The organism is Leucobacter sp. USCH14, from assembly GCF_037619215.1.
Classification (GTDB): Bacteria; Actinomycetota; Actinomycetes; order Actinomycetales; family Microbacteriaceae; genus Leucobacter.
Window position 1 is genome coordinate 1 of sequence record NZ_JAQPZP010000003.1, and the last position, 57,671, is coordinate 57,671.

44 protein-coding genes (1 of these 44 running past the window's edge) are annotated in these 57,671 nt (G+C 68.8%); 23 read left to right on the plus strand and 21 right to left on the minus strand.

The features are described from left to right. Positions 1-203: 203 nt before the first annotated feature. Complete coding sequence (locus PQI23_RS04175; RefSeq protein WP_339971839.1) at positions 204-545, plus strand: YciI family protein; 342 nt, start codon at positions 204-206, stop codon at positions 543-545. Between the two features lie 11 nt (positions 546-556). Here PQI23_RS04175 and PQI23_RS04180 read toward each other — a convergent pair whose 3' ends face one another. From PQI23_RS04180 to PQI23_RS04210, 7 genes are all read right to left on the minus strand, one after another. Then, a complete protein-coding gene (locus PQI23_RS04180; RefSeq protein WP_339971841.1) occupies positions 557-2,107 on the minus strand; it encodes an APC family permease in 1,551 nt (516 codons plus the stop codon). 233 nt (positions 2,108-2,340) lie between these two features. After that, positions 2,341-3,483, minus strand: coding sequence for a 3,4-dihydroxyphenylacetate 2,3-dioxygenase (gene hpaD / locus PQI23_RS04185; RefSeq protein WP_339971843.1), 1,143 nt, complete (start codon positions 3,481-3,483; stop codon positions 2,341-2,343). Positions 3,484-3,517: 34 nt separating this feature from the next. Continuing rightward, complete coding sequence (gene hpaE, locus PQI23_RS04190) at positions 3,518-5,017, minus strand: 5-carboxymethyl-2-hydroxymuconate semialdehyde dehydrogenase (RefSeq protein WP_339971845.1); 1,500 nt, start codon at positions 5,015-5,017, stop codon at positions 3,518-3,520. A gap of 34 nt (positions 5,018-5,051) precedes the next feature. Further along, a complete protein-coding gene (locus PQI23_RS04195; RefSeq protein ID WP_339971847.1) occupies positions 5,052-5,723 on the minus strand; it encodes a GntR family transcriptional regulator in 672 nt (223 codons plus the stop codon). Between the two features lie 2 nt (positions 5,724-5,725). Further along, positions 5,726-7,261: a fumarylacetoacetate hydrolase family protein gene (locus PQI23_RS04200; RefSeq protein WP_339971849.1), complete on the minus strand. Its 1,536-nt coding sequence runs from the start codon at positions 7,259-7,261 to the stop codon at positions 5,726-5,728. Positions 7,262-7,329: 68 nt separating this feature from the next. Next, the gene (locus tag PQI23_RS04205; RefSeq protein ID WP_339971851.1) at positions 7,330-8,139 is read right to left on the minus strand and encodes an HpcH/HpaI aldolase family protein; all 810 of its coding nucleotides are present in this window, start codon (positions 8,137-8,139) and stop codon (positions 7,330-7,332) included. Further along, positions 8,124-8,909, minus strand: coding sequence for a fumarylacetoacetate hydrolase family protein (locus PQI23_RS04210; protein ID WP_339971852.1), 786 nt, complete (start codon positions 8,907-8,909; stop codon positions 8,124-8,126). Before PQI23_RS04210 ends, PQI23_RS04205 begins: the two co-directional genes overlap by 16 nt. Before the next feature lie 173 nt (positions 8,910-9,082). On the opposite strand from PQI23_RS04210, the gene PQI23_RS04215 reads away from it, so the two are divergent. Continuing rightward, positions 9,083-11,164: a DEAD/DEAH box helicase gene (locus PQI23_RS04215; RefSeq protein ID WP_339971854.1), complete on the plus strand. Its 2,082-nt coding sequence runs from the start codon at positions 9,083-9,085 to the stop codon at positions 11,162-11,164. A 39-nt stretch (positions 11,165-11,203) separates the two neighbouring features. Here PQI23_RS04215 and PQI23_RS04220 read toward each other — a convergent pair whose 3' ends face one another. The 3 genes from PQI23_RS04220 to PQI23_RS04230 form a co-directional block, all read right to left on the minus strand. After that, positions 11,204-12,616, minus strand: coding sequence for an aldehyde dehydrogenase family protein (locus tag PQI23_RS04220; RefSeq protein WP_339971856.1), 1,413 nt, complete (start codon positions 12,614-12,616; stop codon positions 11,204-11,206). A 132-nt stretch (positions 12,617-12,748) separates the two neighbouring features. Continuing rightward, positions 12,749-13,711: an AraC-like ligand-binding domain-containing protein gene (locus PQI23_RS04225; RefSeq protein ID WP_339971857.1), complete on the minus strand. Its 963-nt coding sequence runs from the start codon at positions 13,709-13,711 to the stop codon at positions 12,749-12,751. A 162-nt stretch (positions 13,712-13,873) separates the two neighbouring features. Further along, on the minus strand, positions 13,874-14,437 hold the full coding sequence (locus PQI23_RS04230) for a TetR/AcrR family transcriptional regulator (protein WP_339971858.1): 564 nt from the start codon (positions 14,435-14,437) through the stop codon (positions 13,874-13,876). A 194-nt stretch (positions 14,438-14,631) separates the two neighbouring features. Between PQI23_RS04230 and PQI23_RS04235 the strand changes: the two genes are divergently transcribed. The 8 genes from PQI23_RS04235 to PQI23_RS04270 all read left to right on the plus strand — a co-directional run bounded on the left by PQI23_RS04235 (position 14,632) and on the right by PQI23_RS04270 (position 24,314). Beyond that, entirely contained in the window at positions 14,632-16,305 is a 1,674-nt protein-coding gene (locus PQI23_RS04235) for a CocE/NonD family hydrolase (protein ID WP_339971860.1), read from the plus strand. Next, positions 16,302-16,817 carry a DUF3237 domain-containing protein gene (locus PQI23_RS04240; protein ID WP_339971862.1) on the plus strand — a complete coding sequence of 172 codons (516 nt, stop codon included), beginning with the start codon at positions 16,302-16,304 and terminating at the stop codon, positions 16,815-16,817. Before PQI23_RS04235 ends, PQI23_RS04240 begins: the two co-directional genes overlap by 4 nt. Before the next feature lie 71 nt (positions 16,818-16,888). Continuing rightward, the gene (locus PQI23_RS04245; protein WP_339971864.1) at positions 16,889-18,532 is read left to right on the plus strand and encodes an ABC transporter substrate-binding protein; all 1,644 of its coding nucleotides are present in this window, start codon (positions 16,889-16,891) and stop codon (positions 18,530-18,532) included. Between the two features lie 27 nt (positions 18,533-18,559). After that, positions 18,560-19,519, plus strand: a complete 960-nt coding sequence (locus PQI23_RS04250) for an ABC transporter permease (protein ID WP_339971866.1) — start codon at positions 18,560-18,562, stop codon at positions 19,517-19,519. Continuing rightward, entirely contained in the window at positions 19,516-20,379 is an 864-nt protein-coding gene (locus PQI23_RS04255) for an ABC transporter permease (RefSeq protein WP_339971868.1), read from the plus strand. The genes PQI23_RS04250 and PQI23_RS04255 overlap by 4 nt, the downstream gene beginning before the upstream one ends. Continuing rightward, positions 20,376-22,091: an ABC transporter ATP-binding protein gene (gene nikE, locus PQI23_RS04260; protein ID WP_339971870.1), complete on the plus strand. Its 1,716-nt coding sequence runs from the start codon at positions 20,376-20,378 to the stop codon at positions 22,089-22,091. Before PQI23_RS04255 ends, nikE begins: the two co-directional genes overlap by 4 nt. Continuing rightward, positions 22,088-22,570: a DUF3237 domain-containing protein gene (locus tag PQI23_RS04265; protein ID WP_339971872.1), complete on the plus strand. Its 483-nt coding sequence runs from the start codon at positions 22,088-22,090 to the stop codon at positions 22,568-22,570. The genes nikE and PQI23_RS04265 overlap by 4 nt, the downstream gene beginning before the upstream one ends. 67 nt (positions 22,571-22,637) lie before the next feature. Then, entirely contained in the window at positions 22,638-24,314 is a 1,677-nt protein-coding gene (locus PQI23_RS04270) for an amidohydrolase (RefSeq protein ID WP_339971874.1), read from the plus strand. A 114-nt stretch (positions 24,315-24,428) separates the two neighbouring features. Here PQI23_RS04270 and PQI23_RS04275 read toward each other — a convergent pair whose 3' ends face one another. Both PQI23_RS04275 and PQI23_RS04280 read right to left on the minus strand, forming a co-directional pair. Next, positions 24,429-26,267, minus strand: coding sequence for a thiamine pyrophosphate-binding protein (locus tag PQI23_RS04275; RefSeq protein WP_339971876.1), 1,839 nt, complete (start codon positions 26,265-26,267; stop codon positions 24,429-24,431). A 212-nt stretch (positions 26,268-26,479) separates the two neighbouring features. Beyond that, positions 26,480-27,220, minus strand: coding sequence for an IclR family transcriptional regulator (locus tag PQI23_RS04280; protein ID WP_339971878.1), 741 nt, complete (start codon positions 27,218-27,220; stop codon positions 26,480-26,482). 144 nt (positions 27,221-27,364) lie between these two features. Between PQI23_RS04280 and PQI23_RS04285 the strand changes: the two genes are divergently transcribed. Further along, positions 27,365-29,272 carry an FAD-dependent monooxygenase gene (locus PQI23_RS04285; protein WP_339971880.1) on the plus strand — a complete coding sequence of 636 codons (1,908 nt, stop codon included), beginning with the start codon at positions 27,365-27,367 and terminating at the stop codon, positions 29,270-29,272. On the opposite strand, the gene PQI23_RS04290 is transcribed toward PQI23_RS04285, so the two are convergent. After that, entirely contained in the window at positions 29,263-30,717 is a 1,455-nt protein-coding gene (locus PQI23_RS04290) for an APC family permease (RefSeq protein WP_339971882.1), read from the minus strand. The genes PQI23_RS04285 and PQI23_RS04290 overlap by 10 nt on opposite strands. A gap of 181 nt (positions 30,718-30,898) precedes the next feature. Continuing rightward, positions 30,899-32,257 carry an NAD-dependent succinate-semialdehyde dehydrogenase gene (locus PQI23_RS04295; protein ID WP_339971884.1) on the minus strand — a complete coding sequence of 453 codons (1,359 nt, stop codon included), beginning with the start codon at positions 32,255-32,257 and terminating at the stop codon, positions 30,899-30,901. 265 nt (positions 32,258-32,522) lie between these two features. Here PQI23_RS04295 and PQI23_RS04300 point away from each other — a divergent pair, with 265 nt between their 5' ends. From PQI23_RS04300 to PQI23_RS04310, 3 genes are all read left to right on the plus strand, one after another. After that, complete coding sequence (locus tag PQI23_RS04300; RefSeq protein WP_339971886.1) at positions 32,523-34,043, plus strand: APC family permease; 1,521 nt, start codon at positions 32,523-32,525, stop codon at positions 34,041-34,043. Between the two features lie 81 nt (positions 34,044-34,124). Beyond that, entirely contained in the window at positions 34,125-34,553 is a 429-nt protein-coding gene (locus PQI23_RS04305; RefSeq protein WP_339971888.1) for a hypothetical protein, read from the plus strand. Further along, a complete protein-coding gene (locus tag PQI23_RS04310) occupies positions 34,505-35,869 on the plus strand; it encodes a flavin monoamine oxidase family protein (RefSeq protein ID WP_339971890.1) in 1,365 nt (454 codons plus the stop codon). The genes PQI23_RS04305 and PQI23_RS04310 overlap by 49 nt, the downstream gene beginning before the upstream one ends. A 48-nt stretch (positions 35,870-35,917) precedes the next feature. Here the strand turns inward: PQI23_RS04310 and PQI23_RS04315 are convergent, their stop codons facing one another. Both PQI23_RS04315 and PQI23_RS04320 read right to left on the minus strand, forming a co-directional pair. Then, complete coding sequence (locus tag PQI23_RS04315) at positions 35,918-37,141, minus strand: MFS transporter (RefSeq protein WP_339971892.1); 1,224 nt, start codon at positions 37,139-37,141, stop codon at positions 35,918-35,920. 216 nt (positions 37,142-37,357) lie between these two features. Then, positions 37,358-38,974, minus strand: a complete 1,617-nt coding sequence (locus PQI23_RS04320) for a DEAD/DEAH box helicase (RefSeq protein ID WP_339971894.1) — start codon at positions 38,972-38,974, stop codon at positions 37,358-37,360. Positions 38,975-39,315: 341 nt separating this feature from the next. Between PQI23_RS04320 and PQI23_RS04325 the strand changes: the two genes are divergently transcribed. From PQI23_RS04325 to PQI23_RS04335, 3 genes are all read left to right on the plus strand, one after another. After that, positions 39,316-40,617: an ATP-binding protein gene (locus PQI23_RS04325; protein ID WP_339971896.1), complete on the plus strand. Its 1,302-nt coding sequence runs from the start codon at positions 39,316-39,318 to the stop codon at positions 40,615-40,617. Between the two features lie 127 nt (positions 40,618-40,744). Beyond that, entirely contained in the window at positions 40,745-44,428 is a 3,684-nt protein-coding gene (locus tag PQI23_RS04330) for a TM0106 family RecB-like putative nuclease (protein WP_339971897.1), read from the plus strand. Then, entirely contained in the window at positions 44,422-45,690 is a 1,269-nt protein-coding gene (locus PQI23_RS04335; RefSeq protein ID WP_339971899.1) for a pyridoxal phosphate-dependent aminotransferase, read from the plus strand. Before PQI23_RS04330 ends, PQI23_RS04335 begins: the two co-directional genes overlap by 7 nt. Positions 45,691-45,814: 124 nt before the next feature. Here the strand turns inward: PQI23_RS04335 and PQI23_RS04340 are convergent, their stop codons facing one another. Next, a complete protein-coding gene (locus PQI23_RS04340) occupies positions 45,815-46,273 on the minus strand; it encodes a hypothetical protein (RefSeq protein ID WP_339971901.1) in 459 nt (152 codons plus the stop codon). Between the two features lie 61 nt (positions 46,274-46,334). Then, positions 46,335-47,459 (minus strand): alanine dehydrogenase, encoded by a 1,125-nt coding sequence (ald, locus tag PQI23_RS04345; protein WP_339971903.1) that lies wholly within the window; start codon positions 47,457-47,459, stop codon positions 46,335-46,337. Between the two features lie 187 nt (positions 47,460-47,646). On the opposite strand from ald, the gene PQI23_RS04350 reads away from it, so the two are divergent. Then, positions 47,647-48,138 (plus strand): Lrp/AsnC family transcriptional regulator, encoded by a 492-nt coding sequence (locus tag PQI23_RS04350; RefSeq protein ID WP_339971905.1) that lies wholly within the window; start codon positions 47,647-47,649, stop codon positions 48,136-48,138. A 28-nt stretch (positions 48,139-48,166) separates the two neighbouring features. Here the strand turns inward: PQI23_RS04350 and PQI23_RS04355 are convergent, their stop codons facing one another. From PQI23_RS04355 to PQI23_RS04365, 3 genes are all read right to left on the minus strand, one after another. Beyond that, positions 48,167-49,897, minus strand: coding sequence for a cation:proton antiporter (locus PQI23_RS04355; RefSeq protein ID WP_339971907.1), 1,731 nt, complete (start codon positions 49,895-49,897; stop codon positions 48,167-48,169). Between the two features lie 77 nt (positions 49,898-49,974). After that, positions 49,975-51,159, minus strand: a complete 1,185-nt coding sequence (locus PQI23_RS04360; RefSeq protein WP_339971909.1) for a winged helix DNA-binding domain-containing protein — start codon at positions 51,157-51,159, stop codon at positions 49,975-49,977. A 19-nt stretch (positions 51,160-51,178) separates the two neighbouring features. Further along, on the minus strand, positions 51,179-51,889 hold the full coding sequence (locus PQI23_RS04365) for an IclR family transcriptional regulator (RefSeq protein ID WP_339971911.1): 711 nt from the start codon (positions 51,887-51,889) through the stop codon (positions 51,179-51,181). 181 nt (positions 51,890-52,070) lie between these two features. On the opposite strand from PQI23_RS04365, the gene PQI23_RS04370 reads away from it, so the two are divergent. The 5 genes in view from PQI23_RS04370 to PQI23_RS04390 are tightly spaced (at most 19 nt apart) and all read left to right on the plus strand, a layout consistent with a single transcriptional unit that may run on beyond the window. Then, positions 52,071-54,602 (plus strand): hypothetical protein, encoded by a 2,532-nt coding sequence (locus tag PQI23_RS04370; RefSeq protein ID WP_339971913.1) that lies wholly within the window; start codon positions 52,071-52,073, stop codon positions 54,600-54,602. 9 nt (positions 54,603-54,611) lie between these two features. Next, complete coding sequence (locus PQI23_RS04375) at positions 54,612-55,598, plus strand: dipeptidase (RefSeq protein WP_339971915.1); 987 nt, start codon at positions 54,612-54,614, stop codon at positions 55,596-55,598. A 19-nt stretch (positions 55,599-55,617) separates the two neighbouring features. Continuing rightward, positions 55,618-56,418, plus strand: a complete 801-nt coding sequence (locus tag PQI23_RS04380; RefSeq protein WP_339971916.1) for an amino acid ABC transporter ATP-binding protein — start codon at positions 55,618-55,620, stop codon at positions 56,416-56,418. A 1-nt stretch (position 56,419) separates the two neighbouring features. Beyond that, positions 56,420-57,064 (plus strand): amino acid ABC transporter permease, encoded by a 645-nt coding sequence (locus PQI23_RS04385; RefSeq protein ID WP_339971918.1) that lies wholly within the window; start codon positions 56,420-56,422, stop codon positions 57,062-57,064. Continuing rightward, positions 57,061-57,671, plus strand: partial view of an amino acid ABC transporter permease gene (locus PQI23_RS04390; protein WP_339971920.1) — the 5' portion only. Its footprint extends 142 nt past the window's final position; 611 of the gene's 753 nt are visible here — the first part of the coding sequence; it begins with the start codon at positions 57,061-57,063; the stop codon falls past the right edge of the window. Before PQI23_RS04385 ends, PQI23_RS04390 begins: the two co-directional genes overlap by 4 nt.

Genomic DNA, 57,671 nt, shown 5'->3' on the forward strand with positions numbered 1-57,671 from the left:
AGCGCCGGCCCACGGAGCGAAGCGCGGGGTGGCGGCCGTTCGGCCGCGGCGGCGCTACAGCGCCGGCCCACGGAGCGAAGCGCGGGGTGGCGGCCGTTCGGCCGCGGCGGCGCTACAGCGCCGGCCCACGGAGCGCAGCGAGGGGTGGCGGCGGCGCCTGCGGAGTGTTGGAATGGGCGCATGACCGCGTCGAGGAGGCTGCCATGTCCAAGTACCTGATCTCGTTTCCGAGTGACGCGATGGTGGTGCCCGACGCGGAGCTTCCGCAGGTCGTCGCCGACTCGCATGCGGTGGTGCGCGAGGCGAAGGCTGCCGGGGTCTGGGTGTTCGGAGGCGGCATCGATGAGACGGTCGCGCCCGTGCGGGTCGAGGGATCCGGCGCCGTGCTGCCGGGGGCGTACGCCTCCGCCCACCCGATGACGGGCGGGTTCACCGTGCTCGAGGCGCCTTCCCGCGACGTCGCGCTCGAGTGGGCGGCGCGCTTCGCCGCGGCGTGCCGCTGCCCGCAGGAGGTGCGCCGGTTCGGCGACGATGCCGAGAGCTGAGCGGCGGGCTGCTAGTCGGCGACGACGTCCACGATCTCGGTGCCGTAGGCGCCCGGCTCGGTGCCGTGCCCGATCTGCGCGTACTGCTGCGGTGACCGCGAGCGCATGATGAGCGCCCACACGATGCCGACGACAGCCGCGGCGAAGACGATGCCCGGCAGCAGGAAGGTCGTCGCATCGGGCTCGGTCTGACCGAGCATGAGCGGGAAGTTCTGCAGGATCATGATGAAGACCCAGAGCAGTGCCGCGCCGGAGAGCGCCGGTGCTATGACCGTGACCCAGACGTTCAGCCCTCGCCGATTCCGGGCGAAGTAACCGATCACCGCGGCGGCGGTGACGGCCATGAGGAGGACGAGCCCCATCGCCCCGGTGTTCGTGAGCCAGGTGAACATGGTGAGCACGGGGAAGAGGAAGGCGGACTCGCCGAGGCCGGCCGCTCCTCCGAAGACTTCGCCGCCGAGGATGAACGCGACGACGACGGCCAGCGCGATGATGGTCTGCGCGACCGAGCCGGCCCAGGGCGCGCCGGCGCGCGAGGTGCGCGCGAACCAGGCGGGGAGCACCCCTTCGCGGCCCAGGGAGAAGAAGTAGCGGGCGACCGCATTGTGGAACGCCTGCAGAGCGGCGAAGAGGCTCGTGAGGAACAGCAGCGTCATGATGTCGGAGAAGATCACGCCGGTCTGGTCGGTCATGAACACGAACATCAGGTCGGGGCCGAATTCCTGCGACGAACCGACGATGGCCGTGGGCCCGACGCCGACCGAGAACGCCCAGGCGCTGAACGCGTAGAAGATGCCGATGATCGCGATCGCCGCGTACGTGGCGCGGGGCACGGTGCGCTTCGGATCCTTCGCCTCTTCGCCGTAGATCGCGGCGCCCTCGAAACCCATGAACGCGGCGACGCCGAAGACCAGGATGATGCCTAGCGCCGGCCCGAAGAGGGCGCTCGGGTCGAGTGCGGCGGTGGAGACCCCCTCGGGGGCGGCGGCGAACGACACGACGTCGAAGATGATGACGACGAGGAACTCGAGACCGACGAGTACTCCGAGCACCTTCGCGGAGAGATCGACGCGGTTCACGCCGAGTACGCCGACCACGATGATGCAGAGCAGGATCCACACCCACCACGGCGAGGAGAAGCCGAACTTCGCCTCGAGGAACATCGAGAGCTGGAAGCCGAACAGGCCGTAGATGCCGACCTGCATGGCGTTGTAGGAGACGAGCGCGACGAGGGATGCGCCCACGCCGAGCGGGCGTGCGAGACCCTGCGATATGTAGGCGTAGAAGGCTCCCGCGTTCGTGATGTGACGCCCCATCGCGGTGTAGCCCACGGCGAAGACGGTGAGGATCGCGGCGATCAGCAGGAACCCGAGCGGAACGCCCAGCGATTCGGTGACCGCGAACGACGTCGTGACGCCGCCTGCGACGACGGTGAGCGGCGCGGACGCGGCGATGATCATGAGGGTGATCGCGGGGACGCCGAGCGTGCGGCGGCTCAGGCCGGGATCGTGCTCGGCGGCGGTGGTCGTGTGCGTCCGCTGCGCTGCACTGGATGCGCTCATCGGGGTACTTCCTCTCGCGAATGGCGGCGTTGCCGATGCGGGTCCGCATAACGACGGCCGCTGCGCTGACGAGTCTAAGAACGACGCGGCGAGCGGCCTATGCATGCAGCGCAGAGGACATGGAGATGCGCGCAGGGCTGTCCATATGGATAGCGGGCTCCTCGGGTGCGCGGGAGAGCGAACGACAACGGGCCGGGGCGCGATGCGCCCCGGCCCGGATCCTGCACGAGATCTCAGAGGGTGTTGCCGAGCTTGAAGCCCTTCTCGCCCTCGTCGTCACGGGTGTAGGAGAACCCATCGGCCCCGATGGTCACCGCCATCTCGGAGCTGTCGGTGCGGGCGACCACCGGCTGCGGATTGCCGTCGAGGTCGAGCACGAGCGATCCGTCCGTGTACCACGACGGCACGACCGGGTTGCCCCACCAATCGCGACGCTGGTTGTCGTGCACGTCCCAGGTGACGACTGGGTTGTCGGGGTCGCCCGTGTAGTAGTCCTGCGTGTAGACCTCGACGCGGTGCCCGTCGGGATCGCGCAGGTAGAGGTAGAACGCGTTCGAGACCCCGTGGCGGCCCGGGCCCCGCTCGATGCTGTCGGACCGGCGCAGCGCGCCGAGCTTGTCGCAGATCGCGAGGATGTTGTGCTTCTCGTGGGTGGCGAAGCAGACGTGATGCATGCGCGGCCCGTCGCCCCCGGTCATCGCCGTGTCGTGCACCGTCGGCTTGCGGCGCATCCAGGCGGCGTACACCGTTCCCTCGTTGTCCTGAATGTCCTCGGTCACGCGGAAGCCCAGGTTCTGCATGAAACCGACCGCTCGCGGAACGTCGGGGGTGATCTGGTTGAAGTGATCGAGCCGCACCAGTTCGCCGGGAACGTGCAGGTCGTAGCGCCACGACATGCGCTCCGTGTGCTCGGTCTGATAGAAGAACTCGTACGGGAAGCCGAGCGGATCGACGACGCGCACCGAGTCGCCGATGCCGCGAACGAAGCCGTTCGGGTTGCGACGCACCTCGCAGCCGAGCTCCTCGTAGAAGGCGACCGCCAGGTCCAGGTCCTCCGGCGTGCGCACGCGATAGGAGAACGCTGCCACCGCTGCCACCGGGCCCTTGCGCAGCACGAGGTTGTGGTGGATGAACTCCTCGGTGGAACGGAGGTAGATCGCCTCGTCGTCCTCGGTCGTGACGTAGAGCCCCAGCACGTCGACGTAGAACTCGCGCGAGGCGGCGAGATCGGTCACGATGAGCTCCATGTACGCGCACCGCAGGATGTCGGGCGCCGGCGACGTGGGCGTGGCGATCGGATTCTCGGATACGATCGGGGCCTCCTTCGTGACCCAGAACCCTGCCGACTGCTTGTCTTCTTCGTTCAGTTTTGCCATGGTGTGCCTCCTTGCGATTCCCCAGCGACCGGCGTTACGGCGCGACCACGCCGAACTTCGGCGAGTGCGCTTCGTTGAGCGTGATGTGGACGGCCTGCTGATCGGTGTAGAAATCGATGGAGCGGTAGCCGCCCTCGTGCCCGAGCCCGGACGCCTTCACGCCGCCGAACGGGGTGCGCAGGTCGCGTACGTTGTTCGAGTTGAGCCACACCATGCCCGCGTCCACCGACTGCGAGAAGTTGTGCGCGCGCTTCAGGTTCGACGTCCAGATGTACGCCGCGAGACCGTACTTCGTGTTGTTCGCGAGCTCGAGGGCTTCTTCGTCGGTGTCGAAGGGGGTGATCGCGACGACCGGGCCGAAGATCTCCTCCTGGAAGATGCGCGCGTCGGGCGAGACATCGGCGAACACCGTCGGTGCGACGTAGTTGCCGGTCGGGAAGCCCTCGGGGCGTCCGCCGCCCGCGACGAGGCGGCCCTCACTCTTGCCGATCTCGACGTAGCTCATCACCTTGTCGTAGTGCTCGGGGTGCACGAGCGCTCCGACTTCGGTCGCGGGATCGGAGGGGAGCCCGACGACGACGTTCTTCGCCCGCTCGGCGTAGCGCTCCACGAACTCGTCGTAGATGTCGCGCTGCACGAGGATGCGGCTGCCAGCAGTGCAGCGCTCGCCGTTCAGGCTGAACACGCCGAAGACCGTCGCGTCGAGCGCCGCGTCGAGGTCGGCGTCGGCGAACACGACCGCGGGGCTCTTGCCGCCGAGCTCCATCGAGAGCCCCTTGAGGAACGGCGCCGCGTTGCCGAAGATCAGCGATCCGGTGCTGCTCTCGCCGGTGAACGAGATCAGCGGCACGTCGGGGTGCTTGACGAGGGCGTCGCCGGCCTGCTCTCCGAGGCCGTTGACGAGGTTGAAGACGCCGTCGGGCACGCCCGCCTCGCGGAAGATCTCCGCCCAGAGGGACGCCGAGAGCGGCGTGAACTCGGCCGGCTTGAGCACGACCGTGTTGCCGGTCGCGAGCGCCGGGCCGAGCTTCCACGACTCGAGCATGAACGGCGTGTTCCACGGAGTGATGAGCCCCGCGACGCCGATGGGCTTGCGATTCACGTAGTTGATCTGGCGGCCGGGCACCTTGAAGGTGTCGTCGTGCTGCGCAACGATGAGGTCTGCGAAGAAGCGGAAGTTCTCGGCTGCTCGACGGGCCTGACCACGCGCCTGGGTGATGGGCAGGCCGGAGTCGAAGCTCTCGAGTTCGGCGAGCTGCGCGTCGCGCGACTCCACGATGTCGGCGATCTTGTGCAGTACGCGCGAGCGTTCGCGGGGGAGGAGCTTCGGCCAGGGTCCGTCCGTGAACGCGCGCTTCGCCGCGGCGACGGCGCGGTCGACATCGGCCTGCTGGCCGGCGGCGGCCTGGATGTAGTTCTCATTGGTCACGGGGTCGAGCACGTCGAACGTCTCGCCGCCGATCGAATCGACGAATTCGCCGTCGATGAAGTGGCGAATGCGGTCGGGGAGCCCCACGGGCTTCTGGTGCGTCATGCGTGTTCCTCCAGGTGTGTGGTCGGGTCGCCGATCAAGCGGCGGGGTGCTGGTGGTGTTCTTCGGTGTACGCGAGCACGGCGTCCAGTGTCGCGGTGCGGTGCGCGCGCGCTGCGAGTTCGATGTCGAGCGGCGCTGCTCGCTGCTCGATGAGCTGCAGCAGCTGCTCGTGCTCGTCGACGGACTCCGACGCGCGGCCCGGAACGAAGCTGAACGAGGAGTTGCGCAGCACGTTCATCCGGTTCCATCCGCGGTGAACGAGGTCGAGGATGTGCGGGTTCGGGCACGCCTCGAACAGCACGCTGTGGAACTCGAGATTGAGCGCCGTGAACTGCTGGGGGTCGAACGCTCCCGAGAGCGTCTCGCGCATGCGCGCGTTGATGGCGCGGGCTCGATCGATCTGATCGGCGGTGATATCGGGCGCCGCGAGACCGGTCGCCGATCCCTCGACGAGCGCGAGGGTCTGCATCGTGTGCAGGTACTCCGTCTCCTTGATGAGCGCGACCTGCGCGCCGACGTTGCGCTCGAACGTGACGAGCTGCTCGGCTTCCAGGCGCCGGATCGCCTCGCGCACGGGCACCACCGACATGTCGAGCTCGGCAGCGATCGGCGCCAGCACGAGCCGGTACCCGGGAACGTACTGTCCGCTGTCGATGCGCCCCCGAATCAGGCGGTACGCCTGCTCCGACTTCGATTCCGCGCCCACGATCAGCGCTGCGCTTCCTCTGCGCGCGCGGCTTCGTACTTCGTGCGCCACTCGGCGTTCATGGGGAAGAGGCCGTCGACGGGTGCGCCGCCCGCGACCTGCTCCGCCACCCACGCGTCGGCGTCCTCCTGCGCCGCGGCCTCGGCCGCCACCTCCGCGAGCAGCGACGGCGGGATCACGATGACGCCGTCGCGGTCGCCCATGATGATGTCGCCCGGCTGCACCGCCGCCCCGCCGCAGGCGATGGTCACGTCGACCTCCCACGGGACGTGCCGGCGACCGAGCACGCTCGGATGGGCTCCCTGGGAGAAGACGGGGATGTCGAACTGCTGCACGGCCGCGAAGTCGCGCACGCCGCCATCGGTCACGATGCCCTCGGCTCCGCGCACCTGCGCGCGCAGCGCCAGCACGTCGCCGACGGTGCCGGTCTCGGGCACGCCGCGAGCCTCCACGACGAGCACCTCGCCCGGGTTCACCGTGTCGAACGCGCGCTTCTGGGCGTTGAAGCCGCCGCCGTACTTCTTGAACAGGTCTGGGCGGAACGGGATGAATCGGAGCGTCTTCGCGACTCCGAGAATGGCATCGCCCTCGTGATTGGGGTGCACACCGTCGATGAAGATGTCGACGAACCCTCGTTTGCGGAGGGCCGCCGACACGGTGGCCACGGCGACGCCCTCGAGTTGGGCGCGGATCTCCTCCGTGAGCGCCGACTCCTGCGACGCTTCGTCCGCCCCTGCCGTCGACGGGCTCGTGAGCGGTGTGGCGCGACCCGCCGCGACCGCGGCTGCGTGCGCGCTCTCGCTGCCCCAGGCTTCGATGCGCTGCAGATCGTCGACCTGCGGCTGCGAGCCGAAATCGCCGAACGGGGTCGTCCCCTGCGTCACGGTCGTGACGAGGCGCCCGGTACTCGGGGCTCCGGGCGCATTCGGCGCGTCGACTTCGACCTCGACGACATCGCCGGGAACGACGACCGAGGATCCCGCAGGCGTGCCCGTGAGGATCACGTCACCGGTCTCGAGCGTGAGGTGCTGCGAGAGATCGGCGACGAGCTGACCGAACGGGAAGGCGAGGGTGTCGCTCGTGTCGTCCTGCACGAGGTCGCCGTTCACCCAGGTGCGCACGCGCCACGCGTCCTGCCCGATGCCCTCGACGGGAATCGCGCGCGGGCCGATCGGCGTGAAGCCATCGCCGCCCTTGTTCCGCAGGTTCGAGCCCTTGTCGGCTGCGCGCAGGTCGTACAGCCCGAGGTCGTTGGCGGCGGTCACCGCGGCGACGTGCTTCCAGCCGTCTTCAGGGGTGACGCGGCTCGCCGGTTCGCCGATGACGAGCGCGATCTCGCCCTCGAATGCGAGCAGCTCGGTGCCGTCCGGGCGTTCGACGGAGCCGCCCGTCGGAGCCAGCGATGACGCGGGCTTCAGGAAATACGACGGGTGCTTCGGGGTGCGGCCGCGCTGCGCGATGCGCGACGGGTAGTTCAGGTGCACCGCGATGATCTTTCCGGGCGTCTCGATGCCCAGTTCCGCGACTCCGTACCTCATCGGGACCTCACTTCTGCGTTGTATTTGAAATCGTATATGATCTAATCCGGCTTGTCGAGCCGAATCGCTCAGTAGGAGGCTCGCGGGTGCGCGCTCTCGTCGACGGTGAATCGCGCGACGAGCGCCTCCGTCTGGCGGGCGAGGATCGCGACATCGGCGCCGACCGCGACGAAGGACGCGCCCGAGGCGATGTACCGGTCGGCGTCTTCGGGCACGAAGGCGTTCACACCGGCGGGCACTCCGGCTGCGACGGCGCGATCGATCGTGCGGAGCACGGCGTCGACGACATCGGGATGATTCTGCTGCCCAAGGAAGCCCATCGACGCGGCGAGATCGGAGGGGCCGATGAAGACGGCGTCCACGCCGTCCACTGCGAGGATGCGGTCGGCATCGGCGACCGCCGCAGCCGACTCGATCTGCACCGTCAGGCTGATCGTCTCGTCGGCGCGGCCGAGATACCCGTCGACGCGGTTCCATCGAGCCGAGCGCGCGAGAGCCGAGCCGACGCCGCGCACCCCCCGAGGCGGGTAGCGCACGGCGCGCACGATCTCCTCGGCCTGCTCGGCCGAGTCGACCATCGGAATCAGCAGATTCTGCGCGCCGAGGTCGAGGAACTGCTTGATCGCGACCGCGTCGCCGTACGGCACGCGCACGAGGGGGGCGACGGGGTACGCCGACATCGCGTGCAGCTGCGCGAGCACCGATTCGAGCCCGTTGGGGGAGTGCTCGGCGTCGAGGAGCACCCAGTCGCACCCGCTTCCCGCGACGATCTCCGCGGTCACGGGGCTGCTGGCAGACGCCCACAGGCCGATGAGCGCGCGGTCGGATGCCGAGATGCGATCCCGCAGCGTGTCGGGAAGCGTCAGATGAAGCGGCATGTCACCGATCCCAGCTCGTGATAGTCGGCGTGCACGGTGTCGCCGCGCTCCACCCACATGGGCTTCGTGAACGAACCGGCGAGAATGATCTCGCCGGCCTCCAGCGACTGCCCGTGCTGGGCGAGCTTGTTCGCGAGCCAGGCGACGCCGAGCGCCGGGTGCCCGAGCACCGCGCCGGCGACTCCTGAATCCTCGATGGTCTCGTTGCGGTAGAGCAGAGCCTTCGCCCACGTGAGATCGAGCTCGTCGACCTTCACGGGTCGACCGCCGATCACCATGGCTCCCATCGCGGCGTTGTCGCTGATCGTGTCGACGATCGTGCGCCCCTCGAGTTCGAGGTGCGAGTTGAGGATCTCGAGCGCGGGCACGACGTAGGCCGTCGCGTCGAGCACGTCGAACAGGGTGACGCCCGGGCCCGAGAGCGGCTTGGAGAGCACGAAGGCCAGCTCCACCTCGATGCGCACGTTCGAGAACCGGTCGAACTCGATCAGAGCGCCAGATTCGTGCACCATGTCGTCGTGGATCACGCCGTAGTCGGGCTCCGAGATGCCCGTCGCGACCTGCATGACCTTCGATGTAAGTCCGATCTTGTGCCCCACGAGGCGGGCTCCGGCGGCGATGCGCCGATCCGACCACTCCTTCTGGATGGCGTACGAATCCTCGATCACCATCCCCGGGTAGCGGGTGGTGAGTCGGGGGAGGATCGCTCGATCCTCGTCCGCCTGCACCAGTTCGTCGGCGATGGCTGCGATTTGCGTCTGCTCGAGCACGGGACCTCCATTGTCTGACGTGTGCCCCTGAATCGTATACGATTCGAGGGAGATCGCGCCAGGATCGCGCCGGGTCGCGCCCTCTCGGGAACGCTCGATGAACCGCCGCTGCCGACTCGGTGGCCGTCGAGCGGCGTCACTCGGCCGACGCTCAAACGCGGTAGACTTGTATGATGACCTCTTCCGAGAACGCCGCCCCCACCGAAACCGAGGGCGAGCGCATTACCTTCGCCGACCTGGGCCTCGCGCCCGAGGTTCTCCGCGCAGTGACGGATGTGGGATACGAAACGCCCTCCGCAATCCAGGCGGCCACGATCCCCACCCTCCTGGAGGGCGCGGACGTGGTCGGCCTCGCGCAGACCGGCACCGGCAAGACCGCTGCCTTCGCACTTCCGATCCTCTCCCGTATCACCCCCGGCCAGGGCGTGCCCCAGGCGCTCGTACTCGCACCCACCCGCGAGCTCGCGCTCCAGGTGTGCGAGGCGTTCGAGAGCTACGCCGCGCACCTGCCCGAGGTGCACCTCCTCCCCGTCTACGGCGGCCAGGCCTACGGCCAGCAGCTCTCGGCCCTGCGCCGAGGCGTGGACATCGTCGTCGGCACGCCGGGCCGCATCATGGACCACCTCAAGCGCGGATCGCTCGATCTGACGGAGATCAAGTACCTCGTGCTCGACGAGGCCGACGAGATGCTCAAGATGGGCTTCGCCGAAGACGTCGAGACGATCCTCGCAGATACGCCGCAGGAGAAGCAGGTCGCGCTGTTCTCCGCGACCATGCCCCCGCAGATCCGTCGCATCTCGCAGCAGTACCTCAACGATCCGCGCGAGATCAAGATCGCCGGCAAGACGCAGACGAGCTCGACCATCACCCAGCGCTACAACGTGGTGTCGTACACGCAGAAGCTCGACGCGTTGACCCGCATTCTCGAGGTCGAGGACTTCGACGCGATGATCGTGTTCACGCGCACCCGTGGCGATTCCGAGCAGGTGGCCGAGAAGCTCCGCGCGCGGGGATACTCCGCCGCCGCCATCAACGGCGACATTCCGCAGGCGCAGCGCGAGCGCACCGTGCAGTCCCTGAAGGACGGCAAGCTCGACATCCTCGTTGCGACCGACGTCGCCGCACGCGGTCTCGACGTGGAGCGCATCAGCCACGTGCTCAACTACGACCTCCCCATCGACACGGAGTCGTACGTGCACCGCATCGGCCGCACCGGTCGCGCAGGCCGCAGCGGTGACGCGATCAGCTTCGTCACGCCGCGCGAGCAGCGCCTGCTCAAAGCGATCGAGAAAGCGACGAAGCAGCCGCTCACGCAGATGCCGCTGCCGCAGATCGAAGAGGTCAACGCGACGCGACTGTCGCGCTTCGACGACGCGATCACGGCCGCGCTCGAGGAGACGCGTCGCATCGACGGGTTCCGCGACATCATCGCCCACTACGTGCGTCACCACGACGTGCCGGAGACGGATGTGGCTGCTGCGCTCGCGGTGGTCGCCCAGGGCGACACCCCGCTGCTGCTCACGGAGGAGGACGACCGCAAGTTCGAGCGCGATCGCAAGCAGGCCGCGAGGTTCCTCGAGGATTCGGGCAGCGGCCGCGGCGACCGGCCGGGCCGCGAGGATCGCGGACCCCGCCAGCGGCGCGACGATCTGCGCATGTATCGCATCGAGGTGGGTCGCCGGCAGAACGTGCAGCCGGGACAGATCATCGGCGCGATCGCGAACGAGGGCGGGCTGACCCGCGATGACTTCGGTCGCATCCAGGTGCGCGACGACTTCTCCCTCGTCGAGCTGCCCGCGAAGCTCTCGGCCGAAACCGTCGCGCGTCTGGAGGACACGCACATCGGCGGCAAAGCGATCCGTCTCCGCGAGGACCACGGGCCGAGCCCGCGCGGCAAGGGCTTCGAGGATCGCGGCGGGCGCGGCGGGCGCGATGACCGCGGTGGTCGCGGCGGGTACGACCGCGGCGACCGCGGCGGGCGCGGCGGCTACGACCGCGATGACCGGGGCGGGCGCGGCGGCTACGACCGCGATGACCGAGGTGGACGCGGCGGCTACGATCGCGGCGACCGGGGTGGACGCGGCGGCTACGACCGCGATGACCGCGGCGGGCGCGGCGGCTACGGCAGCGGTCGTGATGATCGCGGTGGCCGTGGCGGGTACGACCGTGGTGGGCGCGGCGGCTACGACCGCGATGACCGCAACCGCGACGCGGGATCGAACCGCGCCGACGGCAAGCGCAAGCCCCGCTGGTAGGCGGGAGGCGTGGGGGCCGCGGCAGCGACCCCCACGCGCTCAGCCGCTGATCACGTGCGGCTCGGCGACGGCCTTGAGCCCGGCGACGCCGAACTCGCGGCCGTAGCCCGACTGCTTCGCTCCGCCGAACGGGATCATGGGGTGCAGGCCGCCGTGCGAGTTGATCCACGTCGTGCCGGCCTGCAACCGTGCGGCGACCTCGAGGGCCCGTGCCCGATCCGACGACCACACCGATGAGCCGAGCCCGAACTCGAGCTCGTTCGCCAGCTTCACGACCTCGTCGAGATCCGAGTACTTGATGATCGGGAGGGCCGGCCCGAACTGCTCCTCCACTACGAGGTCGTTGTGCGGGTCGATATCGGCGATGAGCGTGGTCGGGTAGAAGTTGCCCACGGCGTCGCGATCCGGCTCTCCGCCGAGCACCACGCGCGCGCCCGACGCCTTCGCCGACTCGACCAATCGATCGACCTCTTCGAACTGCGCACGGTTCTGCAGCGGCCCGAGCACGTTCTTCTCGTCGAGCCCCACACCCATCGGCACCTCAGCTGCGAACTTCGCGAGCTCGTCGACCACCGCGTCGTAGACGGAGTCGTGCACATACAGGCGCTTCAGCGCCGCGCAGGTCTGACCGGTGTTGATGAAAGCGCCCCAGAACAGGTCTTCGGCGATCGCCGCCGGGTCCACGTCGGGCAGCACGATACCCGCGTCGTTGCCGCCGAGCTCCAGAGTGAGACGGGCGACATTGGCGGCGGAGGCCTCGATGATGCGCTTGCCCACCGGCGTCGAACCCGTGAACATGATCTTGCTGATCTTCGGGCTGCGCGTGAGGGCGTCGCCCACGGTGCGGCCGGGGCCGGCGACGACGTTCAGCACGCCCTCCGGCAGTACCTGATTCATGACCGCGACCAGCGCGAGCACCGAGAGCGAGGTCGTCTCGGCCGGCTTGATGACGACCGTATTGCCCATGCGCAGCGACGGAGCGATCTGCCAGATCGAGATCATCATCGGCCAGTTCCACGGGGAGATGGCCCCGACGACGCCCAGCGGGCGGTAGTGCATCTCGGCGTAGCCCGACTCGTCGTCGATGATGACCTCGACCGGGAGCTGGGTGTCGGCCGCAGCCCGTGTCCACGCGACGCAGCCACCCACCTCGAACCGGGCGTTCGGGCCGTTGAGCGGCTTGCCCTGCTCGCGTGAGAGCAGCTCGGCGAGGGCTTCGGATGCCGCTTCGATCGCATCGGCGGCTCGATGCAGGATCGCCTGGCGTTCGGCGTCGGGAAGCGCGGCCCAGGCTGGCTGCGCGGCCTCGGCGCGATCGATCGCCGCGTTCAGCGCGTCGAGCCCCTCAACCGGGGCGGTGCCGATGCGTTCCCCGGTGGCCGGGTCGAAGACCTCGCGCGTCTCGCCGCCGGCTGGAGTGATGGCTGCAAGCAGGCTGTCGTAGGTGTTCATGGATCCTCCACTTCGAGTCCGGTTGGATACGACCTCAGCGTATGAAACGGCTCGCGGGCAGGCTTGTCTGCTTCGGCAGCGGCGTTGACGATTCGGGCACGATTCGGCCCGCGCTCGAACGCGAGTGGCGGTCTAGTAACGCCGCAGCTCGCTCGGCGATGCACCGAACGCCGCCTTGAAGACGCGGCTGAAGTGCGCGGCGTCGGTGAAGCCCCAGCGGGCGGCAATGGTCGAGACCGTACGATCCCGCAGCACCGGGTCGAGCAGATCGGCGCGGCACCGTTCGAGACGTCGCTCGCGGATCCAGGTCGACACCGTGGTGTCGGCTTCGCGGAAGAGGGAATGGAGGTGGCGGGTGGAGATGTAGTGAGCGGCCGCGATCGTGCTGGGAGTCAGGTCGGTGTCGCCGAGGTGCGATTCGATGTACGACGTCATCTTCTGCAGGAGGAGCTGGTGCGGATCGCGCTGCGCGGGGTCGGTGTCGAGGATGCTCGAGAAGAGCGTGCTCATCAGATTGAGGCTCGTGTGGGCGAGCTTCGCGCGCACGCGTCCGTCGAGATTCGCGAGCTGCGCTGGGAACTGCGAGAGGAATGCGGTGACGACGGGCGCGAGCCCGCAGTGCTCGCGCCCCAAAGACACCGCTGTGAGCTGCTCGGTGAACGGGATGGGGAGGTCGACCCGATCCTTCGGAAACATCATGATGAGGTTGCGGAACTCCTCACCGAAGAGCAGCGAGTAGGGGCGTGACGTGTCGTAAACGGAGAGATCACCCGGCTGCATGACGACCTCGCGTCCGTCCTGCACGAGAATGCTGCTTCCCGAGAGCAGCAGGCTCACTTTGTAATAGCCGCTGCCGCCATCGGCGATCGTCTCGGGCGTGCGTTCGACGAGGTGCGGGCGCGCGACGACCTCCGTGAAGACCACGTCATCGGCATCGGCCGACGCGAGACGAGCCGAGAAGGGTCCCGGCGATTCCGCCGAGACGCGGAGCGGGACGAAGGACGAGGCGACGATGCCGCGGAACGTCGTGAGATCTTCGGCGTGAGCGAGCGGCAGCCGAGTGCCGGTGTCGTGCTGCTTCGCTGCAGTGGTCATCCGTGTTCCTCCGACATGCTCTGCGTGCGCGTCGTCGTCGTACGCGCCCTCGGATCAGCGTCGAACGCACCGCCCTGCAGCGTTCGGTCTGTCTTCGGAGAGGATACACCTCTGCGAACCGGGAAGCACTCGCAGACGCGGACGCCGATCAACCGGCTCCGCTCAGTCCTGCAGTGCGGTCAGCAACGCGTCGACCGCTTCGCGGGAGCGCGCCGTGCGCCGGGGCTCCCGGTCGAAGTCGCCGATGAAGACGTTGCCGAGGGCAGTGGCGAGCACGCCCTGTGCGGCGACCTCGTGCAGCGCATCGCCGGCGTCGGGGTATGCGACGGCGATGAACGCGAGCAGCCGTTCCCGCGCCGAGCCGTACGCCTCCGCCAGTACGGCGGCGATGTCCTCCGACGACCTGGCAAGCTCGACGAAGGCGAGCACGATCGCGTTGTCCGCGCTCGAGCTCGCGAACTCCTCGCCGAAGAGGTAGTCCAGGGCCGGCTCGAGGGCGTCGATCTCGGGCGGGATGACGGCGGGGGCGACGTAGAAGGCTCGAGCCGCATCGAGCAGCAGGCGATCGCGGTTGCCGACGAAGTGCCTCACGTGCCCCCGAGACATGCCCGCGGCGTCCGCGATGCGGTCGAGTGTGGTGCCGCTGATCCCGTGCTGCGCCATCGTCGTGAGGGTCGCATCGATGATCTGCTCGCGGCGGGCGTCGGCGACTGAGGGGCGTGCCATGGAAGAGTCCTCTCCGGGGAGACGGGCGCGGGTCGTACTCCCGAAGACTAGCGAGTATTTCGACCGCGTAAAAATTGTCTAGTCAGACTTGACTATTTACTGGCACCGCTCGTACATTGTTCTCACCGGCACCCGCCGCACCCCGGAACCGCTCCGTCGAGAGCCGGTTCCGATCCCAGTCTCGAAGGAGTGACATGGCCGATTATCAGCGCCTGGGCGCCGCCCCCGTGAGTGAACTCGCGAGGGAGCACCGCGTGCGAACCCGTGACGGCGTGCACCTCGCGACCGACGTGTACCTCCCATCCACGAGTGACGGGGCGAGAGACGAGACGCCCGGCGACACGATCCTGATCCGCCTCCCGTACGACAAGAACGGCGAGTACACGTTCATCCCGCTCGTGGCCGAGTACTTCCTCGGGCACGGATACCGGGTCGTCGCGCAAGACGTGCGGGGCAAGTTCCGCTCCGAGGGGGAAGCCCAGCTCTTCGTGAACGAGGTGCGCGACGGGGAGGACACGCTCGATTGGATCATCGCGCAGCCCTGGTCCAACGGACGCGTGGCGATGTGGGGAGACAGCTACTACGGGTACACCCAGTGGGCCGCCGCCGCGAGCGGTCACCCCGCGCTGAAGGCGATCGCGCCGCGGGTCACCGGCACGAGCCTCGGCGAACCGGTGCATCGCGATCCGGGAACGCGCGTGCGGGCCGTGGAGATGGGCATCACGAACCTCTACCCGCTCACGCACTTCCACGGCAACGACACGTTCCTCTGGGAACCCGATTGGTCGCGGCGCGACTTCGAGGCGCAGGCGGAGGCGTTCCAGCAGTGGGCGGGGGCCCGCTCGCGCTCCTACGATCAGTGGGTTCCGCACCCGGTCACCCTGCCGCGCTTCCCGAACGGAAGTGCCTTCGCGGGTCGTTCCGTCCCGGTGCTGCACACGATCGGATGGTGGGACAACTGCGCGCCGCTCTCGTGGGCCGACGTCGAGGAGATCGCGCAGCACCCCGCCTGGGACGCGCATCACTACCTTCGCATCGAGGCGATCGATCATGAGAGCTACCAGTTCGCGGAGGCCCCGGGCGACCGGGTCGCAGAGCGCACCGAACAGCAGATTCGGGCGCTCCTCCCGCGCACGCTCGATCCCGCGCTCGCGTTCTTCGAGGTGTTCGTGCGGGGCGAGGGTGCCGTGGCCGGCATTCCTCGAGTCGTCTGGCAGCTCGCTGGTACGGACGAAGAGCGCACCGAGGCGGTCTGGCCACCGGCAGGATCGCGCAGCGAGACGCGCTACGCGACGATCGAGGGCGGCATCTCGTCCGAGCGTCCCGCTTCGGCGGAGGAGCGCTCGTGGGTGCACGACCCGCAGAACCTCGTTCCCTCGACTGCGCCCGACGCGTTCTCGTACCTGCTCACCCTTCCCGATGAAGCGCCGGTCGGCGAGCGCAGCGATGTCGTGGTTTTCACCAGCCCGGAGCAGACCGAGGACGTCGACCTCGCGGGTCCGGTCACCGCGCGCGTACGCGTGCGATCCACGGGCCCCGTCATGGACTGCTTCGTTCGCGTGCTCGACGTCGCCCCCGACGGGACAGCGGTGCGCATCGCTCGCGGGCAGCAGCAACTGCTCGACGCGACAGATGCGACGACGCTCGAGATCGACCTCGGCCAGGTCGGCTACCGACTGCGTGCGGGGCACCGACTCCGCGTGCACGTCTCGAGCAGCGACTACCCCGAGTTCCTGCCGCAGCCGGGAACGGGCCGCGACCCGTGGACCGACGGCGTCGAGAGCGTGCCGAACACCCAGACGCTGATCATCGGGGGAGAAGACGCGCTCGCGCTCGATCTCCCCGTACTCCAGGGAGCACTCGCATGAGCACGACCGAACCGCATTCGCGCCTCACGCCGGCGGAGCAGCTGGCAGCCCTCCCGGCGCCGAGCCTCGAGTTCGTCTTCGAGATCCGCGCGACGATCGGCCACGATCTGCACGTCGGCCGAGGCGTCGACGAAGCGCTCAGCTTCACGCCGGTGACCGGAGGCTCCGTGCACGGGCCGGCGCTCACGGGGGAGGTGCTCTCGGGGGGAGGGGACTGGGCCGTGACGCGATCCGCCACGGCCCAGCTCGAGGCGCGCTACCTGATCCGAGCCGACGACGGATCGGTCATCGACGTGCTGAACCGCGGCTACTTCCGAGCGACCCCGGATCTGCTCGCGCGCATGGAAGCCGGCGAAGACCTTCCCGAGACGACCGAGGGCCTGTACTTCCGCACCGCCCCGGTGTTCCAGACCGATGCTCCGGCCCACCGGTGGCTCGCGGAGCACCAGTTCATCGGGCTCGCTCGCGACGATGCGGGGCAGGTCTGCATCCGCGTGTTCGTGCTCCGCTGAGCCGCTCGCCCTCACCAGTACTCCCGCGGCGAATCACCGACGATCCGTCCGCGTCATCGAAAGGACCCACCATGTTTCGTTCCCGCCTCATCTCCGGCGCCGCCGTCGGTGCCGTGGCGCTCCTCGCGCTGACCGCCTGCGCTCCGCGGGAGGGGTCGTCCTCCGACGCCCGCGCCGGCGTGGAAACCGCCGACCTCGTCGCCTCGACTCCGGAGGGAACCGCACCCGTCGACGAGGTGACCTGGTCGATCGTGGAGGGCGAGCCCGCGACGCTCGATCCGGTCTCCTCCGCGAATCTCATCATTCCGAACCTCTGCGACAACCTGCTGTCCCTGCAACCGGACTTCTCAGTCGAGCCCGGGCTGGCGACGCGGGCCGAGTGGACCGATCCCACGACCTTCGTCATCGAAGTGCGCGACGACGTCACGTTCTGGGACGGCACGCCGCTCACCGCGGAGGATGTGGTCTACAGTCTCGAACGCAATCGCTCGCCCGAATCGCAGTGGTTCGCCGCGTTCGCACTCGTCAGCGGCATCGAGGCGACCGGCGATCACGAGGTCACCGTGACCTTCACCGCACCCGACTCCACATTCCGCGACGCGCTCGCCGGTCAGGGCGGCGCGGTGATGAGCGCCGCATTCGGTGCGGAGGCGGGCGACGCCCTCGGCACCTCCGACGGCGGTCTCATGTGCACCGGCCCCTACGAGCTCGCAGCGGGTGGCTGGTCGCCCGGCAGCGAGATCGTGACGACGGCGAACCCCGACTACTGGAACGGCGCGCCGCTCGTCTCCGAGCTGACGTACGTCTTCGTCTCCGATGCCTCGACGCTCGCAACGGCGCTGACCGAGGGCGAGATCGACGGAGCGCTGAACGTGTCTCCGACGTCGCGCGCCGCGTTCGAGGGCGACGGCGCGGGCAGTCTGATCGTCGGCCCCTCCACGGCCTCCTACAGCTTCGGGCCGGCAACATCGGAGGGGCCGGCGGCCAATCCCGAGATCCGCCGCGCGCTGAGTCTCGCGATCGACCGGCAGCAGTACATCGACACGGTGCTGAACGGCCTCGGCGAACCGCAGCGCACGATCGTGCCGCCCTTCACGTTCCAGGAGCTCGCGGCCGCGGACGTCTACCAGAAGGGCTACGACGAGCTGCAGGCGCCCGAGGTCGACCTCGAAGCGGCCCAGCGGCTCGTCGACGAGAGCGGAGAGGATCTGAGTGCGCCGCTCGTGCTCGCCGTTCCCGCAGGCGCGACCGAGTTCAAGAACACCGCGCAGATCGTGCAGAGCGCCGCGAAGCAGATCGGCATCGACATCGAGATCAACGAGATGCAGGCCTCCGACTTCGGAGCGATGTTCTACGATCCCGCCGCTCGCGAGGGCATCGACTTCGTCGCGACGCAGGGATACCTCGAGACTCCGGGCGTGCTCGGCTACCCGTCGCTGTTCATGCTGCCCGAGGAGCTCGGCGGGGTGTTCAACTGGAGCGGGTACGCGAACGACGAGGTGACCGCGCACATGCAGGCGGCGCGCACCGCGACCGATGAGCAGACGGCCGCCGAGGAGTTCGTCGCCGCCCAGGAGATCTTCGCGCCCGACATGCTCCAGGTCACCCTCGCGGGGGCGTACCAGCTCAGCTACCTGAACGACGACCTCACCGGCATCACGAGCTCGGTCGCCATGTACAGCAGCCCCTGGGCGCTGCACCTCGGCGGACGGTAGTCGGCGGAGCAGCGCGGAAGGAACGTCGTGAATTCTCTGCTCATACGCACCCTCGTGGGGCGACTCGGCGGCCTGCTGCTGACGCTCTTCCTCGCGAGCGTCGTCATCTACGCCGCGCTGCTCCTGACGCCGGGGGATCCGATCGCCGCGCTCGCGGGAGGCGCGAAGCCCACGCCCGAGCTCATCGCCCAGATCCGGGCCGAGTACCACCTCGACGACCCGATCTGGTCGCGCTACCTGCAGTGGCTCGGTGGCGTGTTCTCGGGCGACTTCGGCCGATCCTTCGTCTATAAGACCGACGTGATGAATCTGGTCGCACCGCGGTTCGGCGTGACGCTGCAGCTGGTCCTGCTCACGGTCGTCCTGATTATCGTCGTGGGAGTCGGCTCGGGCATCCTCGCGGCGACGCGCGGCCCGCGCGTCGATCGCACGGTCGGTCTGCTCACGGCGCTCGGGATGGCGCTCCCGACCTTCGTCGTCGCGATCCTGCTCATCTGGATCTTCGCGAAGTCCCTCGGCTGGTTCCCCGTCTACGGCGAGGGATCAGCGGGATGGGATCGGCTGTGGCATCTGACGCTCCCCGCGATCTCGCTGGCAGTCCTGTTCATCGCGTACATCAGTCGGGTCACCCGCAGCTCCCTCGTCGCGCAGATCCACTCCGAGCACGTGGAGACCGCGCGCGTGCGCGGCATCCCTCGCGGGCGCATCTTCCGCGTCCACGTGTTCCGCAACGCGGCGCCCCAGATCCTCGCGATCTCGGGCACCACGGTCGCGGGGCTGTTCGCGGCCGCCGCGATCGCCGAGCAGGCGTTCGGGCTGGGAGGCATCGGCTCCCTGCTCACGGAGGCCGCGGCCCGAAAGGACCTGCCCGTCGTGCAGCTCGTCTCCCTGCTGCTCGTCACGATCTTCGTGGTGCTCAACGCCGTCGCCGACATCGTGAGCGCCATCATCGACCCCGACAGCATCGATGCCGGGAGGGCAGCATGAGCGTCGCACAACTCGCCGGGGGCAGATCCCCGCAGACCATTACGCAGGCGGCGCGCAAGGACTGGCTCTTCCGCAGCGCCGTCGCCGTCTTCGGAATCGTGCTGATCGCAGCGCTCGTGGGCCCGTGGATCGCGCCCTACGACCCCTCGGAGCTCTACACCGGGGATGTCAACGGCATCGGATCGCTCGCGCATCCGTTCGGCACCGACGACGTGGGTCGCGATATCCTGTCGCGAGTGCTCGCCGGAGCCCGCACGAGCGTCATCGCGCCCATCGCGGTCGTGGTGCTCTCGACCGTGCTCGGCTCGGCACTCGCGATCGTCGCCGCATGGTTCGGCGGGGTGATCCGCGGCGCCATCGCGCGGATCGTCGACGTGATCTTCGCGATCCCCGGGCTCGTGCTCGCCGTGCTCGCCGTCGCGATGTTCGGCAAGGGCGTGCTCGCGCCGGTGATCGCGCTGTCGATCGCATACGTGCCGGTCGTCGCGCGGCTGACGCAGACCGCAGCGTCCCGCGAGCTCGGCAAGCCGTACATCGCCGCGCTGCGCGTGCAGGGTGTCTCGGGCGCCGCCATCTGCTTCCGCCATCTCGTTCCGGCTCTCATCCCGGTGATCGCCGCCCAGGTCGCGGTCGGCTTCGGCTACGCGATGCTCGACCTCGCCGCGATCTCGTTCCTCGGACTCGGCGAGCAGCCGCCCGCCGCGGATTGGGGATCCATGATCGCCGGCGGCCAGGCGGGCATTCTCGCCGGGGCGCCCGAGCAGGCGCTCTACCCGGCGCTCTTCGTCGTCGTCACGGTGCTCTCCGTCAGTGTCATCGGAGCGCGCATCACCACCTGGGCAGAGGAGAAGGAACGATGAACGCCCCCGTACTCGAACTCGACGCGCTCTCCATCTCGACCACCGACCGCACCCTCGTGCACGATTGCACGCTGTCGGTCGAAGCCGGGGAGGCGGTAGGGCTCGTCGGCGAATCCGGATCGGGCAAGACGCTCTCGGTGCGAGCCATTGCGGGTCTGCTTCCCGCGCACTTCACCACCACGGGCACCGTGCGGCTCCTGGGTCGCGACACCGCCGCGCTCCCTCCGGTGGAGCTGCGCGATCTGCGTGCCCGTCGGGTCGGAATGGTCTTCCAGACGCCTCGCGCGCACCTCAATCCGCTCCGCACCATCGGCGACTTCCTCACGGAAGCGCAGATCACCGTCGACGGTGTGCGTCCGGATGCGGCGAGGCGCCGCGCACGCGAACTGCTCGACGAGGTCGGCATTCCCGATGCCGCCCGTCGCCTGGGGCAGTTCCCCGCCGAGCTCTCCGGCGGCCTGCTGCAGCGCGTGATGATCGCAGCGACGCTGGCGATGGAACCCGAGATCCTGCTCGCCGACGAGATCACGACCGCTCTCGACGTCACGACGCAGGAGGAGGTCATGGCCCTGATCGGGGATCTGCGTCGCGAGCGCAACCTGTCGCTCCTGTTCATCACGCACGACCTGGCGCTCGCCGGAGCCGTGTGCGATCGGGTCGCGGTGATGCAGCAGGGCCGGATCGTCGAGACGCTCGCGGCCGACACGATGCGACGCGATGCCCGGGAGGAGTACACGCGGGTCCTCATGTCGGCCGCACTCGGCGACGCAGATGCGACGCGTACCGAGCCGCGTGAGGGTGCGGAGCGGGCGGCCCCGATCCTCTCGGTCGCGGGCCTGCGCAAGACCTTCCGAGTGCGCAGCGCATCGGGCCGCGGCCGCGAGGAGTTCGTCGCGGTCGACGACGTCGCCTTCGATCTCGCGCCGGGAGGGTGCCTCGGCATCGTCGGAGAATCGGGATCGGGGAAATCCACGTCTGCGCGCATCATCTGCGGGCTGGAGCGCGCCGACGCCGGCTCGGTCACGGTTCGCGGAGAGGACTGGAGCCGACCGGCGCGGGGAAGCGGCGCACGGCGCGCTCGCGCGAAGACCGTGCAGATGGTCTTCCAGGACCCCTACCAATCGCTCGACCGGCGGCAGACGGTTCGGCAGTGCCTCGCCGAGGCGATCCGCGTGCACCAGAAGCGGGCGTCGCAGTCGGAGATCGACATGAGGATCGGCGAGCTCGTCGGCCAGGCCAGCCTCGACCCGGCCCTGCTCGACGTCAGACCCCGGGCGCTGTCGGGAGGGCAGCGGCAGCGAGTCGCCATCGCGCGGGCGCTCGCCGCCGATCCCGAGATTCTCGTGCTCGACGAAGCGGTCTCCGCGCTCGATGTCACCACTCAGGTCGAGATCCTCACCCTGCTCGATCGCATCCGCAGGGAGTCCGGTGTCGCGCTGCTGATGATCACCCACGATCTCACCGTGATCCGGAGACTCTGCGACACCGTCGTGGTGATGCGCTCCGGGCGGGTCGAGGAGGCCGGCCCGACCGGGGAGCTGCTCGATGCTCCGCGCGCCGAATACACTCGGGTGCTGCTCGATTCCATCCCGCGAGAGGGGTGGCGACCGCGCCGCCGTAGGCTCGGTCGTACCTCGGCGATTCCCACCATCACGGGCCCGCTCCCGGCGGCGCCGACCGACCCGACCCGCATTCCGAAGGACCACCTATGACCTCACCGCTCATCGCACCCGACTTCGAGTACTGCTTCGAACTGCGCGTCGCCGTCGACGACGCCGTCCCGATCGGAGGCTCGACCCCCGAAGAGGGCTTGCACTTCGCGCCGATCACCGGCGGAACGTTCGACGGGCCGAAACTGCGCGGAAGGATCCTCCCCGGCGGCGGCGACTGGTGGAACGGGCGCGGGCTCACCGTGCGCCTCGATGCCCGATACCTCATCGAGGCCGAGCTCGACAGCGGTGGAACCGCCGCCGTCGACGTCGTCAATCGAGGGTACTGGCGCACCGACGCCGCCGGCCTCGCGCGGCTCGAAGCGGGCGAGGCGCTCGACGAGCGGGCGCTGTACTACCGCACCGCCTTCGTGTTCCAGACCGAGCACCCCGAACTCGAATGGCTGACGGCGTCGCAGTTCGTCGGCTATGCACGACCCGAGCCCGGGCACGTGGTGATCCGCGTGTTCCGGTTGATCTAGACGATATGCGCTATTCCGCGCGGTGCGCCGCGGTGCATCGCAAAGCGCCCGAGAGAGACGAGATGATATGACCGACTTCGCCGACGTGTGCCTCGTATCGGGGCGCGTCTTCGACGGAAGAGTGCGCACCGATCACACCGCCGTCGCGGTGCGCGGCGAGCGCATCGTCGCGGTCGGCGACGATGCGAGCGTGCTCGCGCTGCGGGGGCCGGGCACGCGCGTCGTCGACGCGCGCGGCGGGCTCATCACCCCCGGGTTCGTCGACGCGCACGTGCACGCCGCCTTCGCCGGTGTGGAACGCCTGAGCTGCGACCTCTCGGGCGCAGGCACCCCGGAGGAGACGTTCGCGCTCATACGCGAGGCGGCCGCCGCGGGCGGCGCAGGCGGGGCCGATCCCGACTCCTGGATCACCGGGGGCGGGTGGAGCCACGAGCTGTTCCCGAACCCGACGCGCGATCAGCTCGACGCGATCGTCGTCGACCGCCCGATCGCGCTCTCCGACGCGGGGCATCACACGCTCTGGGTCAATTCGCGCGCGCTCGAGCTCGCTGGCGTCACTCGCGAGACGCCGCAGCCGCCCAACGGTCGCATCGTGGTCGACGCCGAAGGCGAGCCCACCGGATACCTGAACGAGACCGCTGCCGAGCTCGTGGGTCGCGTCATTCCTCCGGCCACGGACGATGAGATCGCCGCAGGGTTGCTCGATGCGCAGCAGCACCTGTGGTCGCTCGGCATCACGGGCTGGCACGAGGCCATACTCGGCGAGTACAACGGGAAGGCCGATTGCACTGCGGCGTATCGCCGTGCGATCGCGGACGGAAGGCTGCCGAGCCGAGTATCCGGCGCCCTGTGGATCGCGCCGGGCCTCGAGGAGGCCGACGTGCCGGCACTGGTCGACCGTTTCGTGCGCCTGCGCTCCGAGAACGCCGCAGCGGGTTTCGCGACCTCGACGGCGAAGGCGATGATCGACGGGGTGCCGCACGGCGGTACCGCTGCGCTGCTCGAGCCGTACTGCTCGCACGGCGACGGCAGCGGTGCCGATGCCGGTGTCGGAGAGCTGCACTTCAGCGAGGCCGCGGTGCAGGCGTTCGTGCAGCAGCTCGACGCGGCAGGCTTCGCACTCCATCTGCACATCATGGGAGATCGCGGCATCCGCGTCGCACTTGACGCGGTCGAGGCCGCGCGCATCGCGAACGGACCCGGCCCGCGGCATCACGTCGCGCATCTCTCGATGATCCACCCCGACGATGCGATCCGTTTCGGGCCGCTCGGGCTCACCGCCAACATGCAGGCCCTCTGGGCTGCGCCCGATCCGCACGTCGTGCCGATGATCGGCGAGGAGCGGATGCGGAGCGGCTACCCGTTCCGCACGCTCGCCGATGGCGGGGCCGATCTCGCCATGGGCTCGGACTGGCCGGTGTCACCGCCGGACCCGTGGCTGGCCATGCACGTCGCGGTCAACCGTTCGCTGCCGGCGCCGCCGGATGCTGATGTTCCGAACGGCGAAGACCCTGACGTGCTCGACGCGTCCCAAGCCTTAACCCTCGCCGAGAGCGTCGCGGCCTACACCAGCGGATCCTCGTCGCTGGTGCTCGATGCTGCGGGCCGTATCCGGGTGGGCGAGCGCGCCGACATCGCCGTGGCGTCGCGCGACCCGTTCACGGGCCCCGCCGAGGCGATTCTGGCGACGCGAACGGCGGTGACGCTGGTCGGGGGAGAGGTCGTCTTCCCGCTCGAGCCCTGACCCCGCGCTGCATTCTGCAAGGAATCCGCGTTCCGCAAGCCGCCGCGCCTCCAGGGCGGCTTGCAGAACGCGGATCCCTTGCTGAGCGCGGATCCCGCGCGGGCCGCGCCCGGCCTACTCCGAATCGACGGTCTCGGCGGGCACGTCGAGGCCGTTCACGCGCTGAATCTCGCGCTGGTACTCAGCGACGACGCTGCGCGAGACGCGGCAATCGAGCAGGATCGTGCCGTAGGCGCCCGCCTCCGCCCAGGAGCGCAGCGCATCGAGGTCGTCGAGTGCTCGCACCCGCACGCCGGTCGCCCCGAGCGCGGAGGCGACACCCGCGAAATCCACATCGGGGATCAGCATCGGCTGCTGATCGAGACCCATCTCTCCGTAGAGGTGCACCTCTGCGCCGTAGGCGCCGTCGTTCCATACGACGATGATGCAGCTCGACGCGGTGCGAATCGCAGTCTCGAGGTCGGCGAGTGCCATGAGCCCGCCACCGTCTCCGGTGCTGAGCACGGTCGTCGTCCCCGGAACGGCCGCCGCGACACCGGCGACCGTCGAGAAGCCGAGTCCGATGGTCTGGTACGCGGTGCCCACCATGATCATGCGCTCGGGGGAGTCCACCGGCCAGTACATGTTCGCCCAGCCGAGGAAGTGCCCGCCGTCGGTCGTGACGTGGCGTTCTGCGGGGAGCAACTCGCCGATGCGCGCGGCCACGGCCCGAGGATCGAGCCTGCCGTCCTCGCACAGACCGCCTGCGGCGCCGGTGCTCCGCCTCCGCAGCGACCCGCCCGGTTCGAGCCCGTCGAGCGAGGCGCGCCACGTTTCTCCGCCGCTCCCGGGATCGCGGCGCTGCGCCGTGATCCCCGCGATCAGCAGCTGCAGCACGCCGCGCGCATCGCCCTGCAGGAGCTGGTGCGTGATGGGACGATTCGTCTTCGGCGCGGCGACCTGTTCCGCGTCGACGCGAATCACCGTCGCGCCCGCCCCGAAGAGATCGCCGAATCGCATGGTGAACTGATTGAGGCTCGCTCCGACGACCAGCACCACGTCCGCCGTCTCGATGACGCCCATCGCGCGGTGCTGGCCGAAGCCGCCGGTGACGCCGAGATCGAAGTCGTGGTCGGGGAAGATTCCGCGGCCGAGCGCTGTCGTCGCGGTGGGTGCACCGAGCACCGATGCGACCTGGCCGAGCTCGGGTGCTGCGCCCGACACGTGCGCTCCGCGCCCCGCGATGATGAGCGGGCGTTCCGCTTCGAGCAGAGCGTCGACGGCGAGCTCGATCTGGTGGTGCGCGGGCCGGGGGTGCGGCGACGCGGGGGAGGACGAGTCGGCGGACGCGGGCTTCTCGCTCGGCGAGGCCGTTTCGGCGCCCGATACGGAAGCGGAGAGGGCGGCGAGTACAGCGGGGTCGGCGAGATCGATTCCCTGCGCCTCGGAGGCGGGTGCGGCCGCGCCCGAAGCCTGAGCATCGGCGACCTCCGCAGTGACGAGATCGTAGGGGATCGCCAGCACGACGGGGCGCCGAACGCGATGCGCGTACGCCGCCGCGCGTTCGACCGTTCGCGAGATGTTCGTCACCGAGAGCGTGTGCGTGCGGATTCCGAGCGCTGCGGCGAGCATCTCCTGGTCGACGTCCCACGGGCGAGGGCCGGTGCTCGGCGCGTCGCCGACGACGACGAGCATGGGCGTGCGGGCCTGCGCAGCCTCGGCGAGGGCGGTGAGCGTGTTCGTGAAGCCGGCGCCGTACGTGGTGGTGGCGATCGCCAATCTGCCGCTCACCCGCGTATACGCGTCCGCGGCGGCGACGGTTCCGGCTTCGTGGCGCACCGCCACGTATCTGAGCCCGAGGTCGGTGAGCTGCTCGATCAGGTGGGCGTTTCCATTGCCCATCAGGCCGAACGTTACGCGGGAGTGCGGAGCGAGTGCGGTCGCCAGAGCGCGCACGAGAGTCGTGTCAGACATCACAGGTCCTTTGAATGGGTACTCGAAATACAGGGAACCGTGTATGTCTCGCCGGGCGGCGTCGCCCCGGCAGCAGCGCCCCTTTTTCGAGCGCCTTCCCCGGCAGGGCCGGAACGCACCCGACCGAGCTGGACCTCATCATTTTAGTGAGAACGGCGCGGGTGCGAAAGCGCGTGCGCCGCCAGCGCGCGGTCTCTCGCGATCGGGCGGGTCTAGCGGTAGCTCTGCGAGATGCGCTCCGCGGCCTCCTGCAGCGCATCGACGACCTCGCCGATCGTCTCCGGAACCTTGAAGTGCACGACCGCGATCGCCGCGGGAGGCTCGCCCGCGATGCGCAGAGGCACCGCGATGCCGGTGACGTCGTCGATGACCTCGGCGCGGCTCAGCGCGTAGCCCTTGCGCCGTGCTTCGCTCCCCGCTCGGCTCATCTCGGGATCGCCGAGATAGGCCTTCCGTTCCGCGCGGGTGAGCGACGACTCGATGGCGTGGCCGGGAGCGCCGCGGTGCAGCGGATGGCGCACACCCGGGTTCCGGGCGATGGTCGCGGCGACGTTCGACGGCTCGGCGGTCACCAGCGTGACCACTTCATCGGCGTCGAGCACGGTGACGAACGTGGTCATGCCGAGTTCGTACGCAAGCTCGGTGATGACCGGCATGGCTGCGGTGTGCAGCGCGGGAGCGACACCGCGGGCGAGCACGGTGAGCTTCGGTCCGAGCCGGATCAGGCCCGCCTCGTCTCGCGCGACGAAGCGGTGCTGCTCGAGTGTGCGAAGGATCCGGTAGGCGTTGGAGCGGTGCACCTCGAGTCCGGCTGCAAGATCTGCGATCGACATCGGCGACTCGGCCTCTGCGAGGAGCTCGAGCGCGCGAAGGCCGCGCGACAGAGTTTGGGATCCGGCAGCAGAGCCGGCGGGGCCACCAGCCGTGCTGCGGGCTTCGCTCGCGGGAGTCATGGCTCCTATTCTGTCGGATCCGCAGCCTCGACCGTGTTGCGCGGAGTCGACCGGCGACATATTCTTTCTGTGCAGTATTCAAACTTCGTGTTCATTTATTGAACATTGAACCGCGGCGCGGCTCGCGGGCAGTGAGGAGAAACAGTGCAGTTCCATCACCACGGGTATGTCGCGACCGATCCGCGCATCCTTCCTGCCGCGGGCGTCGGCCTCGACCGTCCGAGCGACCTTCCCGAGCAGATCGACGTGCTCATCGTCGGCTCCGGCCCGGCGGGGATCGTCGCGGCAGCTCAGCTCGCCCAGTTCCCGAACGTCGTGACGCGGGTGGTCGAACGCCGCGAGGGGCGTCTCGTGCTCGGCCAGGCCGACGGCATTCAGGCGCGCAGCGTCGAGACGTTCCAGGCGTTCGGGTTCGCACGGCAGATCACCGAAGAGGCCTATCAGATCACCGAGACCGACTTCTGGAGCCCCGACCCCGAGAACCCGGCGAACATCGTGCGCAGCTCGATCACCCCCGATGATCCGAAGGGCATCAGCGAGTTCCCCCACCTGATCGTGAACCAGGCTCGCGTCATCGACTACTTCGCGGAGTATGCCAGGCGCGCACCCGCCCGCGGGGATATCGACTACGGCTACGAGTTCGTCGACCTCGAAGTGACGGGTGAGGGGGAGTACCCGGTGACGGTGACGCTCCGGAGGATCTCGGGTTTCACGGGTGCCGGAATCAATGCCGCCAAAGAGGGAGACGACGAGGGCGAGACCGTGGTCGTTCGCGCGAAGTACGTCGTGGGGGCCGACGGTGCGCGGTCCACCGTGCGGCGGTCGATCGGCGGCTCCCTCGCGGGGTCGTCGTCCCTGCACGCGTGGGGCGTCATGGACGTGCTCGCCGTCACCGACTTCCCCGATTTCCGCAAGAAGTGCATCATCCACTCGGCGGCCGGCAGCATTCTGCACATTCCGCGCGAGGGCAACCATCTCGCACGCATCTACGTCGATCTCGGCGAGACCGACGAGAACGATGCGGGCCAGGTGCGGTCCACCTCGCTCGAAGAGATCATCGCTCGCGCGAACGCGATCCTGCACCCGTACACGCTCGATGTGCGCGATGTGCCGTGGCACAGCGTGTACGAGGTCGCGCATCGGCTCACGGATCGCTTCGACGATGCGGCGACCTCGCCCGATGGCAAGGGGCGCGTCTTCTTGATGGGAGACGCCTGCCACACTCACAGCGCCAAGGCGGGGCAGGGCATGAACGTCTCGATGCAGGACGGGTGGAACCTCGGGTGGAAGCTCGGGTACGTGCTCGAGGGCCGCAGCCCGGAGTCGCTGCTCCGCACCTACTCCGACGAGCGCTGGGTGACGTCGAAGAACCTGATCGACTTCGATCTCCAGTGGTCGACCTTGATGGCGAAGAAACCCGAGGAGTTCGACTCTCCCGACGAGGTCGCGGAGTTCTACGTGCAGACCGCCGAATTCCCCGCAGGCTTCATGACGCAGTACGCCGATTCGATTCTCGTCGGCACCGATGCGCATCAGGAACTCGCGAGCGGCTTCACCATCGGCAAGCGCTTCAAGTCGGTGCTGACGACGCGCGTCGCCGATGCCGTCGACGTGCATCTCGGGCACCACCACCGGGCCGACGGGCGCTTTCGCATCTACGCATTCGCCGACGCCGATGGCGCGCGTCTCGACGAGTGGGCGCAGTGGATGCTCGACGCCGACGAGTCCCCGCTCGCCCGCTTCACGCCCTCGGGGGCGGACATCGATGCGGTATTCGACGTGAAGGCCGTATTCCAGCAGCACCACCACGACGTCGACATCTCGAAGGTGTCCCGCCTGTTCCTCCCGGCTTCGGGCCCGTTCGGCCTGACGGACTACGAGAAGATCTACGCGGCGCACCCCGCCGACGACATCTTCGAGGCGCGCGGGATCAGCCGCCAGGGCGCCCTGGTGGTCGTGCGGCCCGACCAGTACGTCTCGGTGGTCCTGCCGCTGACGGCCCGAGGCGAGCTGACCGAGTTCCTGAGCCGAACCTTCCTGCCTCAGCCTTGACGCGCTCGCCTGCGCTTCCGATTCACTGCGGTCGCCGCCCAGGTGACGAGCCACAACGCGATTCCGATGGCGAGGAGGAGCCCGGCGATCTCGTACTGGATCCAGTCCTCGACGCTCCGCGCCCAGGGGCCCACGAGGAAGAGCGAGAGCACCGCCCCGAGAATCGGGATCACGGTGGGCGCTCGGAACCCGCCCTCCACCGCGGGTTCGCGTCGCAGCACGAGCAGGGCGACGTTGACGACCGCGAAGACGCACAGCAGAAGCAGACCGGTGGTGCCCCCGAGCGCGCCGACGATGCCGTTGTCGGAGTTGAGGTTCACGTAGACGACGAGGCCGACGGCGAGCAGCGTGCTGAAGACGATCGCGACCCAGGGCGAGCGGCGCTTCGGCAGCACCCTGCTCAGCACCTTCGGAAGCACCTCCTGCTTCGCCATCCCGTACAGCAGGCGACTCGCCATGAGCATGTTGATCAGGGCCGTGTTGACTACAGCGAAGACGGTGAGGAAGGGGAAGATCGCGTCGACGGGGATGCCCGGGGCCCCGATGCGCACGACGTCGAGGAGAATTCCGGCGTCGGGGTTCTTCGGGTTCAGCAGGTCTCCCGGAGGGATCACCATGATGACGGTCACGGCGACGAGCATGTACACGACGGCGCAGATGCCGAGGCCGGTGAGCATGATCCGGGGGAAGTCGCGCTGCGGGTTCTTGCACTCCTCGACGAGGTTCACCGAGTCCTCGAAGCCCACCATGGCGAAGAAGGCGATCGCGGTCGCCATCGTGACCGCGGCGAATGCGCCTCGATCTGCGGGGGTCTCGAAGACGACGAGTCGTGAGACGTCGCCGTTGCCCTGCACGATCGCGATGACGCCGATGAGGATGATCACGGCCATGATCGCGATGGTCACGAGGGTGAGCACGAGGTTGAACTTCACGCTCTCGCCGACGCCGCGCAGATTGATGAGCGCGAGCACGAGGATGATCGCGATGGCGGCGAACATCGTCGCCGTCGCGTCCTGCGGCACACCGTCGATGAACTGCCCCACGCCGATGAGCAGATTCTTGCCGACGAGGGTGGCGGACGTCGCGGCGCTGGTGATGCCGGAGGAGGCTACGGCGAAGGCGATGATGAAGGTCGCGAAGTGCACGCGGAACGCCTTGTGCGCGTAGAGCGCCGCCCCGGCGGCCTGCGGGTACTTGGTGACGAGCTCGAGGTAGGAGAACGCCGTCAGCGTCGCGATGACGAACGCGAGCAGGAAGGGAAGCCATGCGACGCCCCCGACCTGGCCGGCGACGCGACCCGTGATGGCGAAGATGCCGGCTCCGATGATGTCGCCGATGATCAGGAGCAGGAGGAGTTTCGGCCCGATCACCCGTTTGAGGCCCGTGCCGTGATCCCGTGGATCGTCGCCGATCGATGCAACAGCTTCAGTGTTCAACTGCGCCATGATGATTCCCGTCGTGTGCGTCCTTGTCGTGATGACGTGCAGTGTTCACGGGCGCGGGCCGCGGGAACGATGTGCGCCAACTGTACCGCGCAGGCGTTCCCGCGTACGCGCCGACCGGCCCATCACGCACTGAGGCCCCGGGATCCGCAAGGGATCCCGGGGCCTCAGAACGCGTTGCGAGTTACTTCGCGGCGAAGCGGAAGAGCTTCTTGTTCGCGAACTCGAGCATGCCCACCTTGCCGAGCTCACGGCCGTAGCCCGACTTCTTCACGCCGCCGAAGGGCACGTCGGCGCCCTCGAGACCGGCACCGCCGATGAAGACCATGCCCACGTCGAGCTGGTTGCCGACCTGCTCGGCGCGCTCGAGGTCGTCGCAGATGATGACGGAGCCGAGGCCGTAGGGCGACGAGTTCGCGAGGTCGATCGCCTCCTGGTCGCTCGAGACCTTGTAGAGCTGCGCGACGGGCCCGAACAGCTCCTGGCTGTAGACGTCCATCGTCGGCGTGATGTTCGTGAGGATCGACGGGGTGTACAGGTTGCCGTCGGGGGTGTTGTCGCCGACGAGCACCTCGGCGCCCTGGTCGATCGCGCCCTGCACCTGCGAGGTGAGCGTCTTCGTCGCGCCCGCGGAGGAGAGCGGACCGAAGTCGCCGGCCTCGTACGACTGGCCCGCGATGGCCGCCTTGTACTTCTCGGCGAACTCGTCGAACAGCGAGTCGATGACGACGATGCGCTTCGAGCCGTTGCAGGCCTGACCCGTGTTCTCCATGCGGCCGCCCACGGCGTGCTCGACCGCGTGGTCGAGGTCGGCCGTGTCGAGCACCAGGAAGACGTCGGAGCCGCCGAGCTCGAGCACGCACTTCTTCAGCGCGCGACCAGCCTGCTCGGCGACGATCGCGCCGGCCCGCTCGGAGCCGGTCAGCGAGACGCCCTGGATGCGGTCGTCGGCGATGATGCCCTCGATCTGATCATGCGTCGCGAAGACGTTGACGTACGCGCCCTTCGGGAAGCCGGCGTCCAGGAAGAGCTGCTCGAGCGCGAGCGCCGACTCGGGGCACTGCGCGGCGTGCTTCAGGATGACCGTGTTGCCGAGGATGAGGTTCGGCACCGCGAAGCGCGCGACCTGGTAGTACGGGTAGTTCCACGGCATGATGCCCAGGATCACGCCGGTGCCCTGGAAGCGGAAGAAGCTCTTCAGGCCGTCCTCGACCTCGAGCTGCTCGTCGGCGAGCCACTTCTCGGCGTTCGACGCGAATGCGGCGCTGATCGCACCCGAGAACTCGGCCTCGCCGACCGACTGATCCATGGGCTTGCCCATCTCGCGGTTGATGATCGCGCCGAGCTCGTCCTTGCGCTCCTCGAACAGCTCTGCCGCCCGCTGCGCGAGGGCCGCGCGCTCGGCGACGGTGGTCTTGCGCGACCAGTTCTGGTACGTCTCCTGCGCCGACGCGAGCGAGGCTTCGATCTCCTCGGTGGTCGCGTCGGGGTACTCGGCGACTGTCTCGCCCGTAGCCGGATTGATGACGGCGAACGTGCTCATAGGTGACTCACTCCTTAGTGATCGTCGGTGTTGTGCACGCCCAGTCTCCCACACGGGCGGTCGGATGCACTACCGGTCTCCGGGATCGAATCATGCGAATTCGCCGGGTATCGACCGGCCATTTCGGAAGTGGATCGGGGGAGGAGCTGCGGAATCCGTCGTGTCGCTCGAACGTGCCGCGATCCGGATCGCCTGCCCTGCGCCCCGCTCTCCCACCTATAGGATGATCGCTGTCGCACCCCGACCTCATAGAGGAGGATTCGCCTTGGCGAAACACACGCTCAGCAATGCCACCGACACCGGGCACATCCACGTCGGCAAAGGTCTGAACCAGAACGCGCTCGGAGTGGTCGGTTCGACGATCATCGGACTCGCCTCCACCGCGCCGCTCTATTCGCTCGCGGCGACGCTCGGGTACGTCATCCTCGCGGTGGGCGCGCAGGCTCCGCTCGTCTTCGTCGTGGCTTGCATCCCGATGGTGTTCGCGGCGTTCGCGTACCAGGAGCTCAACCGCGAGATGCCGGACTGCGGCACGACGTTCGTGTGGGGAGCGAAGGCGTTCGGCCCCGTCGCCGGCTGGATCGGCGGATGGGCGGTCGCGGTATCCGCGGTCATGGTGCTCGCCAACGTCGGCGAGATCACGGGCCAGTACTTCTGGCTGCTGCTCGGCAACGAGGAGTTCGCCGACAATCGCGCCATCGTCGTCGCGACCTCGGTCGTCTTCATGGCGCTCATGACGTTCATCAGCACCATCGGGGTGCAGATCGGCGAGAAGCTGCAGATGGTGCTCATGACGATCCAGATCGTCGCGATGCTGCTCTTCGGCGTGCTGGCCCTCGTGCACGCGCTCGACGGCAGCAACGCCGACTCCATCGCGTTCGACTGGCAGTGGTTCAACCCGGGCCAGCTCACGTCGTGGTCCGGGTTCATGGAGGCCGTGCTGCTCGCGCTGTTCATCTACTGGGGCTGGGACACCTGCCTCGCCCTCAACGAAGAGACGAAGAATCCGCGCAAGACCCCGGGGCGCGCCGCGCTCTCGACGATCGTCGTGCTCATCGTGCTCTACGTCGGCATCTCCGTGGCCGTGATGATGTTCGCAGGCTTCGGCGACACGGGCTTCGGCCTCACGAACGAGGCGAACCTCGACGACGTGTTCACCGTGCTCGGCGGGGCGCTCTTCGGACCCTGGGGATGGTTCCTGCTGCTCGGCGTCATGCTGTCGGCGGCCTCCTCGACCCAGACGACGATTCTGCCGACCGCGCGCGGCACCCTGTCGATGGCCGTCTACCGGGCGCTCCCCGCGAAGTTCGCCGAGCTGCACCCGCGATTCAAGACGCCCTGGTTCTCCACCACCGTGATGGGCGCCGCGGCGATCGTGTACTACGTCGGCATGTCCATCCTCTCTGAGGACATGCTGGCCGATTCGCTCACCTCGATGGGGCTCGCCGTCGCCCTCTACTACGCGATCACGTCGTTCGCGTGCGCGTGGTACTTCCGCGCCACCCTGCGCGACAGTGCTCGCAACCTGTGGATGCGCGGCATCCTCCCGGTGCTCGGCGGTCTCATGCTGGCCTACGCCTTCGTGCAGTCTTGCATCGACATGATCAGCGTGGATTACAGCTACACCGTCATCTTCGGCATCGGCGGCGCCTTCGTCATCGGCGTGGGAGCGCTCCTGCTCGGATTCGTGCTCATGGGCATCTGGTCGTTGCGCCCCGGTGCGAAGCCGTTCTTCCGCGGGGAGAGCCTGAATCGCGAGACCCCGATTCTCGTCCCGGACGAGTAGGTCGCGATCCGTTACGGCGCGGTCACGGAGCTGCGCTCCTCTCGTGACCGCGCCGTAACGCGCATGCCCTGGAATATGAGCATGGGAGAGCGGCTGCAGTGGAAGAAGGTCGTGTCGATCTGGATCGGCATGTACCCGGTCAACGTCGCCACGTCGTGGGTCATCACGATGCTGCCGTGGTGGGGCGGCGTGTCGTTGCCCGCCCGGTCGGCGATCGTGGTCACCGTCGTCGCGCCGGTCATGTGCCTCGTCATGATGCCGGCGGTCACACGCCTCCTCGCTCCATGGCTCGGGCGCCGTACCGCGCATGCGCGGCACGAGCGCGAGCTCTGCGCGCGGCTCGACTCGCTCGCCGCTGCGCAGGACGACGCCGATCCCGCACGCGCCTGGGGCGGTCTCGGCTACGCTGAAGGAGACCGAGGGGGCGAACCGAGTCTCCAGGCGAGCGTCGGGAGGTCACGATGGAGCGATTCGACACGGTGGTCGTCGGAGCCGGGGTCTCCGGCCTGACGGCTGCGAGATTTCTCGCGGCGAATGGTCGACATGTGGTCGTGCTCGAAGCGCGGAATCGGGTCGGCGGCCGCACGTACAGTGAGCACGCCGACGGCGTCATTACCGATATCGGCGCATCCTGGATCCACGGCATCGATGACAACGCGCTGTACAGCCTGACCCGAGCGTTCGACATGCACGCGATCGAATTCACCGTGGGCAGCTATCAGCCGGACGGGCGGCCGATCGCGAACTACGGGCCCGACGGATCTCGACTCGACGCCGCCGCTTCGGCCCGATTCGTCGCCGACGTGCGCGAGGTCGACGCCGTGCTCGACGCGGTGATCGAGGTCGCGGTCGAGGGGTCCTCGTATGCCGACGCCATCGATCGTGCGCTCGCCGAGTTCGACTGGGAGGACGAGCGCGCGGCCCGAGTGCGGGAGTTCCTGCGGCATCGTGCCGAGGAGCAGTACGGCGCAGCTGCGGAGCGTCTCGATGCGCACGGCCTGGATGACGATCAGGTCGACGGGGACGAAGTGGTCTTCCCGGGCGGTTACGACGCGCTCGCGCGCGGCCTCGCCGAGGAGCTCGACGTGCGGCTCGGGCACGTCGTCAGGCGAGTGGTGTGGTCGGATTCCGGGGCGACGGTGGAGACGGAGCAGGGTGCCTTCGCCGCCGATCACGTCGTGGTGACCGTTCCGGTCGGCGTGCTCAAATCCGGCGATCTCGAGTTCGAACCCGCCCTGCCCGATCCGGTGGCCTCCGCGCTCGCGGGCCTCGAGATGAACGATTTCGAGAAGGTGTTCCTGCGGTTCCCTGAACGGTTCTGGGACGAGGGCGTGTACGCCATCCGGCGTCAGGGGCCCACGGCGCAGTGGTGGCACTCCTGGTACGACCTCACCGAACTGCACGGCGTGCCGACGCTGCTGACGTTCGCCGCAGGCCCGTGCGCTCGAGCGACGCGCGAGTGGAGCGACGAGGAGATCGCCGCATCGGTGCTCGCCGCGCTGCGGGAGATGTACGGTGTCGCAGTCACGGATCCGGAGACCGTGCATGTCTCGCGCTGGCGGGACGACCCCTATTCGCGGGGTTCGTACGCGTTCATGACGGTCGGATCGCGGGCCGAGGATCACGAGGTCCTCGCGACGCCCCTCGGAGGTGGGAAGGGATCCGCCGGCGTGCTTCACCTCGCCGGCGAGGCGACGTGGATGGAGGATCCCGCGACCGTCACCGCGGCGCTCTACTCCGGGCGAAGAGCCGCTGAGCGCATTCTTGCGCGGGCGCTCGACTTCAGCGAGGTGGCTCCCGAAGCGCCGGTGTCGACCGCGTCGTAACTGCGGCGCCTGCGGAGCGAAACCCGCAGCGCAGCGATCGAGCCGCCCCTACGGAAGCGGAATCGTGAGCGTGCCGGTCTCAGGCGGAGGCTCGATGGAGCGGCCCTTGAGGTCCGGCATCCAGCGCAGCGTTGCGAGCGCGATGATCGCGCACACGACGAGGAGCCCGGCCGACACGAGGATCGCGCCGTGCGCACCTCCCAGGTCGATGGCGACGCCCGCGAGGGCGGAACCCGTCGCGACGCCGACGAGTGTGCCCGTGCCGATCCAGCCGTACGCCTCGGCGGTCTCCGAGAAGCGGACGGTGGAGCTCACTATGTTCGAGACCGCGGCGAATGTCGGCGCAGTGCCCAGGCCGCCGATGAAGAGGACGACGCAGAGCCACCAGATGTTCAGGCTGACGAGGCACGCAGCGGTGCCGGCGAGCACGACGAGGATGCGAAGCGCGGGCGACCACGGGCGCATCTCGCGGTGGCCGATGAGGAGACCGCCGACGAGCGAGCCGCCGGCGAAGATCGCGAGGACGATGCCCGATTCGATGCTTCCGTGACCGCCGTTCGGGCCGACGAACGCGGCGACGATGCCCGCTTCGATCGCAGCGAATGATGCGACGAAGAAGAAGCTGATGATGGTGCCGATCACGACCGTGGGGTAGCGCAGCACCGCCCCGAGGCCGCGCTTGGACGGCAGCAGCTTCACCTTGCCGAGCGCGGGGCTCGAGATGAACCACGCACCGCCGAGCAGCATGAACGCGGCGGCGACGCACAGACCGGCGGCGGTGCTGAACTGCGACGTGACGAAGACGGCGACGACCGGGCCGATGACCCAGATGATCTCCTGCGCCGCGGCGTCCAGCGAGAAGAGGGCCTGCAGCTGCTTGCCCGGCACGAGCTTGGGGTACATCGTGCGCACGGCGGGAGTGATCGGGGGAGTCGTCAATCCGACGAGCAGTGCGATCGCGGTGACGATGGGCAGCGGAAGGTGCACGATCGCGATCACGACGAGGAGCACGGAGCAGGCGATCGACGTCACGGTGAGCACGGGGCGCATGCCCCACCTGCCCATCAGTCGACTGCTCAGGGGCCCGGATACCGCCTGACCGACGCTCTGCGATGCGAGTACGATGCCGGCCGAGGTGTAGTCGCCGTATGCCAACTGGATGTGGAGCAGCACGATGATGGACAGCATTCCGAAGGGGAAGCGAGCCATGAGCTGCGACCCCAACACGCGGAAGACGCCGGGGTTGCTCCCCAGATCACGATACAAGCCCATCAGGCGATTATATGCGTGAGATCGGCGATTTTCGAGCGTCTCGCCTACTGATCCGCGCGTCGTTTCCATGAAGAACGAGCGAATCCGAGGTGTCGGCCGTGCGGGGCGCATGTCGCGCCCGGAGCCTGCGCACGTCGCGCGGAGATGCAGCACTGCCGGGCGGAGCATCGAACGACGCCTCCGCCCGGCAGTTTCGCACCCGGGAGTTCGTGCGGGTCAGCGGCTGGTGCTGCTCGTGGAGTAGACCGTGCCGCCCGAGCTCTGCGCGCGCCGGCCCGAGCGACGACGGCCGCCCTCGGCACCCGAGCCGGAACCCTGACGCGACTGGCCCCCCTGGCCCTGGCCGCCCTGCTGCTGACCGACCTGGCCGCCGCGGCGCTGACCGCCGGCGCCGCCCTGATTGCCCGAACTCTGGCTCTGCCCGGAAGCGCGGCGCTGCTGGCCGTCGTGCGACTGCCGCTGCCCGGAGCCCGCCGATCCGGCACCGCGACCGCGCCCACCGCGTGAGCGCTTGCGCTTGGCGTTCGCTCCCGTGCTCGAACCCTCGCCCGGGGGGTTGTGACCCGCCGCACGCTGCTGAGCGACCTGAGCGGCCGCGCGCTTGCGCTCGGTCTCGCGCGGATCGACTCGGGGAGCGACCTCGCCGATGAGCGCGAGCACTTCGGGGTCGATGTTCGCAGCGCTCGGGTTCACCGGGCGCGGCGTGACGCGGATCTTCGCGGCGCGCATGATCTGGCGCATCTCACCGCGCTGCTCGGGCAGCACCAGGGTGACGACGTCGCCCTCGTTGCCCGCTCGCGCGGTGCGGCCGGAGCGGTGCAGGTACGCCTTGTGCTCGACGGGCGGGTCGATGTGCACGACGAGGTCGACGCCGTCGACGTGCACTCCACGTGCCGCGACGTCGGTGGCGACGAGCACGCGCGCCTCGCCGCTGACGAACTCGGCGAGGTTGCGGTCTCGCGCATTCTGCGAGAGGTTGCCCTGCAGCTCGACGGCGGGGATGCCGGCGGCCGTGAGCTGCTTCGCGAGCTTCTTCGCCTGGTGCTTCATGCGCGTGAAGAAGATGCGGCGCGCGGTGCCCGATGCGAGGGCCTCGATGAGTGCGTCCTTCTGCTCCTTCCCGGCGACCTCGAACACGTGGTGCGTGAGCTGCGGCACGGGCGACTCGGCGGAGTCGACCGAGTGCAGGATCGGGTTGTGGAGGTACTTCTTCACGACGTTGTCCACGCCGTTGTCGAGGGTCGCGCTGAAGAGCAGGCGCTGGCCCTGCTTCGGCGTCGCATTCAGAATGCGCGTGACAACGGGCAGGAAGCCCATGTCGGCCATGTGGTCGGCTTCGTCGAGGACGGTGATCTCCACCGATCCGAGATCGACGAGGCGCTGCTTCATCAGGTCGTCGAGGCGGCCGGGCGCAGCCACGACGATGTCGACGCCGCCTTCGAGCGCGACTTCCTGACGGCGCTGGGGCACGCCTCCGAAGATGGTGGTGACCTTGACGCCCATGGGGTCGGCGAGCATCTTCAGCGTCTCGGCGATCTGGGTGACGAGTTCGCGCGTCGGTGCGAGCACGACGGCGCGCGGGCGGCTGGGGCGCCGCTTCTTCGCCGCGTCGTCCGCCAGGTTGGCGACGAGGGGGATGCCGAAGGCGATCGTCTTGCCCGAGCCGGTGCGGCCGCGGCCGAGCACACCGCGCCCGGCGAGCGTGTCGGGGAGCGTGTCGCGCTGGATCGGGAACGGTGCGGACTTGCCGTTCTTGGCGAGCGCGTCCGCAATGGGTGCGGGGACACCGAGGTCCAGGAAGGAGGGCGTCGGGGAGGAGGTCTGTTCGGTCACGGGGACCTTTCATGCACGAGCGCGAGCCGTCGTCGAGCCTCGAGCGTGCGGCTCTGACAGGTGTGACGCGCGGCATCGCGGCTGAATCGGCGAGTGCGCGGTTGCGCATCCGTTCGCCGCGGAGAGTCGGAGGCTCGGCGAGTCGAGGTTTCGACCGCCGCCTGCTGAGCATCAGCGACGCACGAGCCGGCTCGGCCGACTCGCAACCGCAAGCTTAGCGGGTCCGGCTGGGAGCGGTCGGAGGAGTCCCGTTTTCTCACGCGAGAAAAATGCCGTGAACTTTCGCACCTTTTGTGACGTCGAAGCCTCCGCTCACCGCGCCCCTCTGCCAGCATGAGGCCATGGGACGGATCACGATACGCGATTTCCACGACGACGATCTCGACGCGGTGGTGCGTCTGTGGTGGGAAGCGCACTCCTCGTCGGAGCAACCGGTGTACTCGCTCGCCGAGGTCACTGCGTCGTGCCGCGAGGATCACGCGGTGGTGGCGGTCCGCGACGACCACGTGGTGGCCGCGGCGGTCGGCCGCGCCGCGCACGCGCAGGGATGGATCGTCTTCTTCGGCGTCGAGGAGGACGCGCGCAGCGATAACACCTCGGGAGCTCTGCTCGATGCGCTCGAACGGAAGATGGCTCCGCTCGGTCTCGGCACGCTCTCCGTGCTCACTCCAGAGAGCAGCCGCATCGATCTGCTCACCTCGAACGGCTTCCAACTGCAGCACAACCTGCGCTATCTCGAGCGCCAGATGCCCGTGCAGCGGCGCGAGCTCGAGCTGCTCAAGGATCTGGGCGGTCGGATCCTGCCCCGCCATCTCTGGGAGCAGGTCGCGGGCATGCGACACGAGAAGCGGCTGCTCGAGGAGCGTCTCGTCGCACCTTTGGCGAGGCCCGACCTCGCCGACCGGTACGGAGTCGTGCCGCCGCACGCCGTGATGCTGTTCGGGCCTCCCGGTACTGGGAAGACGACCTTCGCGAAGGCCGTCGCCTCGCGCCTCGACTGGCCGTTCATCGAGGTCTTCCCGTCGCGTCTCGGGGATGGCGCGACGAGCATGGCCTCCTCCCTGCGGGCCGTGTTCGAGCAGATCGCGGAGCTGGAGCACGGCGTCGTGTTCATCGACGAGGTGGAGGAGATCGCGTCGCAGCGGAGCGATCCGCCGACGCCGACGCAGGGGGTGACCAACGAGCTGCTCAAAGTCGTGGCGGATTTCCGTGATCGCGAGGGCATGCTGCTCGTCTGCGCGACGAACTTCGTGCGCGCCCTCGACGCCGCGTTCCTGCGGCACGGCCGCTTCGACTACGTGCTGCCGATCGGGCTGCCCGACGCGGAGGCGCGCGAGGCGATCTGGCGCCGGTACGTTCCGGCGAGCGTATCGCCGTCGATCGATTTCGCGCAGCTGGTGCGGGTCAGCGAGGGCCTCACCCCGGCGGATATCGAGTACGCGGCGAGACGCGCGTCGCAGGATGCCCTCGCGCGCGTGCTTCGCGGCGGAGAGGATGCGGCCGCCGCGGCAGCATCTGAGACCTCTCGCACGGACCTCACGACCGACGACTACACGGCGGCGCTCTCCGTCACGCGCGCCACGGTGTCGGCGGAGCAGCAGGACGCGTTTCTCGAGGACATCGCGTCGCTCGCGCGCCTCTAGTCGTCGTTTCGCGGAACGTGCGCGGCCGCCGGCGCGGCTCTGTCGGTGGTACCCGGTAGCGTCGGTGTCGAACGCCGCGCGGTCCACTAGGCCGGCGGCAGCCGCGGTATCGACGAAGGGAGCGCGCATGTTCGTGCAGGATCGGCCAGACGGGTCCGGACGGCGCGTCGTCACCAGCGCAAGCGATCTCACCGCGGCGAGTCAGTGCGAGTTCGCGTTCCTGCGACGGCTCGACGCGAAGCTCGGGCGCGACGTCGTCGTGCCGCCGGACGACGATCCGATGCTGCGTCGCGCTGCCCGGCTCGGCGATGCGCACGAGGATCGCGTACTCGCTGCGTACATCGATCGGCTCGGCGCCGGTGCCGTCGGTTCGGCGGGGGGCGTGGTCTCCATGCCGCGGCCGGAGTCGATGTCGGCCGAAGGCCTCGGTGCTGCGGCGTACGAGACGGTGACGGCACTCGTGGGCGGAGCCGAGGTCGTCTTCCAGGCGACCTTCTTCGATCCGCAGCAGCAGCTTGCAGAGGGCGACGGCCCCGAGATCGGCTTCGTCGGGTTCGCCGACTTCCTGCTCCGCCTCGCCGACGGTCGGTACGAGGTGCAGGACACGAAGCTCGCGCGACGCGCAAAGGTGACGGCGCTGATGCAGCTCGCGGCCTACGCCGAGCAGCTCGAACGCGTCGACGTGCCCGTGTCGGAGACGGCGGTGCTGATTCTGGGCGACGGGGCGGAGTCGCGGCATCGCATCTCGGACATCGCACCGGTGTTTCGCGCACGCCGTTCGCGCATGCACGCGCTGATCGCTGAGCGCTTCCGAGCGGTGGGCCCCGACGGAGTCCGTGAACACGCGGCGCCGGTCGCGTGGCGAGCGCCGGGAATCGTCGCGTGCGGGCGATGCGAAGTATGCACGCCGGAGGTCGAGCGTACGCGAGACCCGCTGCTCATCGCAGGCATCCGCGCGACGCAGCGCGAGGCGCTCATCGCAGCCGGGTTCGACACGCTCGACCGCGTCGCCGGGTGCTTCGACGCGGTTCGCTCCGGTGCCGTGCAGATGCCCGGGCTGCCGGCCGCGGTGCTCCTGCGCCTCGTCGAGCAGGCGCACCTCCAGCAGCGGCAGTCCGAGGCGCACGCAGCATCCCCTCCGCCGTTCACCGTCACCCGGCCCGAAGCGCTCGCAGCGATTCCCGCGCCGAACCCGGGAGACCTCTTCTTCGATTTCGAGGGCGACCCGCTGTTCCGGGCGCCGGGGCCCGACCACACGGCGCAGTGGGGCATCGACTACCTCTTCGGCATGGTGGATGCCGAAGAGCGATTCACCGCGATCTGGGCGCACGACCTCGCGGAGGAGCGGCGGGCGCTCGAGCAGTTCCTCGCGCTCGTCGCCGAGCGGCGCCGGCGCTATCCCGGCATGAAGATCTTCCACTACGCCGCCTACGAACGCACGCACCTCGCCTCCATCGCCGCTCGTCACGGCGTCGGCGAAGCGGAGGTCGACGCCCTGCTCCGCGAGCACGTGCTCGTCGACCTGTACCCGATCGTGCGCGCCGCGATCCGCGTCGGCGCCCGCTCCTACTCGATCAAGAAGCTCGAGCCCCTGTACATGGGCGATGAGCTGCGCGACGCCGACGGCGTCACGAGCGGCGCGCAGTCGGTGACCGAGTACGCCGAGGCGAGTGCTCAGCTCGACTCCGATGACGCGGCAGTGCGCGCCGAAGGGCAGCGGCGGATGGATGCGATCGGCGACTACAACCGATACGACTGCGTGTCCACAGCGCGATTGCGCGATTGGCTGCTCCGGATCGCCGAGCAGCACGGCGTCGTACCGTACGCGCCCGAGCCCCCGTCGCCGGAGAGCGGGCCCCACCTCGAGCTGAGCCGCACGGGCGCCCGGCTCGCCGAGCACGCCGTCGCGTTCGCGGAGCAGGGCCGGCCGGGCGAACGCGCTGCTGCCGCGATCGCTGCGAGCGCTATCGACTATCACGAACGGGAGCAGAAGTCGTTCTGGTGGGCGCACTTCGCGAGACTGGTCGACCCCGTCGAGGACTGGGCCGATACACGGGACGTGCTCATCGTCGATCCTGACGCGAGTCGTGTCGAGTCGACCTGGCACGTGCCGCCGCGTGCGCGTGCCGAACGGCGGCTGGTTCGGCTCGGAGGCGAGGCCGCTCCCGGGTCGCGCTTCCGAGAGGACGGCGACGTGTTCGCGCTGTACGCGCACCCGTCCCCGTTCCCTCAGTACGGCTCAGCTCCCGGATCCCGCGGGGCACGGCAGGTCAAGATCGTGGAGGCCCGCGACGACGGCGCGACGATTCAGGAGACGCTGCCGGCGAAGGTCGATCAGTACAACGACCTCCCGATCGCCCTGACGCCCGGACCCCCACCGCGAGCCGGGGCGCAGAAGGGTGCGATCGAGGAGTGGGGAGCCGCGCTCGCCCGAGCTCTGGATCACGGCGCGTTTCCCGCCGATCCCGCGGTCGATCTGCTCCGCCGCGAGAAGCCCCGCCTCGTCGGCGGTCGTGCGCTGAGCGCTCCCGGTTCGGAGGAGGCGCTCGCCGCAGCCAGCCATGATCCCGATGCTCGTCGCATCGGCGCGGTCATCGCCTCCCTGCGGCAGCTCGAACGCTCCGCGCTCGCGGTGCAGGGGCCGCCCGGTACCGGCAAGACCTACCTCGCAGCCCGAGTCATCAGGCGTCTCGTCGAAGAGGACGGCTGGACGATCGGGGTCGTCGCTCAGTCTCATCGGGTCGTCGAGAACGTGCTCACCGGCGTCGTGCAAGCCGGATTGGCACCCTCGCAGGTCGGAAAGGCGGCGCAGCGCGGAGCCGACCCGGCCGAAACGGCGACAGCGCCCTACACGGTGCTGCGCAGCGGAGGCCAGGCGTCGTTTCTCGCGGGCCACCGGCGCGCTGCACGCGGCTCCGTGATCGGAGGCACCGCCTGGGATTTCAGCAACGAGGAACGCGTGGCTCGGCACGAGCTCGACCTGCTCGTCGTCGACGAGGCCGGTCAATTCTCACTGGCTCCGACAATCGCCGCCTCGGTCGCCGCGCGACGGCTGCTCCTGCTCGGAGATCCGCAGCAGCTGCCGCAGGTCTCGCAGGGCTCCCACCCCGAGCCCGTCGACACCTCTGCGCTGGGGTGGCTGCTCGGTGAGCACGAGACGATTCCCGACGGTCTCGGGTACTTCCTCGCTGAGACACGGCGCATGCGGCCGGAACTCGCAGACGTGGTTTCCGAACTGGCCTACGAGGGGCGCCTGCACGCGCACCCGAGCGCTTCGGAGCGCGAGGTGGACGGTGGCGGTGCGCCCGGCCTGCACTGGCACGGGCTGACGCACCACGGGAACTCGACCCATTCCGAAGAGGAGGCCTTGCATGTCGTGAAGGTGGCCCGCCGGTTGCTCGGCGCAACGCTGCGGACGGCGAGCAGCGGCGAACGCCCGCTGGCTCCCGCAGACCTGATCGTCGTCGCGCCGTACAACGCCCAGGTCGAATGCGTCTCGCGCGAGCTCGAGCGCGCGGGCCTCGGCGACGTGCGGGTCGGCACCGTCGACAGATTTCAAGGTCAGGAGGCGGTCGTCGCGATCGTGACGCTCGCCGCCTCGAGCGCCGCGGATGTGCCGCGCGGGCTCGAGTTCCTGCTCATGCGGAATCGACTGAATGTCGCCATCAGCCGCGCCCAGTGGGCAGCCCATCTCATCTCGTCCGACCGCCTCGGCGAGGGGCTGCCGACGAGCGCGGAAGGGGTCGCCGCGCTCTCCGGGTATCTGCGCCTTGTGGAACGGGCCCACGCCGCTAACGTGGAGTCATGGTGAATCCAGGAGGGCCCATCAAGACGCCGCCGTCGAACCCGCTGCCACCGCGAGCCGCGAAGGAGACCCCCGGGGAGACGTCCGTGCGGTCGGTGGCCGTGCCGCCGCGCGTTTCGCGCAGATCCGGCATTCCCGCCTTCGAGGTCATGCGGATCACCGATGAGATCGCCCGCCGCAGGGCCGGCGGTCACGACGTCGTCTCGCTCTGCGCCGGCGAGCCGAGCGCCCGCGCCGTTCCCGGTACGCTGCAGCCGGCCGGGTACACGGGGCCCCTCGGCACATTCCCGCTGCGCGAGGCCGTCGCCGGGCACTACCGGCAGTGGTACGGGGTCGAGGTCGATCCGGCGACCGTCGCCATCACCACCGGGTCGTCCGGAGCATTCCAGCTCGCGTTCCTCGCGGCATTCGACCCGGGAGACCGAGTCGCCCTCGCGAGCCCCGGGTACCCCGCGTACCGCAACATCCTCACCGCGCTCGGCGTCGACGTCATCGAGATTCCGACGGGACCCGACACCCGGTATCAACCGACGCCGGCGCTGCTCGATGCAGCGGTCTCCGAACACGGCGATCTCGCCGGTCTCGTGCTCGCGTCTCCGGCGAATCCCACGGGCACGATGCTGGATCGAGCCGCGCTGACGGCTCTCGTGGCCTGGTGCTCGCTGCGAGGAGTGCGCCTCGTGAGCGACGAGATCTACCACGGCATCACCTTCGGCGACGACGGCGCGGATCGCCGTGGTGCGACCGCCCGAGAACTCGACCCCGAGGCGATCGTCATCAACTCCTTCTCGAAGTACTGGGGGATGACGGGGTGGCGACTCGGATGGGCGCTCCTGCCCGACTCCCTCGTCGCACCGTTCGAGGCCCTCGCCTCGAACTTCGCACTCTCGCCGCCGGCTCCCGCCCAGGAGCTCGCGCTCTCCGCCTTCACCGACGAGTCGTACGCCGAGCGCGATGCGATCGTCGCCGGGTTCGGGCGTGCGCGGCGGCTCATCCTCGACGCGGAGCCGGCGCTCGACTGGGGCGTCGCCGCTCCTTCGGACGGCGCGTTCTACTACTACTCGGAGCTCGGGCCGCAGCTCGACCGTTTCGCGGACTCGGTCGACTACGCAGGGCGTCTGCTCGCGGAAGCCGACGTCGCGGTCGTGCCGGGGGTCGACTTCGATCCGGTCTCCGGTTCGCGAGCCGTGCGCCTCTCGTACGCCGCGGGTGAACCCGCGGTCGCCGAGGCGCTCGACCGCATCATCCGGTTCCAGGGGTCTCGCTAGCACCGGTGCGGATGCCGGCCGCGCCCGGCCCCGACCCCAGCCGCGCGCCGAGATCTGCGAGAGGGGTCACTTTCTGTGCGTGTTGCTCCACCGACATCCACGGAAAGTGACCCCGCTCCCGCGGTCACCCGTCGATGCGAATCGGGGTACCGGCGGCAACGCCGATGCGGCGCTGCAGGGCCTCGTCGACGGCGGGTGCATCGAGATCCGCGATCCCGAGCGATTGCACGACACTCCGCGAGTCGCCGCCCAGCGAGAACACGACCGATCGCACCGATTCGGCGAGCGGGCCCTCGAGCGTCGCGATGGCGCGGGCGAGCGCAGAGCGCGCGGCCTTGGAGAGTGCCGCAGTGTCAGGAGTCCCGTCGCGCAGCGATACCTCCGCGCGCGCGTACGTGACGCCGTCGCCGGTCACGACCTCGCCCACGACGAGTGCTCCGTCGCGGCGCGCAATCGCCTCGAGCTCGGTGCTGTTCGAGCCCGGCGCCACGGTCGTGAAGGGGAGGGGAATGCCCGAAGGGGCGCCCCCGTCATCGTGGTGATGATCGGGCGACGCCCCTCCGAATGAGAACTTCAAATCCATGAGTTCCAGGGTACGCGCTCCGCGGAGCCGCTCAGCACGGCGGAGCGCGCAGCCGCGCGGGTTACGCGTTGGCGGCGAGCACCTCGTCGATGCTCGAGTAGGCGAGCTCGGGGAACGCGTCGGCGACGCCCTTGAACGTCAGCACGCCGTCGTGTGCGTTGAGGCCCTTCGCGAGCGACTCGTCGGCCTGCAGCGCCGCGACCCAGCCCTTGTCGGCGAGCGCGACGACGTAGGGAAGCGTGGCGTTGGTGAGCGCCGCGGTCGACGTCTCGGGAACGGCACCGGGCATGTTCGCGACGCAGTAGTAGATCGAGTTGTGCACCTGGAAGGTGGGATCGTCGTGCGTCGTGGGGCGCGAGTTCTCGAAGCAGCCGCCCTGATCGATCGCGATGTCGACGAGCACAGAACCCGGCTTCATCTGCGCGACCATCTCATCGGTGACGAGCTTCGGGGCCTTCTCGCCCGGGATGAGCACGGACCCGATGACCAGATCGGCGTCCTTGAGCGACTCGGTGATGTTGTGCGCGTTCGAGGTGCGGGTCTGGATGCGTCCGCCGAATTCGTCCTCGAGCTGCTTGAGGCGGGGGATCGAGATGTCGATCACGGTCACCTCTGCACCCATGCCGAACGCGATGCGGGCGGCCTGCTCACCGGCGGCACCGCCGCCGATCACGACGACCTTGCCGCGGCGCGTCGCTGTCACGCCGCCGAGCAGCACGCCGCGCCCGCCGTTGGCCTTCATGAGCGAGTACGCGCCGACCTGCGCCGAGAGTCGACCGGCGACCTCCGACATGGGGGCGAGGAGCGGCAGGGCGCGGCCTGCCTGCACCGTCTCGTACGCGATCGCGGTGGTGCCCGACTCGAGCACCTTCTCGGTGAGCGTCTTGTCGGCTGCGAGGTGCAGGTAGGTGAAGAGCACCTGGCCCTTGCGCAGCTTGTCGTACTCGGCCGCGATGGGCTCCTTGACCTTGAGGATCATGTCGGCCTGCGCCCAGACGTCCTCGGCGCCCTCGACGATCTGAGCGCCTGCGGCGGCGTACTCGTCGTCGGTGATCGCCGAGCCGATGCCGGCACCCGCCTGCACGAGCACCTCGTGCCCGCGACGAGTGAGCTCGACGACGCCGGCCTGCGTGATCGCGACGCGGTTCTCGTTGTTCTTGATTTCGGTGGGAATACCGACGCGCATGAGAAGCTCCAATGGATTCTGCGGTGTACTGATGCGATGCCGACTCGCGGACCCGCCGCGTGCGGCGCGATCCGTTGCGGTCGAACCTCTACAGTGTGCAGTATATTCGTCAGAGTTGCAGTTGCTCTGAATTCTCTTCGGTGCGCGCGGCGGAAGTGGTCGAGATATGAGCGAAAGGCGAGATAAAGTGGTCGAGACTTCGAAGATTCTGCGTGATGGCGCAGATCTTGACGACGTGGATCGCAAGATCGTCGACGAATTGCAGGCGAACGGGCGCATCACCAATGCGGAGCTCGCCGAACGGGTCGGAGTGGCGGCTTCGACCTGCATCGCGCGCGTGCGCAGCCTCGTCGCGCGGAAGATCATCACCGGGTTCACGGCGTCCGTCGACCCCCGCGCGATCGGGCTCGACCTCGAGGTGCTCGTCAGTGTCACCGTGCGGTCGGGTGCCCGTCAGCGCATCACGGAGCTCGCCGAGGAGCTGCGCGGCCTTCCCGAAGTGATGCAGCTGTTCTTCCTCGGAGGCGTCGAGGACTTCATCATCCACCTCGCCGTGCGAGACTCCGACCACGTGCGCGATTTCGTCGTCGAGCACCTCTCGGCGCATCCCGCCATCTCCTCGACGCGCACGAGCATCGTGTTCAGCCATCATCAGAACCCGGTGCGCATGCAGGGGTGACCTCCGCCCGGTCTCGGCGGCCCGGGGATCAGTGCGTGAGGGGCGGCGAGATCCTCGTCTCCTGCGCATCGAGCGCGAGTTCGGCGGCTCGCAGCGCCTGCGAGCTGTAGCGGCCGATCGCTCGCTCCTCGAGCAGGGCATCCCGTTGAGCGTCGAGCACGGTGCGAGCGAGACGGCGGTAGCACGCCGCCTGCGTCTCCTGCACCTGCGCCTGCGTCGAACCCGTGGAGACCGACGGGAACACGAGCGGAGCGAGCGTGCTCTTCGCGGTCGCGCGCACCCGCTTCACCACGTCGTCGTCGGGAACGATCCGGCCGTCCTGCGCCTCCGCATCCATCTCGATCTCGTCTTCGAGCGCGGTATCGGCCGCTTCGAGCAGATCACGGCCGAGCGACTGGAGTTCGGCGGTACGCGATCCGTTCGCGCCCTCGGGCCACAGCTTCGAGATGAGCAGTGGCAGCGTGAGGCCGTGCAGGAGGAGCGTGACGACGGCGACAGCGAACGCGATCAGAATGAGCTGCGGGCGATAGGGAACATCGGTCGAGATCGACTGCGCCGCTGCGAGCGTGACGACGCCGCGCATGCCGCTCCACGACAGCAGCACGCCGTCGCGCCATCCGAGCTGCTGCTCCTGCTCGTGGGCGAGGTCGGCACGGGATCGCTGTTCGAGCAGTTCGAGCTTGCGGAGGCGCCGCTCGGTGGTCTCGGCGCGCCGGGCCCGCGTCAGGATGCGCGTGAACCCGTCGCTGCGCTGCTGATACCGCCCCTTGTCTCCGCGCATCGTCCAGATGAGGGGCACCATGAACAGGCCGCGGAGCAGGATGAGGATCGCGACGAGGCCGAGTGCGACGAGCGCGATGTGCTCGAGCTGCAGCTGAGTGTCATCGACCTCGTCGAGGAGGGTGTGCAGCTGCAGCCCCATGATGAGGAAGACGCCGTTCTCCAATCCGAACTGCACGGTGCGCCAGTTGAGCCGCTCGTTCATGCGGGCGGTGGCCGAGAATCGCTTCGCAGCGTGGTGCCCCGTGTAGAGACCCGTGACCACGACGGCGAGCACGCCCGATGCTCCGAGTTCTTCGGCGGGCATGAAGGCGACGAACGGCACCACGAACGAGATGATGGTGTCGTAGACCGGGTTGCGCAGCTTCGCCCGGATCCAGACCGTGATGACGCCCATCACGAGCCCGATCGCGATCGCGGCGATGACGGAGAAGCCGAACGAGCCGGCGGCGTCCCAGAAGACGAAACTGCCCGCTATCGCCGCGAGCGCGGTCTTCAGCAGCACGAGGGAGGTCGCGTCGTTCACGAGGCTCTCGCCCTCGAGGATCGATACCAGTCGCTCGGGCATGCCGAGTCGCTTGCCGATGGACGTCGCGGCGACCGCATCGGTCGGGCTGATGACGGCGCCCAGCGCAACTGCAGCAGGCAGCGGAATGGCGGGCACGAACCAGTGGAGCACGAACCCGATGACCACGGCGGAGATGATGACGAGCAGTACGGAGAGCCCGACGACGGGACGCAGATTCCTGCGGAAGTCCACGAGCGGAACGTTGACCGCGGCCGAGTAGAGGAGCGGTGGCAGCACTCCGATGAGGATGATCTCCGGGTCGATCTCGACCGGAGGGATGAACGGAAGATACCCGGCGCCGATGCCGACGATGACGAGCAGGAGTGGGGCGGCGACGCCGATCTTGCTTCCGAGAATCGAGGTCCCGACGAGCACGACCACGGCGACGACTGCGATCAGGCCGATTTCCATGGGGAGATTCTAGCGACGAGCGCCCCGACCCCCGTCGGCGGCCGTCAGCCAAGCGGGAGCGCACCGGACGACGGCGCTCACTCGATGAGTGCGACGTCTCCGGCGGCGACGCCGTGGAACGCGGCCCATGTGCGGTTGGCCTCGGCAAGCGCGTCGGTGTCGATCTGCGCCTCCGGGAACGGGTCGATGCCGAGGCCCCCGGCCTTCGTTCGTTGCCGCTTCCACGTGCCCACGACCCTGCCCCGGTGGACGACGGTCGGGAGGAACATGCCGTTTCGGCCCGGGACGATGCGCGAGAAGTGCGCGGAATCGAGCTGCGGTGCGCGGTCGCTGTATCCGAGCAGATGCTCATCGAACGCCGCGAGGAGGAGCCACTCCGGCAGCGGCGCGTCTCGCGAGGGAGTGCCGAGCAGTGCGGGATCGACCCACAGCTTCCCAGCGGCTCCGGGTACGTCCTCGCCGTTCGCATCGCGAGAACGCACCTGCACGAGCGACCCGGAGTCGACGGCTGCGGAGATGCCGACGCGCGCTTCTGCGACGGTGAGTCCCGTCCACCAGGCGAGGTCCTTCTCGCGAATCGGCCCGCGGGCCGCCGCGTAGCGCGTCGCGAGTTCGCGGAGCGCGGCGTCGCCCGTAACGTCGCGGTGCGCGGGGATCCAGTGCTCCGCGGCGACCAGAAGCGGTTCCCCGGCGGGGCCGATCGGGCCGAACGCCGCGAGACCGTTCTGACAGATCCACCAGATCAGGTGATAGCGCCAGTTGCTCTGCCACTCCAGGCCGGCATCAGTCCAAGCCCGCCCGAGCTCCTCGCGATCCAGCCCGGAGGAACCAGCGGCACCGAGGGCCAGCATCGAGGTGTCGACGAGCCGGTCGAGAAGCGCATCGGTGATGCCCAGGAATGCTCGTCGCTTCGGCGCTCCCGCCAGCACGCGGTGATTGGTCGCGAGCTGCATCCACCGGATGTCCTCCGACGCGACGATGTGCACCGTGCCGCGCATCGGCCAGGAGCGCACGATGCGTCGCTCCGTGAAAGACGCCTCCACGTCCTCGACCGTCGTGCCGGGAGCGCGTATCCCGAGCGCCCATCGGGCGGAGCGCCAATCCTGACCTTGCAGGGCGAGCATCCGCCGCACCACGGCGCCGGTGCGCTCGCCGCCGATGCCTCGGTGTTCCTGCTCGGCGCCGGTCCATCCGTTCTCCGCGAGGCCGAGCGCGTGCACGCGCATGCGCAGCACGTCGTCGGGGGAGAGGGTGTCGCTCATGGGCCCAGTGTAGGCGCCCTCACGCGACGAGCCCGGCGGAGAGTTCGGCTTCGAGTGCGCGCCGCGCCTCGAGCATCACGTCGATCGAGTCGTCCATCGCCATGCGCCCCTCGGGGGCGATGACGCTGAGCGCCCCCAGGCACTCGTCGCCCTGCATGAGCGGCACGGCGATGACCTCGATCGCGTCCCCCATCCACACCGCACGGTGCACGGAGTACCCCTGCTCTCTGATGACGGCGAGGTCGTCGAGGTACGGCTCCTGCTCGGCCGCCGTCGAGTGCGGGTCGAAGGCGAGGAGCACCTGACCCGAGGTCGAGCTGAGCGGCAGCAGTCGTTCGGCCTCTCTGCGCACGGAGAGGGATCGCCTCGGCTCGAGGCGCTCGACGATCAGGGCGGATTCGCCATTGCGAACGGCGAAGGAGATCGGTTCCTCGAGCCGCTCGACCAGTGCGCGCATGCGTCGGGACACGGCCTCGGGCACGCCTGCGTGCGCCGTGGCGAAGCGGCCGAAGGCGGCGGCGCGAATGGAGAGGCGGTATTTCCGTCGCGAGTCCTGCTGCAACCAGCCCGTGTGCACAAGCGTCGTCAGATACTGATGGGTGGCAGGGCGACTCCACTCGAGCGCGTCCGCGATCTCCGAGAGCGTGACGGCAGCACGGTCGAAGTGCATGAACACCTCGAGTACGCGAATCGTCTTCTCGACGGACTGCAGGGTGGTGTGGCCTGACATAGCTCTCTCCGATCAGGGCGCTGGGACTGCTTCTCACTGTCTCCGAGATTCCCAGTCGCGCCCTCTTGACGCGCCGTGGAGGCGTGTTTATTGTTTTCAGCATACCTGAATCACGATTAAAGAATACTTAATCGGCTGATCCGAGGATGTCGACGAATCAACGATGATTGGAGCGGATACGATGCGGAACCCCTACCTCGACGAGGCGTTCTCACCCGAACGGGTGATGGACCCTCGAAGCCTCGGTGCGTTGCAGCCGACCCGGCTCAGCGCCTCCCGGAGCTTCCTCGCGAAGATGCTGCGCGAGGGGTGGAGCGTCCGCAGGGACATGCTCGAACTCGACGCACGGGGCAACGGTGCGGCTCGGTACACGATCGAGACGCCGTCGGGCAGCATCACCTACGCCGCCTGGCTCAGCGAACCGCAGGGGGTGAACCGCACCGGGCGCATCATCGGGTCCTCGTGGGACATGATCGGAACCCTCATCGACGGCATCGCGAGCGACGAACAGATCGCCGCGTCCGCCGCCGAGCTGCCCAAGCTCTACGAGGGCCGCGCGCCCGAGGGCACGCTGATCTGGATGCGCTCCAATCAGAGCCTCAGGCTCTTCAAGCACGTGCGCGATTCGCTGGCCGCCGGTCAGCAGCCCGACGCCGCCGAGGTCAAGCGGGTCGGCTATCTGATGCGCAACACGGGCCTCGACGGCAACGGCACCTTCGGCTCGGTGTCGTTCCCCGCGATTCCCGCCGGGCACCCGCTCGCACTGTCGTACCACGCGCAGATGCTCTCCGCATATCTGATGCGGGAGCTCTCCGTCGACGTCGTGGAGGAGCTCGCGCGTCTCGACGCCCCCGGCACCGCCGTGCGTCTCGCCCCCGAGGTGCGGCAGCACATCGGCGTCGGCAATGGATCCGCGCTCGGCCTGGTGATGTTCGTCTACAACCGGCCGGCCCTGATCCACACGTACGTCTCGCTCACCGTCGAGGCGGTGCGGCACGTGCTGGAGCTTCCGATCGAGGCCGGGGATCAGCGATACGAGCAGCTCGAAGCACTGCTCGACCGCACGATCCAGTACCGCGCTCTCGAAGACACGCAGTACCGGGTCTTCACCAATGGCAAACAGCTCGCCGCTGACCTCCGCCGCATCCGAGCCGCCGTCCGCGCGGCCCGGCGCGGGGAGATCACGCGCGGAGCCGACGAGACCCCGCTTGCGGCAGCGCACCGGTTCGTCAACGGTCGAGTGTCGCCGGAGGCGCTCAGCACCTTCAACACGCTGCTCATCGAACTCGACCCGGAATTCGCCGACGCGCTCGTGCAGGATCGCCTGAACTTCGATGAGACGCTGGACCTCGATCCGCAGCTGCCCGTTTCAGAGGTCCGCGAAGCGCTGCTGCAGACCTTCGAGTGGGCGTTCGCGCTCCCGCTGAACGATGCCGCGCATCGCGACCGCGTCTGGTACCAGTCGCGGGCTGCGGAGGAACCGCGGTCGGGGCCGGCGGAGGAGGTGCCGGGCGCCCACGAGGTGATTCCGAATTACCCCTCGCGCGCCCGTGAGCTCCTCGCGGCGCTCGACGCCGCGGATTCCGCGGCGCCCATCGGTTCCGTCATCGCGGAGCATCCGGCACTCGAGCACATGGCCCGATCAGCAGTCGCGCTCCGCGACATGCCGTACGCGGTGCCGCACGCCGATCCTCACGACATCGACTTCGTGCCCGTCTGGCTCGTTCGTCTCATGAACTCCTGCATTCACGGACTCGACCGCACGGAAGACTTCCTGAATCGTTCCGTGCTCGGGCTCATCTACGACGGGGCGCCGTTCCGCGACGAGCTCGCAGCCGCGAACGCCGATGGCTGGTGGTGGAACTATCGCCCGGTCGCTGCGGCGGCACCCGACGCTGCGACGCCCGGAACTGCGGCCCCGGCGCTGAACCCGAAGGTCAGCGCCATCGTCGCACCCCGCCACGACCCGAACGAGCGGATCACGATGAAGTTCCGCGAGCTCCGGCTCGCGAGCGGCCGCGCGATGCAGGCGCTGAACGTGCCCGAAGGGTCGTGGCACGGCGCCCGCGATTTCTTCGTCACCGCGCTGATCGCGAACCCGGAGGCGATCACGGGATTCGCATCGGCTCTCGCTCGCGAACTGGATGACGAGGGTCGAGCGCGAGACTGGCCGGCACCGGTGGCGGCGCGCGTCGGGGAAGCTCTCGTCATCGACTCCCACGGGGCCAGCCTGCACACCGTGGGGCACGTGCTCGTGCACTGCATCGCCGCGGCGGCCTCCGACTCGGGCCTCGAGGTGCGCCTCGACGGCCTGCAGCTCGATGGCGCCGGCCCCGGCCTCGCCCTGGCGCTGGCCCGCGTGGGCGTCGACTGGGAGACCGTGAACGAGGAGGAGGGACGGTACCGAACCGCGCGCAGCACCGATCCCGAGGCGGCTCGGGCACGCTACGACGAAGCCTTCAGAACCCTGCTCTTCGACGGCATCGACGTTCCCGCGCAGCAGTGGTGGGATGTCTACTATCCGGGGAATGCCGGCCTGTATCCCGACACCCCGCTGTCACGGCAGCACACGGGCACCGTCAAAGACGTCTACGTGCCCGGCCAGAAGCTCACCCGCCTGTTCGACCCCGCCGAGGTGGCGAGCGCGGCCGACCCGAACCGCGACACCGACCACTTCATTCCGCTCACCACCGCGCACCCCGCGTCCGTCTGAAGGAGACCGATGATCTACGTCGACAGCCTGCTCTGCTCACCGCTCGAGACCGAGCGCCCCGATAATCGCACGTACCTGGAGGAAGTGGCGGCCGGAAAGCTCGGAGCCATCACCGTGACCGTCGGCTTCTGGGAAGACGCCACCGAATCCATGGATCAACTCGTGAAGTGGCGCTACATGGCCGAGGACAATTCGGATCTCGTGGAGATCGCCTACCGCGCGAGTGATATCAGGCGCATCGCCGAATCCGGCCGCACCGCGATCATCCTCGGATTCCAGAACGTCTCGTTCCTGCAGGGCCGCCTCGGCTACGTCGAGCTCTTCGCACGCATGGGCACCCGCGTCGGGCAGCTCACGTACAACATTCAGAACGATCTGGGCGGTAGCTGCTACGAGCCGCACGACAGCGGGCTCTCCCGCTACGGCAAGTACGTCGTGCAGGAGATGAATCGCTGCGGCATGGTCATCGATCTGTCGCACGTGGGTGAGCAGACGACGCTCGACGCGATCGAGGCGTCGAGCGAACCGGTCGCCATCACGCACGCGAATCCCGCTTCGCTCGCGCCGCACCCGCGCAACAAATCGGATCGCGTGCTCGATGCGCTCCGCGAGCGCGACGGCATGATCGGAGTCTCGGTGTACCGCAACCTTGTCGGCGAGTACACGACGCCGCAGCAGTGGTCTGAGCTCGTCGCGTGGACGGTCGACCGGGTGGGCATCGAACGCGTCGGCATCGGCACCGACCTCGACCAGAACGGCGGCTTCGAGTACGTCGAGTGGATGCGTCAGGGACGGTGGGCGCGCGAGATTCAGTACGGGGCGTCCGGGCCGTCGAAACCGGGACCGACGCCGCCGCTCGAGTGGTTCCGCACCCCGGCGCAGTTCCCGAACGCGGAGGAGTGCCTGCGCGAGCGCGGCTTCGCCGAGGAGGAGGTCGCCGCGATCATGGGCGAGAACTGGCTCCGCTTCTACGACACCGTCTTCCGAGAGATCTAGGCCGAGAGGAACCGAACCCATGGCTGTCATCGATACGTCAACGACGACGTACACCGGCTCTACCCTGCGACCGTTCTTGAACGCTGAACGGATCGTGAAGCGCTTCGGCGAGCACCGCGCGATCGACGATGTCTCGTTGGCCGTCGGGCGCGGGGAGGTGATCTCCGTCATCGGCCCCTCCGGAGCCGGCAAGAGCACGTTCCTGCGCTGCCTGAACCTGCTCGAGCTGCCCGACTCAGGCGCACTCGCGATCGGGAACGAGGAGATCAAGTTCGAGGAGGGACGCGCTCCGGCGCGGGCGCAGGTCGCCCGCCTGCGGCGTCAAGCCGGAATGGTCTTCCAGTCCTTCAACCTGTTCCCGCACCTCACCGCCGCGCAGAACATCGAACTGGCGCAGAAGCGCGTGCTCGGCCGGAGCGCCGACGAAGCGAGGGAGCGTGCGCGATCCCTGCTCGACCGCGTCGGGCTGGCTGCGAAAGCGGACGCCTATCCGAGCCAGTGCTCGGGCGGGCAGCAGCAGCGCATCGCGATCGCGCGAGCGCTCGCGATGGATCCGGAACTCATGCTGTTCGATGAGCCGACGTCGGGCCTCGACCCCGAAGTCGGAGCCGAGATCCTCACGGTCATGAGGGAGCTCGCCGATTCGGGGATGACCATGCTGATCGCGACGCACGAGATGGAGTTCGCGCGGCACGTGTCGAACCGGGTCATCGTGATGGTCGACGGGGCGATCGTCGAGCAGGGGCAGCCCGAGCAGATCATGACCGAGCCGAAGAGCGAGCGCGTCGGTCGGTTCCTCTCCGCCGTGCTGGGACGCTGACATGGGCGACGCACTGCTCGCCATCGCGCTCGCCGCAGGCATGACGATTCTGCTCACCGTGGTGTCGGGGGCGATCGGCATCGTGCTCGGCGCCCCGGTCATGCTGCTCTCGCGCAGCCGCTTCGCCCCGCTCCGGGGGCTGTACTGGGGCTTCGTGCACATCGTCCGCGGCGTACCGACGCTCGTCTGGCTCTTCATCGTCTTCTTCGGGATCACGCAGCTCGGGATCACGCTCGGGGCGGTGACCTCCGCGCTCATCACCCTCAGCGTCATCGCCGTCGCGAGCATGGCCGAGATCTACCGAGGCGGCTTGAACGCCATCAAACCGGGCCAGTGGGAGGCGAGCGCGGCGCTCGGCCTCGGGCAGTTCGCGACCGCTCGGGATGTGCTCTTCCCGCAGCTCTTCCGCGCGGTCTCGCCGACGGTCGCGACCTACCTGGTCGGCCTCATCAAGGAGTCGGCCCTCGCCTCGACGATCGGTGTCGCCGAGATCACCTTCGTCGCCGGACTGCAGGTGCAGTACTTCGGCGAAGGCCTCACATTCTTCGCATTCGCGGGTCTCATGTACCTCGCGCTCAGCGTTCCGCTCGGAGCCCTGTCGCGCGGCATCCACGCCCGCCTGACTCGGAGGTACGCGGTACTATGAACGACTTCTCCTGGCTCTGGGATTGGCCGACTCACATCCCCGCACTGCTGCCCGGCCTGGCAGTGGCCGTCATGCTCACCGTGGTCTCCTGCGTGATCGGCTACCCGCTCGGCTTCTTCCTGGCGATCCTCTCCGAGTCGCGAAGCCGGTGGATCCGCTGGACGACCATCGCCGTCGTGGAGATCGGTCGCGGGCTTCCCGCCCTCGTGCTGCTGTACATCGTGTACCGCGGTCTCCCGCAGCTCGGGGTGCTGATCGATGCGATCCCCTCGGCGATCATCGCACTCACCATCACCGCTGCCGCCTACTCCGCCGAGATGATCCGCGCGAGTATCGCGGCGCTGCCGCACGGGCAGACCGACGCCGCCGATGCGTTGGGGCTCGGACGCGCGGACCGCTTCCGGTTCATCATCCTGCCGCAGGCGGCGCGCATCTCGATTCCGCCACTCGTCAACCTGACCATCACCATGTTCCACATCACCTCGCTCGCGAGTGTGATCACGGTCGCCGAGATCATGCACGCCGCGTACCTCAGCGGCGCGATCAACTGGCGCTACATGTCCGTGTACATCGCCGCGGCGTTCGTCTACGCGGTCATCGCCATCCC

Bases quoted from the DNA above. Each gene is read 5' to 3' on its own strand.
- PQI23_RS04175 (WP_339971839.1), top strand. From the start codon at position 204: ATGTCCAAGTACCTGATCTCGTTTCCGAGTGACGCGATGGTGGTGCCC.
- PQI23_RS04180 (WP_339971841.1), bottom strand. From the start codon at position 2,107: ATGAGCGCATCCAGTGCAGCGCAGCGGACGCACACGACCACCGCCGCC.
- hpaD (WP_339971843.1), bottom strand. From the start codon at position 3,483: ATGGCAAAACTGAACGAAGAAGACAAGCAGTCGGCAGGGTTCTGGGTC.
- hpaE (WP_339971845.1), bottom strand. From the start codon at position 5,017: ATGACGCACCAGAAGCCCGTGGGGCTCCCCGACCGCATTCGCCACTTC.
- PQI23_RS04200 (WP_339971849.1), bottom strand. From the start codon at position 7,261: ATGAGGTACGGAGTCGCGGAACTGGGCATCGAGACGCCCGGAAAGATC.
- PQI23_RS04205 (WP_339971851.1), bottom strand. From the start codon at position 8,139: ATGCCGCTTCATCTGACGCTTCCCGACACGCTGCGGGATCGCATCTCG.
- PQI23_RS04215 (WP_339971854.1), top strand. From the start codon at position 9,083: ATGACCTCTTCCGAGAACGCCGCCCCCACCGAAACCGAGGGCGAGCGC.
- PQI23_RS04220 (WP_339971856.1), bottom strand. From the start codon at position 12,616: ATGAACACCTACGACAGCCTGCTTGCAGCCATCACTCCAGCCGGCGGC.
- PQI23_RS04225 (WP_339971857.1), bottom strand. From the start codon at position 13,711: ATGACCACTGCAGCGAAGCAGCACGACACCGGCACTCGGCTGCCGCTC.
- PQI23_RS04230 (WP_339971858.1), bottom strand. From the start codon at position 14,437: ATGGCACGCCCCTCAGTCGCCGACGCCCGCCGCGAGCAGATCATCGAT.
- PQI23_RS04235 (WP_339971860.1), top strand. From the start codon at position 14,632: ATGGCCGATTATCAGCGCCTGGGCGCCGCCCCCGTGAGTGAACTCGCG.
- PQI23_RS04240 (WP_339971862.1), top strand. From the start codon at position 16,302: ATGAGCACGACCGAACCGCATTCGCGCCTCACGCCGGCGGAGCAGCTG.
- PQI23_RS04245 (WP_339971864.1), top strand. From the start codon at position 16,889: ATGTTTCGTTCCCGCCTCATCTCCGGCGCCGCCGTCGGTGCCGTGGCG.
- PQI23_RS04255 (WP_339971868.1), top strand. From the start codon at position 19,516: ATGAGCGTCGCACAACTCGCCGGGGGCAGATCCCCGCAGACCATTACG.
- nikE (WP_339971870.1), top strand. From the start codon at position 20,376: ATGAACGCCCCCGTACTCGAACTCGACGCGCTCTCCATCTCGACCACC.
- PQI23_RS04265 (WP_339971872.1), top strand. From the start codon at position 22,088: ATGACCTCACCGCTCATCGCACCCGACTTCGAGTACTGCTTCGAACTG.
- PQI23_RS04270 (WP_339971874.1), top strand. From the start codon at position 22,638: ATGACCGACTTCGCCGACGTGTGCCTCGTATCGGGGCGCGTCTTCGAC.
- PQI23_RS04275 (WP_339971876.1), bottom strand. From the start codon at position 26,267: ATGTCTGACACGACTCTCGTGCGCGCTCTGGCGACCGCACTCGCTCCG.
- PQI23_RS04280 (WP_339971878.1), bottom strand. From the start codon at position 27,220: ATGACTCCCGCGAGCGAAGCCCGCAGCACGGCTGGTGGCCCCGCCGGC.
- PQI23_RS04290 (WP_339971882.1), bottom strand. From the start codon at position 30,717: ATGGCGCAGTTGAACACTGAAGCTGTTGCATCGATCGGCGACGATCCA.
- PQI23_RS04295 (WP_339971884.1), bottom strand. From the start codon at position 32,257: ATGAGCACGTTCGCCGTCATCAATCCGGCTACGGGCGAGACAGTCGCC.
- PQI23_RS04305 (WP_339971888.1), top strand. From the start codon at position 34,125: ATGGGAGAGCGGCTGCAGTGGAAGAAGGTCGTGTCGATCTGGATCGGC.
- PQI23_RS04310 (WP_339971890.1), top strand. From the start codon at position 34,505: ATGGAGCGATTCGACACGGTGGTCGTCGGAGCCGGGGTCTCCGGCCTG.
- PQI23_RS04315 (WP_339971892.1), bottom strand. From the start codon at position 37,141: ATGGGCTTGTATCGTGATCTGGGGAGCAACCCCGGCGTCTTCCGCGTG.
- PQI23_RS04325 (WP_339971896.1), top strand. From the start codon at position 39,316: ATGGGACGGATCACGATACGCGATTTCCACGACGACGATCTCGACGCG.
- PQI23_RS04330 (WP_339971897.1), top strand. From the start codon at position 40,745: ATGTTCGTGCAGGATCGGCCAGACGGGTCCGGACGGCGCGTCGTCACC.
- PQI23_RS04335 (WP_339971899.1), top strand. From the start codon at position 44,422: ATGGTGAATCCAGGAGGGCCCATCAAGACGCCGCCGTCGAACCCGCTG.
- PQI23_RS04340 (WP_339971901.1), bottom strand. From the start codon at position 46,273: ATGGATTTGAAGTTCTCATTCGGAGGGGCGTCGCCCGATCATCACCAC.
- ald (WP_339971903.1), bottom strand. From the start codon at position 47,459: ATGCGCGTCGGTATTCCCACCGAAATCAAGAACAACGAGAACCGCGTC.
- PQI23_RS04355 (WP_339971907.1), bottom strand. From the start codon at position 49,897: ATGGAAATCGGCCTGATCGCAGTCGTCGCCGTGGTCGTGCTCGTCGGG.
- PQI23_RS04360 (WP_339971909.1), bottom strand. From the start codon at position 51,159: ATGAGCGACACCCTCTCCCCCGACGACGTGCTGCGCATGCGCGTGCAC.
- PQI23_RS04365 (WP_339971911.1), bottom strand. From the start codon at position 51,889: ATGTCAGGCCACACCACCCTGCAGTCCGTCGAGAAGACGATTCGCGTA.
- PQI23_RS04370 (WP_339971913.1), top strand. From the start codon at position 52,071: ATGCGGAACCCCTACCTCGACGAGGCGTTCTCACCCGAACGGGTGATG.
- PQI23_RS04375 (WP_339971915.1), top strand. From the start codon at position 54,612: ATGATCTACGTCGACAGCCTGCTCTGCTCACCGCTCGAGACCGAGCGC.
- PQI23_RS04380 (WP_339971916.1), top strand. From the start codon at position 55,618: ATGGCTGTCATCGATACGTCAACGACGACGTACACCGGCTCTACCCTG.
- PQI23_RS04385 (WP_339971918.1), top strand. From the start codon at position 56,420: ATGGGCGACGCACTGCTCGCCATCGCGCTCGCCGCAGGCATGACGATT.